We start from the raw sequence: 57009 nt of genomic DNA on the forward strand, positions 1-57009 counted from the left end.
GCTGGTACTCCGGCGGGGCGGTGAAGGCGGGCTCCGGGGGCCGGATGCGGGGCATCGCGGCAACGGCCTTGGCCAGCTCCTCGGGGGTGGTGCAGGCGGGTTCCTGCCGGGAGGCGGTGGCGCCGTCGTTGGCGAGGGCCCGCATGGCGAGCTCGCCCAGGCCGCGGTGGACACCGGCGCGGACCTGGTCCGGGGGGAGCAGCCCGACACCCTTGGGCAGGCCGCTGAGGCCGTACGCGTCGCTCTCGTAGGGCCAGCGCTGGGTGAGGGAGGCGTACAGCAGGGCGCCGATCGCCTCGGTGTCGGCACGCTGCGGGGTGTCGCTGGTGATGCCGCGCAGAGCGGCGTTCACCGCGAGGCCGCGGATGCGGTACTGGCCGGTGGAGGTGCGCAGTATCGCGCTGGGGGTGAGCCGCAGATGGGCCAGGCCCTCGCGGTGGGCGGCGGCCATGGCCTGGGAGATCTGGCTGACGAGCTGGTACGCCTCGTGGGGTTCCAGGGGGCCGGCGGTGAGGATCGTGGTCAGCTCGGTGGCATCGGGCAGCCACTCGTGGACGACGTAGACGAGGTCGTTCTCCTCCACGGCGTCGAGGACCTGGACGAACCGGGGGTCGCCGAGGAGAGCGGAGGAGCGGGCCGCGGCCAGCACGCTGCGGGCCCGGGGGTGGTCGGCGGGCAGCAGGTGGACGCCGACGGCACGCCGCAGCTTCTCGTCCATCGCACGCCAGCTGCTGAATCCGTCCAGACGGGTGACGCACTCCTCGAGCCGGTAGCGTCTGGCGAGCTTGTGGCCGCTGTGGAGTTCGGGCGCGGCGGTCGGTACTGCCGCCTTCCGTTCACCGTCCGATTCGGGCATGGGTCCGTCCGCGGCTCGTCCGTTCTGGGCTTCCACCCCGTCGGCCGTGGCCTTGGCCGCCTGTGCGGCCAGCGGCTCGTCGCCGCTGTTGTCGGCCACGTCGACGGCAGCCGTGCTACGTTCCGCCACCGTCGTTCCTGCCTCCCCATCCGTTGCGCGCTGTCGGCCAGTCTGCGAAGCCATGCCAATTGTGCCCACAGTCAGCCGCTATGCACGACACACGAAGGGGCGTGATGGTTGTGCGCATCAGCGCCCCAGACGCCCGCGCACCATCCCGACCATCGCGTTGAGCTCCTCGATGCGCATGCGCTTGGCGGCGGCGAGGAAGACGGCCGCCAGCAGCACGATTCCGGCTGCCAGGGAGGCCGCGGATGCGAGAGCTCCGCTTCCCAGCGCGCGGGTGATGGCGTACGCGGCGGCACCGGCGACGAGGGCGGCGGGGAGGCAGGCCCCGGCCAGGCGGGCGTAGGTGCGGATCACGCGTGCGCCGTCGAGGTCTCCGCCCAAGCGCTTGCGCAGCCGGCGCCAGGCGACGGTGACACCGACCGCGAAGCCGAGACCGTAGGCGGCGGCCATGCCGACCACGGCCCAGCGGGCCGGCAGCACGAAGAAGGCCAGCGCGGAGACCGCCGCGTTGACGCCCGCGACGATCACCGTGTTGTAGAAGGGGGTGCGGGTGTCCTCGTAGGCGTAGAAGCCGCGCAGGACGACGTACTGCACCGAGTACGGGATCAGTCCGAGGCCGAAGGCCATCAGGACGTAGCCGATGTTCTGGGCGCCCGAACCGGAGCCCGCGTAGAGCAGGGTGGCCATCGGCACGCCGAGGGCCAGGAACGCGAAGGCGCAGGGCACGATCGCGACGGCCGAGGTGCGCAGGCCGTAGGAGATGTCGTCGCGGACGGCGGCGGCGTCCCCGTCGTGCGCGGAGCGCGAGATGCGCGGCAGGACGGCCGTCATGACGGAGACCGTGATGATGGCCTGCGGCATCTGCCACAGCAGCAGCGCGTAGTTGTAGGCGGTGATGCCGGTGCCGGGGTGGCCCTGCTTCTCGGCGACGGAGCCGGCCCAGGTGGCGAGCTGGGTGACGACGACCAGGCCGATCTGGTTGGCGAGGACGAAGAAGAACGTCCACTTGGCCAGGCGCGCGGCCTTGCCCAGACCGTGGCCCCGCCAGTCGAAGCGCAGGCGCGGCTTGAAGCCGGCGTCGCGCAGGTAGGGCAGCATCGCCAGGGCCTGGACGACCAGACCGAGCAGGGTGCCCAGACCCAGCAGACGCACGCCCTCGGGGGTGACGGTGGCGCTGCTGACGCCGGAGGTGGTGAAGCCGCCGAAGGCCCAGATGAAGGCGCCGAAGGTGGCGATGACGACGATGTTGTTCAGGACCGGGGTCCACATCATCGCGCCGAAGCGGCCCCGGGCGTTGAGGATCTGACCGAGGACCACGTGGATGCCCATGAAGAACATCGTCGGCAGGCAGTAGCGGGCGAACGCCGTCGCCACTTCCATCTGCTTCGGGTCGGAAGCGATCTTCGGCGACATCATCGTGATGAACACCGGCGCCGCGAGGACACAGATGGTGGTGACCGCCGCGAGCAGCACGACGACCAGGGTCAGCAGCCGGTTGGCGTAGGCCTCTCCCCCGTCGTCGTCGTTCTTCATCGCCCGCACGAGCTGCGGGATGAAGACGGCGTTGAGGGCGCCGCCGCCGACCAGGACGTAGATCATCGTCGGCAGGGTGTTGGCGACCTGGTAGGTGTCGTTGAACGTGCCGACGCCGATCGCGGCGGCGATGGCGAGCGTCTTCAGGAAGCCGGTCAGGCGGGAGACGATCGTGCCGGCGGCCATCAGGGCGCTGGACTTGAGCAGCCCGGCGGCGCGTCCGGCGGGCTTGCTGGGCGCGGGCGCCGCGACCGGGGCCTCCTCGACGGGGGCACCGGGGGCGGCCTGCTGGTCCTTGTACAGGTGCGCGAAGGCGTCCGGCTCGGACTCCTCCTCCGCCGAGTGCGTCACCAGGGAGTCCACCCCGACGAACTGCGTGGTGGTCGTCCGGTCGCCGTACGGCAGGTGGCGGGAGGGGCCGTCCGGCTCGGGCGGCGGCGTCTGGGCCCATACCTGCGGGTCCGGGGCGTAGGAAGGGGCCGGCGGGGCCGCGTAGAGCGGGTTCGGCTCCTGGTAGGTGCCCGGGGGCGGCGGGGGGTGCGCGGCCCGGTCGTAGAGGGCCTCGCCGACGGGGTCCTGTGCCGACAGGTCCTGCGCCCGGTACGGATCGAAGGCGTAGGCGTCCTGGACGTAGGGGTCACGGTCCGGCGCGTGGGCCGGCGGCGGCACCTGCCCCGGCACGGGGGTGCCGGGAGCCGTGCCCTGGGAGGGCGCGGGCACGCCTGCGCCCTGCGCGCGGTCGTCGTACGGCGCGTTCATCGAAACCCCACCTCATCGTCCCCAGGCCGACCGGCCACGGCATCGCTCAACGGTCCACTGTCTCACCCGGGCCGGACGTGCCGGTGCTTTGCGCTCCGGTGTCCGGTGACTCGTCACTCTGCTGCGTGTTCTCCTCGGCGGCAGCACGCGCGGCGACACGTTTGCGGCTGGCGTACATCTTGATGCCCGCGAGTACGAGGAGAAGCATGCCGCCTGCGATGACGAACATCACGGTCGGGGTGATCTCCGTGGCCTCGACGATGAACTTGCGTTCCTTGCCGTAGGGCACGCCGTCCTTGGTGTAGAGCTGCGCGGTGACCTCGACGGGACCGCTGGCGGTGGCGTTGGCGGTGAACTTCAGGGTCTGGCTGTGCTCGGCCTGGACCGTGACGTCCTGCTGGCCGCCGTCGCCGAACATCAGGCGGGTGGGGTTGGCGGACTTCACCCGCAGCACGAGCCCCTGCACGTCCTGCACGAGCTGGTTCTGGACGGTGACGGGGATGGTGGCGCTGTGCCCGGAAAGAGTCGCGTCGGTCTTGGGGATCAGCTGCACCTTCTCGGTGAGCCCGATCAGATACTGCTGGACGCCCTCGCGGTAGATCCGGGCCTCCTGCGGCCGGCCGCGCCAGGAGGTGGACATCTCCCGGTTCGTGGTGTTGCCGAAGGGGATCTCGACGCGGTCGGGAGCGGAGAGGATCACCTTGAAGTGGTCCAGGGTGTTCTGGGTGGTGCGGATCTGCTCGAAGGCGCTCTGCGGGAGCTCCTGCTTGCTCAGGGCCTCCGGGTACTGGCCGGCGCCGGGCACCTGGGTGGTGGCACCCGGATCGGGCTTGGCGGCCGCCGCGGCCTCCAGGTCCTGGGGCTGGGTCCAGCGGCCGGCCTGGAGCGCGCGCAGGGCGGCCGCCATCGACTGGACCTGGCTGGAGGAGGGCATGCGCTGCGGGGCGACGACGAAGCTGCGCTGCTGGTCGGTGTTCTGCAGGTTCAGGGCCAGGGACTGGGCCAGGAACTGCTGCACGGCCAGGACGGAGTTCTCGACGGCCAGCATGTCGCCCTCGAAGGCGGTGGACAGGCGGGCGTCGGCGACGACGGCGGTGACGCCCGCCCCGATCGGCCGCGGCGCGGACGGGGTGTAGCCGAGGCCCCCGCTCTCCTGGAGGCTGTCGCTGCGGGTGAGCACGTTGTGGGCGCCGGCGGAGGTGGCGACGTTGACGATCGCCGGGTCGATGGCGCCGTTCACCGGCCAGGAGAAGTCCGTGGACGGGGTCACGTGCAGGACGGTCTCGACGGCCTTCCTGGCCTTGTCGGTGGCCGGCCGGAGCTGGCCCAGGGTGCCGGAGACGTCCTTGCCGTGGTGGGCGAGGGAGGCGAGATCGGGGTCGGCGAAGGGCAGCGCGACGACCTTCTTGCCCTGGACCGCCGCCTCCAGGGAGCTCAGCCACCGCTCGGCGACCGCTTTGTTGCGCCCCGGGACGCTCTTGCCGTCCGGTGTGCGCACCCGGTAGCCCTCGGCCATCGCGTCGACCGTGTTGAGCAGGTCGGGATCGATGACCCAGGTGACGGGCAGCTCCTTGCCGAGACTGACCATCTGGTCCAGACGGCCACCGGGTTCCAGCTCGGCAGCGAGGTCGTCGTTGAGGAAGACGGGCGTCTGGGTCCGGTCGGAGCCGGTCTCCGCTGTCAGGTGGGTTGTGGAGATCAGTGGCCACACGTACGAGATCTGGGAGCGCTTGGCCGCCGCTTCGGGCTGCCAGGGCAGGAAGGTCCGCTCGATACCGAGGACCTGCTCGGAAGTCCGTCCGCCGGCTTCCCCGGACACGGAGACGCCCAGTTGGTAGACGCCGTCCTTGGGCAGGTCCAGCTTGTTGACCGGGACCTTGAGCGTGAACTCCTGGTCGGCCTTCGCCGGCAGCGCGGGGAGCTTCACCGAGTAGCCCTGGTCGATCTCGGCGGGGTCGCTGCCGGGGCGGTAGTCGGTCCGGTCGGCGGCCTCGTCGATCGCGTCCCGGTCGGCCAGGACCGGGCCGACCCGCAGGCCCACGTGCCCGCCCGTGATCGTCTCGTGGCTGTTGTTCACGATCTTGCCGGAGATGGTGAGCGTGTCGCCCTTGACGGGGGCGGCCGGAGTCACGGCGTCCAGCTGGACGTCGACACTGTCGCCACCGGTCGTCTCGGCGGCCTGGGCGCCGGGCGCGGGGGCGTAGACCAGAGCGGCGAGCACGGGCGTCCCGGCCAGCAGGACGACCGCCCGCCGCAGCCAGCGGCGGCGGGCAGGAGCGGGGGAGGCCCCCTGGATGTCAGCCGCCTCGGCCACGCGCTCGCCCGTCCTCGAAGTGTCAGTGGTCGTCGTTTGTGCGTCTACGCATGGTAACGAGGCCCGCTGTGCGCGAGTGCCGCGCCTTGCCCCACATGATCGGGCCTGGCAGGGCGGTGCGCGGTGCCGGGGTCGCCGTAAAACGGTGACGCCCCGGCCGGGCGGGGCACGTACCCTTTTCTGTTGTGCCGAACGCCAACGAAGACAATCCCAGTGCCCTGACCCAGGTGCAGCACCGTGCGGTGAGCGAACTGCTGCGGGTCGCCCCTGTCGCCGACGAGCTCGGCCGCCGGTTCCAGGAGGCGGGCTTCCACCTCGCCCTGGTCGGCGGTTCGGTCCGCGACGCACTGCTCGGGCGTCTTGGTAACGATCTGGATTTCACGACCGACGCCCGCCCCGAGGACGTTCTGAAGATCGTCCGGCCGTGGGCGGACTCGGTGTGGGACGTCGGTATCGCCTTCGGCACGATCGGCGCCCAGAAGGACAGCTTCCAGATCGAGGTCACGACCTACCGGTCGGAGGCGTACGACAGGACCTCGCGCAAGCCCGAGGTGTCCTACGGCGACTCCATCGAGGAGGACCTGGTCCGCCGCGACTTCACGGTCAACGCCATGGCCCTGGCACTGCCCGAGCAGCGCTTCATCGACCCGCACGGTGGTCTGGAGGACCTCCAGGCGCGGATCCTGCGCACTCCGGGCACCCCCGAGGACTCCTTCTCCGACGACCCGCTGCGCATGATGCGCGCGGCCCGCTTCGCGGCCCAGCTCGATTTCGAGGTGGCTCCCGAGGTGGTCGCCGCGATGAAGGCGATGTCCGACCGGATCGAGATCGTCTCGGCCGAGCGGGTCCAGGCGGAGCTGAACAAGCTGCTGCTGGCCGCGTACCCGCGCAAGGGCCTGGGGCTGCTGGTCGACTCCGGTCTGGCCGACCACGTCCTGCCCGAGCTGCCGGCCCTGCGGCTGGAGAGTGACGAACACCACCGGCACAAGGACGTCTACGACCACTCGCTGATCGTGCTGGAGCAGGCGATCGATCTGGAGGAGGACGGCCCCGACCTCGTGCTGCGGCTGGCCGCCCTGCTCCATGACATCGGCAAGCCGCGTACGCGCCGGTTCGAGAGCGACGGCCGGGTCTCGTTCCATCACCACGAGATGGTGGGCGCGAAGATGACCAAGAAGCGCATGACCGCGCTGAAGTACTCCAACGACATGGTCAAGGACGTCTCCCGACTCGTGGAGCTGCACCTGCGCTTCCACGGCTACGGCGACGGCGAGTGGACCGACTCCGCCGTCCGCCGGTACGTCCGCGACGCCGGCCCGCTGCTGGAGCGGCTGCACAAGCTGACCCGCTCGGACTGCACCACCCGCAACAAGCGCAAGGCTTCCGCGCTCTCCCGCGCCTACGACGGCCTGGAGGAGCGGATCGCCCAGCTCAAGGAGCAGGAGGAGCTGGACGCGATCCGGCCCGACCTGGACGGCAACGAGATCATGCAGACTCTCGGCGTGGGTCCCGGCCCGGTGATCGGCAAGGCCTATGCGTTCCTGCTGGAGCTGCGGCTGGAGAACGGTCCGATGGGCCGCGACGCGGCGGTGGCGGCCCTCAAGGACTGGTGGGCCGGACAGGCCTGAGCGACGCCCCGCGCGATGTTTCACGTGAAACATCGCGCGGGTCCAGCTGTCCCGGGATGCTCCGAGGCCGCGGTTTCACGCGGCCTCGCGATGTTTCACGTGAAACGTCGCCCCTGACGTCCCAGGACGATCGCCGTCACGCCGTAGAGCATGGCGACGCCCAGGATCAGGGTGGCCGACTTGCCATCGGGGGGAAGCATGAGCGCGGCGACCGCGGCCGCCCCGACGAAGGCGACATTGAAGAGCACGTCGTAGACGGAGAAGACCCGGCCCCGGAAGGTGTCGTCGATCCGGGACTGCACGACGGTGTCGGTGGAGATCTTCGCGCCCTGGGTGGCGAGCCCGAGGATGAAGGCGGCGGCCAGTATCGGCCCCGGGGTGAAGAAGAGGCCGAGAGCCGGCACCAGGACGGCCGCTCCGGCGCAGCAGGCGACGATCCAGCCCCGGGTGCCCAGGCGGCCCACCAGCCACGGGGTCACGACGGCGGCCGCGAAGAACCCCGCCCCGGAGACCCCGACGGCCAGCCCCAGCAGCGCGAGCCCTTCCGATTCGGTGGCCGACCAGGCGTAGCGGCAGAGCATCAGGAGCATCACCGTGAGCGCGCCGTAGCAGAAGCGCATCACGGTCATGGCGGTGAGGGCCTGGGCGGCCTCACGGCGCTCGGCGAGGTGCCGCAGGCCCTGCGCCATGCCCCGCACGGTCAGGACGACGCCCTCGGTCACCGAGGGGCGGTCCGGGCCCAGGTCGCGGTCGGGTCCCAGGAGGCCGATGGCCAGCCGGAGCGAGACCAGGGCGGCGGCCAGGTAGAGCACGGCGCCCAGCAGGACGACCAGGGCGTTGGAGCCGCCGACGAGCAGTCGCAGGAGGAAGGCCAGGGCCCCGCCGGCGGTCGCGGCGAGAGTGCCGGCGGTGGGCGACAGGGCGTTGGCGGTGACCAGCTGGCCGGGTTCGACGACATGCGGCAGCGAGGCGGCCAGGCCGGCCAGGACGAAGCGGTTGACGGCGGTCACGGACAGTGCGGACGCGTAGAAGAGCCAGTCCGGTACGTGGACGGCGATCAGCAGGCCGGTGACACAGGCGAGGGCGGCCCGCAGCAGGTTGCCGTAGAGGAAGACCTGGCGGCGCCGCCAGCGGTCCAGCAGCACTCCGGCGAAGGGGCCGATCACGGAGTACGGCAGGAGCAGCACCGCCATCGCCGAGGCGATCGCCGTGGGGGAGGTCTGCTTCTCCGGGGAGAAGACCACGTAGGTGGCGAGCGCGACCTGGTAGACGCCGTCGGCTGCCTGGGAGAGCAGTCGTACGGCGAGCAGATTGCGGAAATCCCTCAGGCGCACGAGTACGCGCAGATCACGTACGACAGGCATGAGGGCAAGGGTCACATACGCGGAGGGTCCCCGGGCGCATTGCCCGGGGACCCTCCGCGGAAGAACAGCCGAAGTCCAGATGTCGTAAGGACATGGCTTCGTCCTTGCTTAGCGCTCGACCTCGCCCTTGATGAACTTCTCGACGTTGGCCAGGGCCTCGTCGTCGAAGTACTGGACCGGCGGGGACTTCATGAAGTAGCTCGACGCCGACAGGATCGGGCCGCCGATGCCGCGGTCCTTGGCGATCTTCGCGGCGCGCAGGGCGTCGATGATGACACCGGCGGAGTTCGGGGAGTCCCACACCTCGAGCTTGTACTCGAGGTTCAGCGGGACGTCGCCGAAGGCACGGCCCTCGAGACGGACGTAGGCCCACTTGCGGTCGTCGAGCCACGCGACGTAGTCGGACGGGCCGATGTGGACGTTCTTCTCGCCGAGCTCACGGTCGGGGATCTGCGAGGTGACGGCCTGCGTCTTGGAGATCTTCTTGGACTCGAGGCGGTCGCGCTCGAGCATGTTCTTGAAGTCCATGTTGCCGCCGACGTTGAGCTGCATGGTGCGCTCAAGACGGACACCGCGGTCCTCGAACAGCTTCGCCATGACGCGGTGCGTGATGGTGGCGCCGACCTGCGACTTGATGTCGTCGCCGACGATCGGGACGCCCGCCTCGGTGAACTTGTCCGCCCACTCCTTGGTGCCGGCGATGAAGACCGGGAGGGCGTTGACGAAGGCGACCTTGGCGTCGATGGCGCACTGGGCGTAGAACTTCGCCGCGTCCTCGGAGCCGACGGGCAGGTAGCAGACGAGAACGTCGACCTGGCGGTCCTTGAGGATCTGGACGACGTCGACCGGGGCCTCGGCGGACTCCTCGATGGTCATCCGGTAGTACTTGCCCAGGCCGTCCAGGGTGTGGCCGCGCTGCACGGTCACGCCCGTGTTCGGGACGTCGCAGATCTTGATGGTGTTGTTCTCGCTGGCGCCGATGGCGTCCGAGAGGTCGAGGCCGACCTTCTTCGCGTCCACGTCGAAGGCGGCGACGAACTCGACATCGCCGACGTGGTAGTCGCCGAACTGGACGTGCATCAGGCCGGGGACCTTGGTCGCCGGGTCGGCGTCCTTGTAGTACTCGACGCCCTGCACCAGCGAGGCGGCGCAGTTGCCCACGCCGACGATGGCTACGCGAACCGAACCCATTCCGGTTGCTCCCTGTTTGTTCTCGGACGAGGCCTGCGTGGCGCAGGGCCTCATTTTGCGGTTTCGTCAGGCGGCCCGGGACGTCTCTGGTCCCGTCCCGCCCGCTCGCTCTCGATGAGCTCGTTCAGCCAGCGCACTTCGCGCTCCACGGATTCCATTCCGTGTCGCTGCAGCTCGAGCGTGTAGTCGTCGAGGCGCTCACGTGTACGGGCGAGCGAGGCGCGCATCTTCTCCAGGCGCTCCTCGAGCCTGCTGCGGCGGCCCTCCAGTACCCGCATCCGCACGTCTCGTTCGGTCTGGCCGAAGAAGGCGAAGCGGGCGGCGAAGGACTCGTCCTCCCAGGTGTCGGGCCCGGTGTGGGACAGGAGCTCCTCGAAATGCTCCTTGCCCGCTGCCGTCAACCGGTAGACGATCTTGGCGCGGCGCCCTGCGAGTGAAGCGGCGAGAGCGTCCTCGGGGGCGTTGCCCGGCTCCTCGATCAACCAGCCGTTGGCGACGAGCGTCTTCAGGCAGGGATAGAGCGTTCCGTAACTGAACGCCCGGAACACCCCCAGCGAGGTGTTGAGCCGCTTGCGCAGCTCGTACCCGTGCATGGGGGATTCGCGGAGCAGGCCGAGGACAGCGAACTCGAGGATGCCGGAGCGTCTGCTCATCCGCCCTTTCCACCTCCGCCCCAGAGCTGTTTATGTCGAGCTGATGTATCGGCTCGATACATCCAGACGATAGAACGGGCCGACCGAACCGACAAGGCCAGACGTGGTGACCGGCGTCACATCACCAATTCGCAGCAGGCAAGTTGCCTGATTTGGGGTGAACTTCGGCGGTGGGTGGGTTTTGAGCGTGCGTACTCTGTTCGCCATGACACCGGGGGGAACCGGAAGCCACCTGCCGCCGCCAGGTCACGCGCCTGCCTGAGGAGTAGTCGTTCGATGAGCGAGCACCGCCGCAAACCGCCGCAGTCGCCCGACGGCGGCCGCGCAGCGGCCCGCCGGGCCGCCCAGCTGCGCCCCGGCCGGGGCGCAGCGCCCGGACACGATGTCCCCACCGCTTCACCCAGCAGCTCCTACGGACCGCCCGGCGGGAGCCGCGCCGGAGCCCGCCGGGCCGTGCAGCGCGATGGCGCCGCAGGCCGCGGCCGGGGCCGTGGCGGCACCGGAACCGGAACCGGAACCGGAACCGGAGCCGGCCGCCCGCGCAAGGGCCTGATCAACTACCCGCGTGCCGACCGGGACGGCTGGCGCCGCTTCGTGCCGTCGTGGAAGCTCGTCTGTGGCACGATGCTGGGCTTCTTCGCGATCATCACGGCCGGATCGGGCATCGGCATCGCGATGGTGGGCAAGCCCGACCCGCACAAGGCCGCCCAGGCCCAGAACAACGTCTTCTACTGGGCCAATGGCGAGCAGATGGCCGCCACCGGTGGCACCACCAACCGGCAGATCGTCCCGATCAGCGACATCCCGCAGTCGATGCAGAACGCCGTGATCGCGGCGGAGAACGAGTCCTTCGAGACCGACAAGGGCGTGGACCCGATGGGTATCGCCCGGGCCGTGGTCAACATGGCCAGCGGCGGCTCCACCCAGGGCGGCTCGACGATCACCCAGCAGTACGTCAAGAACACCTACCTCGGCTCCGAGCAGACGCTCAAGAGGAAGGTCACCGAGCTCTTCATCTCGATCAAGCTGGGTGTGAGCGAGGAGAAGTCGACGGTCCTGGCGGGCTACCTCAACACCGCCTACTACGGCCGTGACGCCTACGGAATCCAGGCCGCCTCCCGCGCGTACTTCGGCAAGGACTGCAAGGACCTCACGCCGTCCGAGGGGGCGTTCCTCGCGGCCGTCCTCAAGGGTCCCAACCTGTACAACCCGGACGGCGGCATCGGTGCCGCGGCCACCCCCAAGGACAACACCGAGCGGGCCATGAAGCGCTGGGCCTGGGTGCTGGACCGCGAGGTCGAGGTCGGCAGGATGGACCGGGCCGAGCGGGCCAAGTACACCGAGTTCCCCAAGCTCGTCGACTCCGAGCAGGCCCGCTCCCTGGGCGGGCAGACCGGCTACCTGGTCGAGACGGCCAAGCAGTACGTCATGAAGACCAAGAACATCAGCGCCGAGGAGATGGCGCGCGGCGGCTACCGGATCACCACCACCTTCCAGAAGCCCAGGGTGGACGCGCTGGTCAAGGCGGTGGAGGACACCCGTAACGACTTCCTGGACGAGAAGGCCCGCCCCCAGTACGACACCTTCGTGCAGTTCGGCGCGGCCTCCGTCGACGTGAAGACCGGTGCGATCGTCGCCCTGTACGGCGGGCCCGGCTGGGACAAGAAGTACTTCAGCAACAACGCCAACACCCAGGGCGTCCCGGTCGGCTCGACCTGGAAGCCGTACGTGCTGGCCGCCGCGATGCAGTACGGCACCCAGAACTCCAAGGGCGAGGGCCTGTCGGTCGACAGCAAGTACAACGGCAACGACCTCACGGTCATCACCAACCGTGACGGCAAGCCACTGCGCGACGCGGCCGGCAAGCCGTTCCAGCAGAAGAACGAGAGCGAGACCGCGTACGGCTACGTGACCCTCAACGAGGCGATGGAGAAGTCCATCAACACGCCGTTCGCGCAGCTCGTCTTCGACGTGGGCCACGACAAGGTCCGCCAGGTCGCCGAGTCCACCGGCATCCTCAAGGAGTCGATGAACCCCAACCCCGACGCCTCGTTCGCGCTCGGCACCTCCACCCCCAGCGCCATCCGGATGGCCGACTCCTACGCGACCTTCGCCGCCTCCGGCACCCACCACGAGCCGTTCTCCGTCACCAAGGTGCTCAAGAACGGCCAGGAGGTGCCCGGCTTCGAGCCGCCCAAGGCGCAGAAGGCCATGGACAACTCCATCGCCGACAACATGACCAAGGTCCTGGAGAACGTCGTCCAGAACGGCACGGGCACCAAGGCGAAGAAGCTGGGCCGGCCGGCCGCCGGCAAGACCGGCACCACCGACGAGAACAAGTCGGCCTGGTTCGTCGGCTACACCCCGGAGCTCTCCACCGCCGTCACGCTCTTCCGCAGCGACCCCAATTCAGAGGACAAGAAGCTCATGTCCATGAACAACGTCGGCGGCATCCCCTCCATCCACGGTGGCGACATCCCCGCCGAGATCTGGACGGAGTACATGAAGGAGGCCCTCAAGGGCACTCCGGTCAAGCGCTTCCCCGAGGCGGACCCCATCGGAGTGGTGGCCGACGCCCTGGGCGCCCCGAAGCCCACGCCGACGCCGACGATGACCCTGCCCCCGTCGACCTCGCCCTCCCCGTCGGCCACCCCGTCGACGAGCCCGTCCCCGTCCAAGGGCGGCAAGCCGTCCTGCAAGCCGTGGGACATCTACTGCGACCCGGGAACCGTGTCCGGGGGCGCCCAGGGCGGCATGAACAACGGCGGGACGAGCGACGGAGGCGTGAGCAACGGAGGTGTCAACAGCGGACCCTCCGGCGCTCCGTCGCCCTCGGGCACGAAGACGGGCCGACCGGGCAGGCCCGGAGGCAGCATCTGGGGGAGCAGCGGCTGAGCCGGCCGTTCCCGTCCGTGGGCCGTCGCACTTCGGTGCGGCGGCCCTCGCCGTATCCACAGGCGGGTACGGCAGGATGAGCGCATGACGAAGGTGCACGAGGACCGTCCCGTACTGCCGACGCAGACGGACGAGGTCGCAGCGGCCGGCAGCCAGTTCCTGGGCGGTCCGCTGGGCCGCCATGCCCGGCTCGGCGGCCACTGGCTGAGTCCGGTCAGGGTCGTCGTCCTCGTCGCGATCGGCATGTTCGCCCTCGGCATGGTGCAGAAGCTGCCCTGCTACGACTGGGCGTGGTTCCGCGGCGCCGGCTCGCAGTACACCCACGCCTGCTACTCCGACATCCCGCACCTGTTCGTCGCCCGCGGGTTCTCCGAGAACCTCACGCCGTACTTCGACCGCATCCCCGGCGACATGCAGTACCTGGAGTACCCGGTCCTCACCGGGCTCTTCATGGAGATCGCCTCCTGGGTCACCCCCACCGGCGGCAGCATGCAGCACCGCGAGCAGATCTACTGGATGGTCAACGCGGGCATGCTGATGGCCTGCGCCGCGGTGATCGCCGTGTGCGTGGCCCGCACCCACCGCCGGCGCCCCTGGGACGGTCTGCTCTTCGCCCTGGCGCCCGCCTTCGCGCTCACGGCGACCATCAACTGGGACCTCCTGGCGATCGCGCTGACGGCCGCCGCGATGCTGATGTGGTCCCGCGGCCGTGCCCTGGCCTTCGGAGTCCTCATCGGACTCGCCACCGCCGCCAAGCTCTATCCCGTCCTGCTGCTCGGACCGCTGTTCGTGCTCTGCTGGCGGGCCGGGAAGTGGCGCCCGTTCTGCCTCGCGGCGATCGGCGCCGCCGGCTCCTGGCTCGTGGTGAACCTGCCCGTGATGGTGGGGGCCTGGGAGGGGTGGAAGAAGTTCTACACCTTCAGCCAGGAGCGGCCCATCGACTTCGGCTCCGTGTGGCTGCTGATCTCGCAGCGCGCCGGGATCCCCCTGGACAACGCCAACACCTATGCCACGCTGCTGACCCTGGTGCTGTGCGCGGGCATCGGCCTGCTCGCCCTGACCGCCCCGCGCCGGCCCCGCTTCGCGCAGCTGGCCTTCCTGGTCGTCGCCGTCTTCATCCTGGCCAACAAGGTCTACTCGCCGCAGTACGTGCTGTGGCTGATCCCGCTGGTGGCGCTGGCGCGCCCGCGCTGGCGCGACGTCCTGATCTGGCAGGCGTGCGAGGTCGTGTACTTCCTCGGGATCTGGATGTACCTCGCCTACACGACCAGCGGGGACAAGCACCAGGGGCTGCCCGTGGAGGGCTACCAGCTGGCGATCGCCGCGCATCTGCTGGGCACGCTCTACCTGTGCGTGGTGGTCGTGCGCGACATCCTGATGCCCGAGCGGGACGTCGTACGCCGCGACGGCGTCGACGACCCCTCCGGAGGCGTCCTGGACGGGGCCGAGGACGTCTTCAGCCTCACACACGCCACGAGGGCGCCGCGGTACGCGGCGCCCTCGCAGGGACAGCGGGTCGACTGGGGCTCGGACCCCAGGCTCTGAGCGGCGCCGCTCAGGCGTCGAGCAGCCGGTCGAACTGGGTGGTGGTGTGCCGCAGGTGCGCCACCAGCTCGTCGCCCACCTTGGGCTCCTCGGCGTCCGAGGGCACGAACAGGATCGACACCTGCATGTGCGGCGGCTCGGCGAACCAGCGCTGCTTGCCCGCCCACACGAATGGCGAAAGGTTCCGGTTGACGGTCGCCAGGCCGGCGCGCGCGACGCCCTTGGCGCGCGGCATGACGCCGTGCAGGGCCTTCGGGGCCTCCAGGCCCACCCCGTGCGAGGTACCGCCCGCGACCACGACCAGCCAGCCGTCGGAGGCGGCCTTCTGCTGGCGGTAGCCGAACCGGTCGCCCTTGGCCACCCGCGTGACGTCGAGCACCGAACCCCGGTACTCGGTCGCGTCGTGGTCGCCCAGCCACAGCCGGGTGCCGATCCGGGCCCGGAAGCGGGTCTGCGGGAACTGCTGCTGCAGCCGCATCAGGTCCTGGGACTTGAGGTGGCTGACGAACATGGTGTGCAGCGGCAGCCGGGCCGCGCGCAGCTGGTCCATCCAGCCGATGACCTCCTCGACGGCGTCCGAGCCGTCGGGGCGGTCCAGGGGCAGGTGCAGGGCGAAGCCCTCCAGCCGGACGTCCTCGATCGCCGCGTGCAGCAGCCCGAGATCCTGCTCGGAGACGCCGTGGCGCTTCATCGAGCTCATGCACTCGATCACGACACGGGCGCCGACCAGACCGCGGACCCCGTCCACCGAGGACACGGAACGGATGACCCGGTCGGGCAGCGGCACCGGCTCCTCGCCCCGCCGGAACGGGGTGAGGACCAGCAGGTCACCGCTGAACATGTCCTTGATGCGGGCGGCCTCGTACGTCGTGCCCACCGCCAGGACGTCGGCACCCAGCCGGGTCGCCTCCTCGGCGAGCCGCTCGTGGCCGAAGCCGTAGCCGTTGCCCTTGCAGACCGGGATCATGCCGGGGAACTGGTCGAGCACCTGCTTCTGGTGCGCACGCCAGCGCGCGGTGTCGACGTAGAGCGTGAGCGCCATGGCCCGTCCAGCACCTTTCTCGAAAACAGCGGGGTCAGTGATCAGTGATCAGCGGCGCGACATGTAGATGTCGAGCGCCTTGTGCAGCAGCTTGTTGAGCGGGAAGTCCCACTCGCCGACGTACTCGACGGCCTCGCCACCCGTGCCGACCTTGAACTGGATCAGGCCGAACAGGTGATCGTTCTCGTCCAGGGTGTCACTGATTCCGCGCAGGTCGTACACGCTCGCGCCGAGCGCGTACGCGTCGCGCAGCATCCGCCACTGCATCGCGTTGGACGGCCGCACCTCGCGCTTGTGGTTGGCCGAGGCGCCGTAGGAGTACCAGACGTGCTGCCCGACGGTGATCATCGTGGCCGCGGCCAGCGGCTCGCCCTCGTGCTTGGCGATGTACAGCCGCATCCGGTTGGGGTCCTCGGAGTTGAGGGCCGTCCACTGGCGCTGGAAGTAGCTGAGCGGGCGCGGGCGGAACTTGTCGCGCACGGCCGTGACCTCGTAGAGGTCCTGCCACACCGGCAAGTCCTCGTAGCCGCCCTGGACGACCTCGACGCCGGCCTTCTCGGCCTTCTTGATGTTGCGGCGCCACAGCTGGTTGAAGCCCTTGAGGACGTCGTCCAGCGAGCGGTTGGCCAGCGGCACCTGGAAGACGTAGCGGGGCTGGACGTCGCCGAACCCGGCGCCGCCGTCCTCGCCCTGCTGCCAGCCCATCCGGCGCAGCTTGTCCGACACCTCGAACGCGCGCGGCTCGATGTGCGAGGCCTCCACGTCGCGCAGGCGCCTGACCTCCGGGTCCTGGATGCCGGACTTGATGGCCGCCGCGTTCCAGCGGCGGATGACGACGGGCGGGCCCATCTTCACGGTGAAGGCGCCCTGGTGCTTCAGGTGCGCCAGCATCGGCTGGAGCCACTCCTCCAGATTGGGCGCGTACCAGTTGATGACCGGGCCCTCGGGCAGGTACGCGAGGTACCGCTTGACCTTGGGCAGCTGCCGGTACAACACGAGGGCGACGCCCACGAGTTCTCCGGATCCGTCGAACCAACCGAGGTTCTCGGAACGCCACTCGTTCTTCACGTCGGCCCACGCCGGGACCTGGCAGTGGCTCGCCGACGGCAGGCTCTGGAGGTATGCCAGATGCTGCTCTCGGCTAATGGTCCTCAGGGACAGGCTCATGCGGGGCGTCTCCTCCGGCGGCTTCGCTGGGTATGGCGCGAAGCCTACTGTGACAAGGGCGCCACCCATCTGGGGGACGGGTGGCGTCCGGTCGCGGAGATACCCCGGTCAGCCCATCAGGCCGCCGAAGAGACCGCCGTGGGCCATGCCGAGGTAGAACCCGAGGGATGCGGCGCCGAGCCCAATGATCAAGGCGAATCGCTCGCGTGTCGTCACCGAGATGAACTGTCCGTAGAGCCCGGTGATGATCCCGATGAGGCCGGTCCAGGAGCTCAGCAGGTGCAGGTTGTGGAAGAAACCGGTGACGAACGCCACGGCGCCGAGCACCAAGGTCACCGCCAGCAGGGTGTCCTGGAGCGGATGGGGCTTGCCGTCGGACGCCAGTAGAGAGATTTCGGGCTGGGGACGCATTGCCTGTGCCATGAGGGGCACCTCCCGGCGGAGAGAGACGTGTCGCGCAAGGCCACGCCTGGTTTCTCCCGGCATAGCACCACGCACACCCGATGTGTACAGATTGTGGCCCTTCACCGCCGGATTTCAACCGGAAGGACGGGAGCAGGTACTCTGTACGGTCTGCACTGGTGTCTGCTCTGACGCCGTGCACACGCATCACGACCCTCCTGCCACGGAACGACCGTGGCCGCTGAGTCCAAAGGAGGTGGGTTCCACATGCGTCACTACGAGGTGATGGTCATCCTCGACCCCGATCTCGAGGAGCGCGCTGTCTCCCCGCTGATCGAGAACTTCCTCTCCGTCGTCCGTGAGGGCAACGGAAAGGTGGAGAAGGTCGACACCTGGGGCCGTCGTCGTCTCGCTTACGAGATCAAGAAGAAGCCCGAGGGCATCTACTCGGTCATCGACCTGCAGGCCGAGCCTGCGGTCGTCAAGGAGCTCGACCGCCAGATGAACCTGAACGAGTCGGTCCTCCGGACCAAGGTCCTCCGTCCCGAGACCCACTGAACTCCGGTTCAGCGGTAATCGGGTCCGAGTAGCAACAAGCAGCCCAGAAGCAATCCCCGCCGAGAGGTTCATCCATGGCAGGCGAGACCGTCATCACGGTCGTCGGCAATCTCGTCGACGACCCCGAGCTGCGCTTCACCCCCTCGGGTGCGGCGGTCGCGAAGTTCCGTGTCGCGTCCACCCCCCGCACCTTCGACCGCCAGACCAATGAGTGGAAGGACGGCGAGAGCCTGTTCCTGACCTGCTCGGTGTGGCGTCAGGCGGCCGAGAACGTCGCCGAGTCCCTTCAGCGGGGCATGCGCGTCGTCGTGCAGGGCCGGCTGCGGCAGCGGTCCTACGAGGACCGTGAGGGTGTCAAGCGCACGGTCTTCGAGCTGGACGTCGAGGAAGTCGGCCCCAGCCTGCGCAACGCCACGGCCAAGGTCACCAAGACCACCGGTCGCGGCGGCCAGGGTGGCTACGGCGGCGGTGGCGGTCAGCAGGGCGGTGGCGGCAACTGGGGCGGAGCCCCCAGCGGCGGCGGCCAGCAGGGCGGCGGAGCTCCCTCCGACGACCCCTGGGCGTCCAGCGCGCCGGCCGGCGGCCAGCAGCAGGGCGGAGGCGGCTGGGGTGGAAACTCCGGCGGCTCCGGCGGCGGCTACTCGGACGAGCCGCCCTTCTAGGGCAGCCCGTACCCAAACTTCTTGATCACACAGGAGAAACACCATGGCGAAGCCGCCTGTGCGCAAGCCTAAGAAGAAGGTCTGCGCGTTCTGCAAGGACAAGACCGCGTACGTGGACTACAAGGACACGAACATGCTGCGGAAGTTCATTTCCGACCGTGGCAAGATCCGTGCCCGCCGCGTCACCGGCAACTGCACGCAGCACCAGCGTGACGTCGCCACGGCCGTGAAGAACAGCCGTGAGATGGCGCTGCTGCCCTACACGTCCACCGCGCGCTAAGGAAAGGGTGACCGACTGATGAAGATCATCCTGACCCACGAGGTGTCCGGCCTCGGTACCGCCGGTGACGTCGTCGACGTCAAGGACGGTTACGCTCGCAACTACCTGGTCCCGCGCGGTTTCGCGATCCGCTGGACCAAGGGTGGCGAGAAGGACGTGGCGCAGATCCGCCGCGCCCGCAAGATCCACGAGATCGCGACCATCGAGCAGGCCAACGAGGTCAAGGCCAAGCTCGAGGGCACGAAGGTCCGTCTGGCCACCCGCTCGGGTGACGCCGGCCGTCTCTTCGGCTCCGTGACCCCGGCCGACATCGCCACGGCGATCGAGGCTTCCGGTGGTCCGAAGGTCGACAAGCGCCGCGTCGAGCTGGCGTCCCCGATCAAGACCCTCGGTTCGCACCAGGTCTCCGTGCGTCTGCACGCCGAGGTCGTCGCGAACGTGGGCGTCGAGGTCGTCGCCGCCTGAGCGGTTGCTCGCTGAGCGTATGAAGGGCCGCACCCTCCGGGGTGCGGCCCTTCATCGTGTTTCACGTGAAACCGGCGTTTCACGTGAAACATCGACCTCCGGGTACGACCGGTCCCCTACCGGGTGGCTCCGGTGACCAGCCAGCGGCCCGACCGGGCCCGCAGCTGGAGGGTGACCATGCGGACGACCATCATCAGCGTCATCGCCCACCACAGAGCCGTCAGGCCGCCTCCCAGAGCCGGGACGAGCAGCGCGACCGGGGCGAACACCGCGAGCGTCACCAGCATCGCCCCGGCCAGGTAACGGCCGTCGCCGGCGCCCATGAGGACGCCGTCCAGGACGAAGACGATCCCGGAGACCGGCTGGGAGAGCGCGACCACCAGCAGGGCCGGCAGAAGTGCCGCCTCGACCGCCGGATCGCTGGTGAACAACGGGATGAACAGCGGACGGGAGACCGCCACCAGCAGGCCCAGTACGACGCCCGCCACGACACCCCACTGCACCATGCGGCGGCAGACGGCCTTGGCGCCCTCGCGGTCCCCCGCACCGAGGTAGCGGCCGATGATGGCCTGCCCGGCGATCGCGATGGCATCCAGGGCGAAGGCGAGCAGGCTCCACAGGGCCAGCAGGATCTGGTGCGCGGCGATGTCGGCGTCGCCCAGCCGGGCGGCGACGGCCGTCGCGATCATCAGGACGGCGCGCAGCGACAGCGTGCGCACCAGCAGCGGTGCGCCGGCCTGGGCGCAGGCCCGGATCCCGGCGGCGTCGGGCCGCAGCGAGGCGTGGTGCTCGCGGGCGCCGCGGACGACCACGAGGAGATAGGCGGCGGCCATGGCGCACTGGGCGAGAACGGTGCCCCAGGCGGAGCCGGCGATGCCGAGGCCGGCGCCGTAGACCAGGCCGACGTTCAGGGCCGCGTTGAGGGCGAAGCCGCCGATGGCGACGTACAGCGGGGTGCGGGTGTCCTGGAGGCCGCGCAGGACGCCGGTGGCGGCCAGCACGACGAGCATGGCGGGGATTCCGAGGGCGGAGATCCGCAGATAGGTCACCGCGTACGGGGTGACGGTGTCGGAGGCCCCGAGAAGGGAGACCAGCGCGGGGGCGGTGGGCAGGACGGCGGCGACGACGGCCGCGCCCAGCAGCAGGGCGAGCCATATGCCGTCCATGCCCTGGCGTATCGCCGCTCGCAGATCGCCGGCGCCGACCCGCCGGGCGACGGCCGCGGTCGTGGCGTAGGCGAGGAAGACGAAGACGCTGACGGCGGTGGTCAGGAGGGCTGCCGCGACCCCGAGACCGGCCAGCTGAGGGGTCCCGAGGTGGCCCACGATGGCGCTGTCGGCCATCAGGAAGAGGGGCTCGGCGACGAGGGCGCCGAAGGCGGGGACCGCGAGGGAGAGGATCTCGCGGTCGTGCCGTCCCGGGGCAGCCTTCGGGGTCTTCGTGGCCTGTGTCATGCGCCCAATCTAATCTTCCACAGGTAATAGACGCAACTGCCTTTGGATCCTTACGTGCGCGCTGACTTGGGCATTCCTTCCACCCGTGTGCGGACGATCTCGTGACAGCGGCCAAGATTTTTCCGGCACACGGGTCGTGGAAGGAGAAAGGCCAGGTCAGGTGGGGTAACGGGGAGGGTCAGGTGATTTTGTCCACAGCGTCGTCCCCCGGTCCGTACACAGGCCGCGAGGACTTACCCACAGCATTGGGCGAGTCATCCACATCTCATCCACACAGCCTGTGGATAACAAGATTGGCTGACGTCGTCCGCGGCCCTACCGTTGTGCGTTGCCCGACGCGCCGAGTGCCGGTCCGGGCGTCCCACATGTCAGAGCCGTGTCGTAGAAAGACTGACACGGCGAGGTCCGCGTTGCGGACGGGAGGAGGCGGCCCGGTGAGCATTCCCGAGCCCTTGGACGACCCCTGGGCCGACAGCGGTCCCAGTGACCGTCTGCCCGTCTCCCGCCCCCGCCGAGGCGAGGGCCGCGGCCGCGGCGAGGAGCAGCACGAGCGGGGCCGCGAGGGCGGTTCCTGGGACGGCGGGGGCGGCGGCTTCGAGCGGGTCCCCCCGCAGGACCTGGACGCCGAGCAGTCCGTGCTCGGCGGCATGCTGCTGTCCAAGGACGCGATCGCCGACGTCGTCGAGGTCATCAAGGGGCACGACTTCTACCGCCCCTCCCACGAGACGATCTACCAGGCGATCCTGGACCTCTACGCCAAGGGCGAGCCGGCCGACCCGATCACGGTCGCCGCCGAGCTCACGAAGCGCGGTGAGATCACCAAGGTCGGCGGCGCCTCGTACCTGCACACGCTCGTGCAGTCGGTCCCGACGGCGGCCAACGCCGAGTACTACGCGGAGATCGTCCACGAGCGGGCCGTGCTGCGCCGTCTGGTGGCGGCCGGTACCAAGATCACGCAGATGGGATACGCGGGCGACGGCGACGTCGACGAGATCGTCAACAGCGCCCAGGCCGAGATCTACGCCGTCACCGAGCAGCGGACCTCCGAGGACTACCTGCCGCTGGGCGACATCATGGAGGGCGCGCTCGACGAGATCGAGGCCATCGGCTCCCGCAGCGGTCAGATGTCCGGCGTGCCGACCGGTTTCACGGACCTCGACTCGCTGACCAACGGTCTGCACCCCGGCCAGATGATCGTCATCGCGGCCCGTCCCGCCATGGGCAAGTCCACCCTCGCGCTGGACTTCGCCCGCGCCTGCTCCATCAAGAGCAACCTGCCGAGCGTCATCTTCTCCCTCGAAATGGGCCGCAACGAGATCGCGATGCGCCTGCTGTCGGCGGAGGCACGGGTGGCCCTGCACCACATGCGCTCCGGCACGATGACGGACGACGACTGGACGCGGCTGGCCCGCCGGATGCCGGACGTCTCCGCCGCCCCGCTGTACATCGACGACTCGCCCAACCTGTCGATGATGGAGATCCGCGCCAAGTGCCGCCGGCTCAAACAGCGCAACGACCTCTCGCTCGTGGTCATCGACTACCTCCAGCTGATGCAGTCCGGTGGCGCGCGGCGCCCCGAGAGCCGTCAGCAGGAGGTCTCGGACATGTCCCGAAACCTCAAGCTGCTGGCGAAGGAGCTGGAGGTCCCGGTCATCGCGCTGTCGCAGCTGAACCGTGGTCCGGAACAGCGCACCGACAAGAAGCCGATGGTCTCCGACCTGCGTGAGTCGGGTTCCATCGAGCAGGACGCCGACATGGTCATCCTGTTGCACCGCGAGGACGCCTACGAGAAGGAGTCTCCGCGCGCGGGCGAGGCGGACCTGATCGTGGCCAAGCACCGTAACGGTCCCACCGCGACGATCACCGTGGCGTTCCAGGGCCACTATTCGCGCTTCGTGGACATGGCCAACACCTAGCTGTACGGGGCGTTGGCACTCCAGACACCCGAACTCGCGAATGCCTTCCAGCAGGAAGCCCTCAGCTTCCTTGCTACGGAACTAGTTCTTGACTTATGGGTCAAGAACGATGTTAGTGTTCTGATCATGGGAAGGCCCAAGCAGTTCGATCCGGATGTCGCCGTCGAGCGCGCCATGAACGTGTTCTGGCGGAAGGGCTATGCCGCGACCACGCCGCAGGACCTCGTTGACGCGATCGGCATCGGCAAGGGCAGCCTCTACAACACCTTCGGCAGCAAACATGCCCTGTTCGAGATGGCGCTTCGCCGCTACCGCGACAGCCAGGCCGTCGCGCTCATCGAGATGTTCGAGGAGCCCGGCCCGATCAAGGTGCGCCTGCGCACGACGTTGCAGTTCCTTGCCGAGATGGACCTTGCCGACCCGGACCGTCGGGGCTGCATGGCCGTGAATACCGCGGCAGAACTCGCGGGCACGGACCAGGTGGCAACCGAACTCGTCCAGCGCATGTTCGCCCGCACCGAGGATGCCCTCCGCGCACTGATCGAAGAAGGGCAACGTTCCGGAGAGATCGCACCGGACCGTGATCCCGCAGCCTGGGGGAGCCTGCTGCTGAACACGGTCGTGGGCCTGCGGCTCATGGCGCGTGTTGCCGAATCCTCTGATCGGCTCGTCCGAGTGATCGACGCGACGGTCGACTCCCTCTAAGTCGAACCAGCAGCACTTGTCCGCCTGGGTGGCTGCTGCCCACATTTTGTACTTACGGTTCAAAAATTGGAGTGTCGTGCACCTCAACCTCACCGCCAAGACGGCCGTCGTCACCGGTGCCAGTCGCGGCATCGGACTCGCCACCGTCCGGACTCTCACGGCCGAGGGCGTCCGCGTCGTCGGCGCTGCCCGCACCATCACGCCCGAGCTGAAGGAAACCGGCGCATACACGGTGTCTGCCGACCTGAGCACCGCCGAGGGCGTCGCCACGCTCATGGACAGCGCCCTCACTGAACTGGGCGGCATCGACCTGCTGGTGAACAACGTCGGAGCCGGGGACGACGTGGAGCCCGTCGGCTTCCTCGACACCGACGACTCCCGGTGGGTCCGCGTTATCGACCTCAACCTGCTCAGTGCCGTCCGCGCCGCCCGAGCGGCGCTGCCGAGCCTGATCGAGCGCCGTGGGTCGATCGTCAACGTCGCGTCCATCAACTCCCGTCTGCCCGCCGCCGGCCCGGTCGCCTACAGCGCGGCCAAGGCGGCCCTCGCCGCACTCGGCAAGTCCTTGGCCGAGGAGTTCGGGCCCCAGGGCGTGCGCGTGAACACCGTCTCGCCCGGAGTGGTCCGCACTGCCATATGGGAAGACCCCGAAGGGTTCGGTGGCAAAGTGGCGGCCGGAGCCGGGGCGGAGCACGCCGCCTTCCTCCAGCACATCCCGGAAGCCTTCAACATCACCACCGGCCGCATCACCGAACCCGAAGAAGTGGCGGCCCTGATCACGTTCCTTCTCTCCGACGTCGCAGGCAACATCACTGGCGCCGACTACGTCATCGACGGTGGCACCGTCAAGACGCTCTGAACCGGGGAGTCCCGCGGGGCGGGGCTGATTCGTATGGCTGCGGGGCGCGAGATCCTACAGCGGTCTCGGCCGGCGTGTGCTTCTTGGGTGCGGCGAAGAGAGGCGTGTCCTGTCGGCACGTTGCTCCGACCGGCGGGAGGGTGCCGTCGACGAGGTAGCGGCTCTCGTAGGCCTGCACGCAACTGCTCGGGTTGAGCAGTGCCGTGTGACCGACTGCGTCGTAGGTCAGCAGGCGGGCGTTGGCCAGCTCCTCGGCCATGGCTTGCGCGGCCGAGAGCGGAGTGGAGGGATCGTAGGTGTTCCCGACTACGAGGACGGGGTTCGCCGTCGGCTTGTTCCACGGGCCGCGGTAGCGGTCCTCTGCGTACGGCCAGAAGGCGCACCCCGCGGTGGCCCACACCCAGTAGCGTCCGGTATCACCCGAACGGGCGGCGCTGGCCTCTGCGAGGGTGTGATACGCGTCGGGATCACGGGGGTTGGGGCTGTCGCCGCAGAAGACCGCACCGCTCTGCTCCTCGCCCAGGTACGGATTCGGATTGCGGACCGGTGGTCCGGGCGGGAGAGGGGGCGGCGCGGGGGCGCGGCCCTGCCACAGGTCCTGCAGCCTGCCGGCGAGCTCGCGAGCCCTGGGGACGTACAGGCTGCTCACCACGTCGGAGACCGTGACGGCGTAGGTCCAGGAGCCCACGGGATTCTTCCGCAGTCGCTGCAGCAGCTGGTCGAACTTGTCCCGGGTCGCCGTCGGGCTGCCGGCGGAGAACGCGCAACGGGCGGTGGTGGTGTTCCCGCACCGGGTGAGGAATTGCTCCACGGTTGCTTCCGCGCTGCTGCCCGAGCCCAAGCGCTGGAACGACGTGCTCCGGGCGTCGTCGGAGCCGTGGTTCGTCCAGGCTCGCGGGTCCCAATCGCCGTCGAGGACCATGGCGCGGACCGTGCCGGGGAAAAGATTGGCGTAGGTGGCGCCCAGCATCGCGCCGTAGGAGATCCCGTAGTAGGTGAGCTTCTTGTCGCCCACCGCCCGCCGGAGCTGCTCGAGGTCTCGAGCGGTGTCGCCGGTCGTCGTATGACGAAGGAGCTCGGGGGCTTTCCGCTCACAGCGCCGGATCAGCTCCTTGTAGGCGGCGAAGTAGGCCTTTCGCTCCTTCTCGCCCACCGGGAAGCCCGCCGCTTTGCTCGCGTTCCACTCGGCGGCCTCCTTAGGACTGTCGAAGCAGTTCACCGCGGTGCTGTTGCCGATGCCGCGGGGGTCCCAGCTGACGATGTCGAACCGCTCCCGCACCTCGCGGGGGAAGTTCCTGTAGTTCTGTGGCATCTGGACCGTGCCGGGCCCGCCGGGTCCGCCGGGGTTGAAGAGCAGGGTGCCGATGCGCCGATCGGGGTCGGTCGCCTTCCGTCGGACGACTGCCAGCTCGATGGTGCGGCCATCCGGTTCGTCGTAGTCCAGCGGTACCTTCGCGGTCGCGCAGTCGTATGGGCTGGCCTTTGCGCAGGGTTCCCAGTCCAGGTTCGGGGCCGGCACCGAGGGTGTGGGACCTCCGGCCGCGGCGCGGTCGGGCCCGGTCGGAGCGGTCGAGCAGGTCATCAGCGCGGCGATGACGGCGACACCAACCCGACGGCCCGCTCTCGGTCCGGCTATGTGCATCGCTTTCCCTTTCGCAGCCGAGCGCGCGCCGTCCCTCGCTGGAAGTCAGCGCGGATTCACGTCAATAGCACCGTGGCCGGGCAATGCTGTGCGAGCTGACCGAGGCCACGTGGGTGAACTGTCGCCGCGTCGTCGACGGCGGGGCCCGGCCGCCGCCGTGCCGGGTGACGCGGGTCGCGGGAACCTGCATGGGCGGCAGACGGCCGGGTCGCGTGACGAGCGCTCAGCGCCTCGTCTCGTACCGGGTCAGGATCACGCCGCAGGGAAGGGTCCGCGTCTCGACCAGGTTCAGGTTCACCCAGTTGTCCAGGGCGGTGAAGAACGGCGTGCCGCCGCCCACCAGGACCGGCGCGGTGGCCAGCACGTACTCGTCGATCAGCCCGGCCCGCATGGCCGCCCCGGCGAGCGTGGCGCCGCCGATGTCCATCGGGCCGCCGTCCTCGGCCTTGAGCCGGGTGATCTCGGCGACCGCGTCGCCGGTGACCAGGCGGGTGTTCCAGTCGACCGTGTCGATCGTCGAGGAGAACACCACCTTCGCCATGTCCCGCCAGCGGCGCGCGAACTCGGTCTCCGCCGGGGTGGCGTCGGGCCGCTGGTCGCCGGTCGGCCAGTAGGAGCTCATCGTCTGCCACAGCTTGCGCCCGTACAGTGACAGGTCGGTCGCCTCCAACTGGTCGGACCAGAACTGGAACAGCTCGTCGCTCGGCACGCTCCAGCCGATGTCGTCGCCGGGCGCGGCGATGTAGCCGTCCAGGCTCAGGTTCATGCCGTAGATCAGTTTCCGCATGGCGCCAGCATTCCGCGAGTCGGTCTCACACGTACAGACCGGCGCGGCGCGGCACACTCATCCCACTCGTATACTCGTGCGTTCTCATGGAGGGGAGATGGCGACAGTGAAGCTTGCTGAGGCACTGGCAGAACGTGCGGAAGCGACGCGCCGTGTGGAGCAGCTGCGAGCGCGCGTCGTCAGCAGCGCGCGATACCAGGAGGGGGAGACTCCCGCTGAGGATGCAGCTCAGCTGTTGGCCGAGGTCGGTGAGGTGCTGAGCGCTCTGGAATCGTTGATCCGACGGATCAACCGGACCAATGCCACCGTGGAGATGGGCCCGGACGGCACGCTCACCGATGCCCTCGCACACCGGGACGTCCTGCGGTTGCGTCACTCCGTGGTCACCGCCGCGGCGGACGCGGCGGCGGGTCAGGGCGAGCGGGGATACGGCCGGCAGCTTCGGTCCGAGCTGATGATGCTTTCCGCGCTTCCGGTCGCGGAACTGCGCAGTCAGGCGGATGCCCTCGCCCGGGAGATCCGCGAGATCGACGTGCGGATCCAGCGTACGAACTGGGAAGTCGATCTGCTGGACTGAGCAGTCCAGCAGATCGGGACGATGTGGAGCAGGTAGCAGCTTCGGAGGCGTGCACACACCGAGGGTTGGCGGTTTCCAGCCCACTCCTGGCGCGTGAAGAGCAACGCGGGGTTCGACTCCCCATCAACAGTGCAGCTCAGCACCGCGTACAGGTAAAGGTGTACAACGCACAGCACATCACCACGTGCAGATCCGAGGCCGCGAGGGCGGGTTCGGGGCTTTCCACATCGCGTCAGCCGGCGGATCAGGGCTGGGGCCGCAGGGCGTGAGAGTCTGCGGGCATGACTGACTTGCCTGAAGAGCTCGTTCTGTTTTCCTCCACCCGGCGGGCGCTGCTGCACCGCATCGCCGTTGCGCAGTCCGAAGGGCGGGCGCCGTCCGTCGTCGCCGCCGTGGCGCGCGGCGGGGAGATCGTCTGGGAAGGCTCGCGTACCTCCGTGGCGGGCCACGGGCCGGACGGGAACGTGCAGTACCGGATCGGGTCGATCAGCAAGACGTTCACGGCGGTGCTGGTCCTGCGGCTGCGGGACGAGGGGCTGCTGGATCTCGGTGATCCGCTGGAGAAGCACCTGCCGGGCACGGCGGCCGGTGAGGTGACCATCGCTCAGCTGCTCGCGCACACCGGCGGGCTGGCGGCCGAGACGCCCGGTGAGTGGTGGGAGCGCACCCCCGGTGAGCTGCGGCCCGAGCTCGGCGAGGTGCTGGGGAGCGAGCCGTTCCGGCATGCCCCGGGCCGTCGGCACCACTACTCCAACCCCGGCTACACCCTGCTGGGTTCGCTGGTGGAGGCGGTCCGGGGCAAGCCGTGGGAGGAGGTGCTGAGGGCCGAGGTGCTCGAGCCGCTGGGACTGGAGCGCACCACGGCGCAGCCGAGTCAGCCGCACGCGGGCGGCTGGGCGGTGCATCCGTGGGCGGACGTGATGATGCCGGAGCCGCTGGAGGACCTGGGGCTGATGGCTCCCGCCGGACAGCTGTGGTCCACCACACGTGACTTGGCGCGGTTCGCGACGTTCCTGGCCCGTGGGGACGAGCGGGTGCTGAGCGCGGAGTCGGTGCGGGAGATGCGTACGGCGGCCTCCCCGCCGGAGCCCGGGATCGCCGAATGGGGGTATGGGCTGGGCATGCAGCTGCTGGACGCGGGCGGCCGGCGGCTGGCCGGGCACAGCGGCTCCCTGCCGGGGTTCGTGGCGGGTCTGTGGCTGAGCGAGGCGGACGACGTGGCGGCCGTGGTGCTGGCCAACTGCACGTCGGGGCTGGCGGCATCGGGGCTGGCGGTGGATCTGGTGGGGATCGTGGCCGAGGCGGAGCCGCGGATCCCGGAGCCGTGGCGGCCGTTCCGCGAGGCGGATCCGGTGGAACTGGACGTGGTGGGCCCCTGGTACTGGGGGACCTCGCCGTTCGCGCTGCGGCTGACGGCGGACGGGGTGCTGGAGCTGAGCCCGGTGGGTGCGACGGGCCGGGCAGCCCGGTTCCGCGCGGCTTCCGACGGCACCTGGACGGGGTTGTCGGGCTACTACGCCGGCGAGACGCTGCGGGCGGTGCGGCGGGCCGACGGTGCGGTCAGTCACCTGGATCTGGGTTCGTTCGTCTTCACGCGGCTGCCCTACGACGCCGACGCCCCCGTGCCCGGCGGCGTGGACCCGCAGGGCTGGCGCGGCATCGGCTGACGGAGGGCCCGGTGTGATCCGGACGCGACCGCTCAGGCCGTGAGTTCGCGTTCCAGGGGGGTGCGGAAGCGTGGGGTGACGCGGGCGTCGCCGATCCACCGGGACAGGCGGGCGGCCTCGGCGGTGACGGCCCGCTCGGCTTCGGCGCCGGCATCGTCCAGCAGGCGCCAGACGATCTCGCCGTCGGGGCGCTGGGCCCAGCCTCCGATGATCCGGCCGTTCCACCACACGGTGGGGCCGATGTTGCCCGCGTAGTCGAAGAGCGCCGCCCGGTGGGCGGGGTCGAGGTGGAAGCCGCGGTCGGCCCAGCCCATACCGCTGGGGTCCAGCGCGGGCAGGAGCGCGGCCCAGGGCTCGGGGGCGGGCACGGGAGCGGTGTCGCCGGGAGCGACCAGGGCGAGGCTGCCGTCGTCGAGCCGGACCTCCTCTGAGCCGATGGCGGCCAGCGCCTTGCGGGTCTCGGTGAGGGTCCAGCCGGTCCACCACTTCAGGTCGGCCTCGATGGCCGGTCCGTACGCCCGGAGCCAGTGCAGGGCGAGTGCCGCGCGGGCCTCGGGGGCGGGCAGCGCCGGCCAGGGCTGGCTGTGGGTCCAGCGGAACTGGCTGGAGATCCAGGAACCCCGGGGACGGTCGCGGCGGATGAGGCCGTCGGCGGCGAGCAGCCGGATCACCCGCGTGGCCACGCCCTGGGTGGTCTCGTACTTCTTGCCGGGAGAGACGGTGATCTTCTGACGCAGGGCCGGGACGGCGGCGGAGATCTGGGCGCCGGTGGAGGGACCGCGGGCGTCGAGAGCGGCGAGCGTGGCCGCTTCCGCTTCGGCGAGCCACGCCGCGTCGAGTCCCTGTCCGTCCTCGCGCAGGTGGGCGAGGAGGGTGCGGCGCTCCTTGGCGGCGATGGCGCGGGCGGTGGAGGAGGCCACGCAGGGCGCCAGCGCGGTGGAGACGGCGAACAGGGTGTTGCGCATGCTCAGCATCCGGACGACGGCCACGTCCTCGTAGAAGGCCTTCTCGACGGCCTCGACCCCCGTGCCATCGCCCGTGCCGGTGCCATCGCCGGTGCCGGTGCCGGCCAGCCGGGCCCGGACCGAGAGGAAGACGGTGGCGGCGTCGGTGGCGTGCAGGGCGACCACGGCGTCGGCCGCCTCGGCCACGGTGGTGGCGCGGGCCGAGGGGGCGAGCCGGTGACGCACGCCGAGCCGGTCGCGGCGCTCGGCGGTGGTGATCCGGGGACGGCTGCTGCTCATCCCCGGATCGTAGGACGTCGCGGTGCCAGGGGCTCAGAGCGCGAGTTTGAACCCGACATGGGAGGCGACGAAGCCGAGCCGCTCGTAGAAGCGGTGAGCGTCGGTGCGGGTGACGTCGGAGGTCAGCTGGACCAGTTGGCAGCCCTCCGCCCGGGAGGTGGCGATCGCCCACTCCATGAACACGGTGCCCAGCCCGCTGCCGCGCTCGTCGGCGTGGACCCGGACGCCCTCGACGATGGAACGGGTGGCGCCCTTGCGGGACAGGCCGGGGACGAGGGTGAGCTGGAGGGTGCCCACGACACGGCCGGCGCGGACGGCGACGACCAGGCGCTGGTGGGGATCCTCGGTGATCCGCTTCAAGGCGGCGCGGTACGGGGTGAGGTCCTCCGGCGACTCCCGGGTGGCACCCAGGGGGTCGTCGGCGAGCATCGCCACGATGGCGGGGAGGTCGGCCTCGGTGGCGGGCCGGATCTCCAGGCCGTCGGCCACGGTGGTGTCGTTCACGGGGATGGTGTCCTCTCCTCAGCCCGCGGCCACGGTCAGCGGGGCCCAGCGGCGGCTCCAGTCGCCGGGCAGGTCCGGCAGGGAGCGGATCATCACGTCGTTGAAGGCGACCGACGCCAGACCGCGGGCCTTGAGCCAGGCGATGAGCTCCTCGTGGCGCACGTCGATGTCGGTGCGCAACGGGCGGTCGGTGCCCGCGGCGAGAGCGGTGACCAGGGCCTGGGCGGTCGCGGTGTCCCGGGCGACCAGGGGGCCGACGACATGGGTCGTCAGGTTGGGCCAGGCGGCCGCGTATCCGATGAGCTCGTCCTCGTGGTGCTCGCCGCTCCCGGTGCTCCCCGTACTCCCGGCGTCTGAGGTGCTCTCGGCGACGAGGATGCGGTCGGCGAAGGCGGGCAGCCGCGTGATCATGTGGGTGCGGTCGGCGCCGAACACCTCGGCGTCCAGCCGCAGGATCCGCGAGAGGTCCTCCGCGCCGGCCCGCCGGACCCGGACGGCGGAGCCCGGCTCCCCGGCCGGGTCGGGCCGGAACGCACCCGAGAGCATCTCGGCGCGTCCGACGGTCTCGAAGCCGAGCTCCTCGTAGAGCGGGCGGCCGAAGGGCGTGGCGTGCAGGGTGAGCGGGACGCCCTGGAGGACTCCGTCGCAGACATGGGTCATCAGGCGGCGGCCCAAGCCCTGGCGGGCGTAGCGGTCGGCGACCAGGACCATGCCGATGGCTGCGAGATCAGGCTTCTCCGCGCTCATGCCGTAGCGGGTGACGACACAGGCGGCAGCAAGGCCCGTCCCGTCGGGGGCGTCGATGCCGTACCCGGTACCGGCCGCGAGCAGCAGTCCCCACTTGTGTTCCTCGCGGGGCCAGCCGCGGTCCGCGGAGAGGTCGGCGCAGCGCGTGAGGTCGCCCACGGTCAATGGGCGGATCAGCAGGTCGGTGAGCTGTGGTGGTGTCACGCGCCCAGAGTGGATCATCGGCACGGGCGCGTCCAGAGGAATAGGAGACAAAGGCGCACTTCACGGCGCCAGACGAAGATGTTTCACGTGAAACCAGCCACTGTTTCACGTGAAACCGGCCGTCCTTTCCTGTGGAACACGCTGTTTCACGTGAAACAGACCGGCTAGCCTCGACTCTCATGACCCGCCTCCACCTCTTCGATCTCGACGGCACGCTGATGTACGGCTCTGCGGCGCCGGTGGAGATTTCCCGGCAGCTCGGTCTGAGCGCCGAGATCGCCGAACTGGAGCGGGCGTTCAGCGCACGGGAGATCGGGCCGCCGGAGTTCGCGGTGGGTCTGCACGCGATGTGGACGGGCCTGACCCGGGCCCATGTCCGGGCGGCCTTCGACGGTGCCCCGTGGGTGGCGGGGATCCGCGAGGTGTGGCGGGAGATCCGCGAGCGCGGGGAGTACTGCGCCGTGATCTCGCTGTCGCCGTCGTTCTTCGTGGAGCTGCTGCTGGAGTGGGGCGCGCACGCCGCGCACGGTTCGGTCTTCCCCGAGGTGCCCTTCACCCGGCCCGTGGACGTGACGGGCATCCTGACCCCGGAAGGCAAGGTCACGGTGGCCGACCGACTGTGCGAGCGGTTCGGGGTGAGCCGGTCCGACTGTGTCGCCTATGGGGACTCGATGACCGACGCGGTGCTGTTCGACGTGGTCCCGGTGTCGGTGGCGGTCAATGCCCGCCCGCATCTGGCGACCCGCGCCACGCACGTCTATGAGGGGCGCGATCTGCGGGAGGCATACCAGCTCGTCGGGGCGTCACGCCCGGGAGTTGAGACATCTTAAGGGGAAAGTGGGTTCGAAACGCGGAATTTCCGCATTCCCCGGCATGCCTCTCCCCGAGGCTGGCATGCTGCGAAGCTCCGGAACCACGGATTCAAGGCCGTGGCGTGTGAGACCCCGACCGAGATGCTCGAAGCGAGGCACCGCATGGACGCTCCGCCCACCAGTTCGGCGAGACGGAAGGTGGCCCGGATATCCCCCGCGGGCAAGTCGGCCGCACCACCTTCCCCGGATGCCGTGCTCATCCGCCGGACCCTTGCCGAAATCGGCCCCATTGCAGACAAAGTCACCTCCTATTTCTATGCCCTGGTCTTCACCCGGCACCCGGAGGTGCGTTCGCTCTTCCCGGCCGCGATGGACATGCAGCGCGACCGGCTGCTCAAGGCGTTGCTGATGGCCGCCGAGCACATCGACAACCCCGCGGTCCTCGGCCCCTACCTGCGCCGGCTGGGCACCGGCCACCGCAAGTACGGCACCGTCCCCCAGCACTACCCGGTGGTCGGCGAGGCGCTGATCGGGGCGCTGGCCCGGTACGCGGAGCACACCTGGGGCCCGGAGACGGAAGCCGCGTGGGTGCGGGCGTACACCTCGATCTCCCAGATCATGATCGACGCCGCGGCCGAGGACGAGCTGAGCTCCCCGGCGTGGTGGCAGGCGGAGGTGGTCTCCCACGAGCTGCGGACCGCGGACATAGCCGTGCTCACCGTCCGCCCCGACCAGCCGTACGCCTTCCTGGCGGGCCAGTACGCGAGCCTGGAGACCCCGTGGTGGCCGCGGGTGTGGCGGCACTACTCCTTCGCCTCGGCGCCGCGCCCCGACGGGCTGCTGTCCTTCCACGTGAAGGCCGTCCCGGCGGGCTGGGTCTCCAACGCGCTGGTGCGCCACGCCCGCCCCGGGGACGTCCTGCGGCTGGGCCCGCCCGCCGGGTCGATGGTGGTGGACCACAGCACCGACAACGGCATGCTGTGCCTGGCCGGGGGCACCGGTATCGCTCCCATCAAGGCGCTGATCGAGGACGTCGCCGAGCACGGGGAGCGGCGCCCGGTGGAGGTGTTCTTCGGGGCGCGCAGCGACAGCGGCCTCTACGACAAGGACACGCTCCTGGGGTTGCAGCGCTCGCACCCTTGGCTGTCGGTGCGCCCGGTGGTCGGTGACGGTCTGGCCGGCCAGCTGCCGCAGGCCATCGGTGAGCACGGACCCTGGAACACGTACGACGCGTACATCTCGGGACCGCCCGGGATGATCCGCAGCGGTGTGGACGCCCTGAAGCGGATCGGGATCCCCGAGGGGCGGATCCGGCACGACGCGCTGGAGGAGCTGGCGGGCGTCGCCGGCTGAGACCGGTCGCGCCCGCCGGAGTCCCGGCGCCCGCGGACTCAGCCCAGGTCGGGCGCGTGCATCGCGCGGACACCTTCGATGTTGCCGTCGAGATAGTGCCGCAGCGACAGTGGGACCAGGTGGACGGCGGCGATGCCGACACGGCTGAAGGGCACCCGGACGATCTCGTACTCGCCCTCGGGGTGCTCGACCTCGGGGCCGTGCCGGAGGCCGGTGTCCATCGATTCGAGCCGGCAGACGAAGAAGTGCTGCACCTTCACGCCCGTCACTCCGCCACCGGCGATGTGCTCGACGGTGTCGACGAAGCAGGGCACCACATCGACGATCTTCGCGCCGAGTTCCTCATGGACCTCGCGGTGGAGGGCGTCGACGACGGTGGCGTCCGAGGACTCCACTCCCCCGCCGGGGGTGACCCAGTACGGGTCGACGCCGGGCTTGGTGCGTTTGATCAGGATCAGGTCGTCACCGTCGAGCAGGATCGCGCGGGCGGTGCGTTTGACCACGGGACGTTCGGTCATGGGGAAAGAGTGGCCCAGTCCCGGGCTTCTGAAACGCACCGACGACTACCAGAGCGCGGCCGCCCGCAGCAGCCGGTCGTGGGCGCGGCCGAGGTGCGCGAGGGCGAGGCTTCCGGTGCGTACGGCCAGGAACCAGGTCCGCAGCGGCGGCACCTGCGGCTCCAGCAGGGCGACCACCCGCCCGTCGGCCAGGGCGTCCCGGCACAGGTACCGGGGCAGGACGGCGAACCCGGCACCCGCCCCGACGCACTCCAGCACGGCCCGCAGGTCGGGCACGACGACGGTGGCCGCGGCCGTGGGCCGGGTGTCGAAGACGGCGTTCCAGTAACGGCTGACCAGCGGCAGGGACTCGTGGACCTCGACCACCGGGATGCCGTCGAGGGCGGCCGGCCCCTTGCCCCGCAGCACTCCCGGATCGATGAGCGCCGCCCAGTAGGGCGCGGCGACGAGGACGTGCTCCTCGTCGCACAGGGCGGTGGCCGTGAAGAGCCCGCCGCGCGGGCGGGCGGTGGTGACGACCAGGTCGTGGTGGCCGGCGGCGAGCCCCTCCAGGCAGTCCTCGGCATCGGCGACCAGCGAGGTGCGCAGGGTCTGGCCCTGACCGACCAGGGGAGCCAGCGCGGGCAGCACCCGCAGGCACAGGAACTCGGGAGGTCCCGCCACGTGCAGGGTGCGCGAGTGCCCGGCCGCCTCCCGCTCGGTCTCGGCGATCTGCAGCAGGGCGTCGAGGTGCGGGGCGGCCTTGTGCGCCAGCTCGTCGCCGACGGCGGTCGGGGTCACCCCCCGCGCCCGGCGGTGGAACAGCGGGCGCCCGATCTGGCGTTCGAGGGAGCGGATCTGGGAGGTCACGGCGGGCTGGGACAGCCCGAGCAGCGCGGCGGCCCTCGTGAAAGAGCCGGCCCGGTGCACCGCGACGAAGGTGCGCAGCAGGGCCAGGTCCATGGCCTCCCCTCCCCGGTGAGGCGCTCAACTATAAATATGTCGATAGGTCCCTGTCGTTACCGTGATTGGACTCTGACAGAGAGTCAATTAGCCTTGTGCGCGTGGTTCTTCACCCATGGAACCCGGGGCGGTCCGAGCCACTAGGGGGGAGGCTCGGACCGTCTGTTCAGGAGCCCGCCGAGGCTCCGGCCAGGGCGATGTCCAGGGCGGCGAGCACATCCGCGACCAGGTCCTCGGTGTCCTCGACCCCGGCGGAGAACCGGATGAAGCCCTCCGGCACCGCGTCCCCGCCCCATCGGCCGCGCCGCTCCGCCGTGGAGCGCACTCCACCGAAACTCGTGGCGTCCTCGACCAGCCGCAGAGCACGCATGAACCGTTCCGCGTGCGCCTTGTCGGGCAGCGTGAAGGAGACCACCGACCCGTAGCCCCACATCTGCCGGGCGGCGTTCTTGTGGGAGGGGTCGTCCGGCAGCCCCGGGTGGCGCAGACCGCTCACCTCCGCCCGCGCGGTCAGCGCCTCGGCGACCGCCGAGGCGTTGGCCCACTGCCGGTTCGTACGCAGGCTCAGGGTGGCCAGCGAGCGGTGCGCGAGCCAGGCCTCCATGGGCCCCGGAATGGCGCCGACGATCTTGCGCCACGCACGGACGCCCGCGGCGAGCTCCGGGTCGCGGCACACGACGTATCCGAGCAGTACGTCGCCGTGGCCGGTCAGGCCTTTGGTCCCGCTGGCGACGGAGAAGTCCGCGCCGAGCTCCAGCGGTCGCTGCCCGAGCGGGGTGGCCAGGGTGTTGTCGACGGCGACCAGGGCGCCGGTGGCGTGCGCCGCGTCGGCCAGCCGCCGTACGTCGCACACGTCGAGCCCGGGGTTGGACGGGGTCTCGATCCACAGCAGCCGTGCCCCGTCGAGCACGTCGAGCTGGGCGTCACCGGCGGTCGCCGCCGTGCGGACCTCCACCCCGTACGCCTGGAGCTGCTCGCGCACCAGGGGCAGCGCCTGGTAGCCGTCGTCGGGCAGGACGACGGTGTCCCCGGCCCGCACCCGGGAGAGCAGGACGGCGGAGACCGCCGCCATGCCGGAGGCGAAGACGACCGCCTCGGCGGACGCGTCGCCGGGCGCCTCCAGTTCGGCGATGGCCCGCTCCAGCAGGGTCCAGGTGGGGTTCGTGTCGCGGCCGTAGGTGTACGGGCCCTCGACGTCACCGGGCAGATGGAAGTGCGCGGCGAAGACCGGTCCCGGCAGGGGCGGTTCGTTCTTGACGGGCTCGGGCAGCCCGGCGCGCACCACCCGGGTGCCGTCGCCGAGGGATCGCGCCGCCGGGTCCGGGTGTGCCGGGTCCGCACGCATCGCGTCCGCGCGCTCGGGATCGGTGCTCATGCCGCACGCTCCGCGACCGCCGCGCGCACGGCCGCCAGCAGCCCGGGACCGGCGGCCTCGACCAGTTCCAGACACTCCTCGAAGCCGTCCAGGGAGCCGTAATACGGATCCGGTACGTCCATCTCCCCTTCGGCCGCGCCCGGGTCGTACGAGCGCAGCAGGCGCACCTTGGCCGCGTCCTCGGAGGTCGGGGCGAGCCGGCGCAGATCGCGCAGGTGCCCGGCGTCGAGCGCGATGACGAGGTCCAGGCGGGCGAACCAGTCGGCCCTGAACTGCCGGGCCCGGTGGTCCTGCGCGTACCCGGCGTCCGCCAGGACGGAGACCGTGCGCGGGTCGGCGCCGTCCCCCTCGTGCCAGCCGCCGGTGCCCGCACTGTCCACCTCGACGAGGTGGTCCAGGCCGGCTTCGGCCACCTGGGACCGGAAGACGGATTCGGCCATCGGCGAGCGGCAGATGTTGCCGGTACAGACGAAGCACACGCGGTACATGGGACTCCTGTTCGGTCCTTCTTCGGCTCTGTCGGGCCCTGTTCAGCCCGGGGACGCTTCCGCGTCGACCCCGCTTCAGTCCCTGTCGAGGACCAGGTTCGCCGCCCAGGAGACGATGGAGATGATCAGGGCGCCGACGACGGCGGTCCAGAAGCCCTCCACGTGGAAGTCGAGGCCGACCTTTCCGGACACCCACGAGGTCAGCAGCAGCATCAAGGCGTTCACGACCAGCGTGAACAGCCCGAGGGTGAGGATGAACAATGGCAGCGACAGCAGCTTCACGATCGGCTTGACGATGCTGTTGACCAGCCCGAAGACCACCGCCACCAGCAACAGCGTGAGCGTCTTCCCGCCGTTGGTGGGGCTGGTGAGCTGGATGTCGTCGATCAGGAACCAGGCCACGGCCAGGGCCACCGCGTTGGCGATCGTCTTAATTACGAAGGTCATGGGACCGATCGTTGCAGAGAAGAAGGGGCACGAGGAGTATGAAGGCCTTCCGGCTTGACGAACTGGAAGCGGAACGCGCCGCGAACGACGGGGCGTACCTGCAGTTTCTGCGCGAGCGGAACATGTCGGTCGGGCTGTACGCGCTCGACGCCGGCCAGAGCGACCCGCAGTCCCCGCACCGTCAGGACGAGGTGTACTTCGTCGTCAGCGGCCGGGCCTCGATCACCGTCGGGGACGAGACGACGATGGTGGCGCGCGGCAGTGTCGTCTACGTGCCGGCCGGGGTGCCGCACAAGTTCCACCACATCACCGAGGACCTGAGGGTGATGGTGGTCTTCTCGCCGCCGGAGGGCTGATCCCCCTAGGGGGCGGATCAGGGGACTCCAAGGGCTTCGGCGGGCCCATTCCTCTCCCCGTCCTCCTAGCATCGAAGGCAGGAAGTCACAGACGAGGAAGAGGTTGAGGCCATGAACGGCATCCGGGAGATATTCGCAGGCATGCCCTGGTGGGTGAAGTGGGTGGCCGTTCCGCTGCTGGCCCTCTTCGTCTTCGGCGGCGTCATCACCGCGTTGATCGGTTTCGTCTTCAAGGCGCTGCTGTTCGTCGCCCTCGTCGCCGTCCTGATCTTCGTCGTGAAGCGCTTCACCGGCGCGGGCTCCGCCAAGTCCTCGGGGAGTGACTGGTAGTCCGTACAGCGGTTAACCCACCTGGGGGAACGTGGCCCGGGAAACCTCTCGGGCCCAGGCATGCGGTGGATAGAGTGACGACCCGTGCCGCCCCTGGGCGCAGCCCCCGATAAACCGCGCTGACCAGCGGTGATGCGGACAGCTGCCGAGTTACGACGCCCAGGAGACGCGGACGCGCGGGGGCGGCCCCCGCAGGACGGGCCCGCGAGGCCCGCAGCCACGCCTGGGGGTGAGCTTTGGCAGCGGTTCACAATGCCGGTGTGCCGACTCTGATCGGTTCGGTGCAGAGGGCGCTGAGACTGCTGGAAGCGGTGGGATCCCATAGCGAGGGAGCCCCGGCCAAGCAGCTCGCGCGCGAGGCCGGGCTCCCGCTACCCACCGCGTACCACCTGCTGCGCACGCTGACCCACGAGGGCTATCTGCGGCGCGAGAGCGGAGTCTTCGTTCTCGGCGACGCCGCCGAGCGGCTGGCCGGCGGCGGATTGCAGCAGAAACGTCGCAGCATGATCCTCGATTCGCTCGCTCACTTCCGCGACACCGTCGGGGCGCCCGTCTACTTCGCGGTCTACCGCGAAGGCGAGATCGAGGTCGTGGGGGTCTCGGACACTCCCGACAACCCCGCCTGCCAGGAGTGGGCCGACTTCCGCAGCACGGGCCACGCGCACGCCATCGGGCAGTGCCTGCTCGGCCAGCTCGACGAGGACGCCCGCCGGGACCACTACGACCGGCACCCGGTCGACGCGCTCACCCCGTACACGGTGCGGGACATGCGCGCGCTGGAGCAGCGCATCGGCTCGATGCGGCTCATGCAGCCGGTGATCGAGCGTCAGGAGTACGCCCTCGGAACGGTGTGCGCCGCCATCCCGATTACAGCGGGTGACATCGCCGCGACCATGGCCATTTCGCTCCCCTTGCACCAACAAGACCGATTGCTCTATGTGGTTGGGCGGCTGCGGAGTGAAGTAGGCGCGCTGTTGAGCACCCTCTCCTTCTCTATCAGTATCTGAAAACTCACTCCTTGTGATCTGCTAGCGCTTCCACCACCCTTGTCAAGAGGGCCTTGGGGGACCATTCCTGGCCACTTCCAACACTGCGGGGTAGGAAATGCGCGAGTCGGTACAGGCAGAGGTCATGATGAGCTTCCTCGTTTCCGAGGAGCTCGCGTTCCGGATCCCGGTGGAGCTCCGGTACGACGCCGGTGATCCCTACGCGGTCCGCCTGACCTTCCACCTTCCCGGAGACGCCCCGGTGACCTGGGCGTTCGGCCGGGAGCTCCTCCTCGACGGGATCAACAAGCCCTGTGGCGACGGGGACGTGCACATCGCCCCCACCGACCCCGATGAGCTCTCCGACGTCCACATCCGGCTCCAGGTCGGTGGCGACCGGGCGCTGTTCCGGGCCGGCGCGGCGCCGCTGGTGGCCTTCCTGGACCGGACCGACCGGCTGGTTCCGCTCGGTCAGGAGCGCACGCTGGGTGACTTCGAGGAGAACCTCGACGAGGCGCTCGGCAAGATCCTGGCCGAGGCGCGGCAGAACGAGCAGAACGCGGGCTGAGCCGCCGCGTGTGCGCGGCCGGCGTCACCGCCTGTGCCGAGGTCGGTGCTCGCGCCGGCGTCAGCGCTTGCGCCGGCGGCCCCGCCCGCCCCGGCCCGGTGCGGCGGGCGCCCGGCCGCCGGCACCGGTGGCTGCGGCTGCCGGCCGGTCGGCCGACACCACCAGCGCGGCCAGTGCCGTCGTCACCGGCACCGAGGCCACGAGCCCGATCGAGCCGACCAGGGTCCGTACGATCTCCTCCGCGATCAGCTCGCTGTTGGCCACCGCCCCGACGCTGCTGTTCGCGATCGAGAACAGCAGCAGCAGCGGCAGCGCGGCGCCCGCGTAGGCCAGCACCAGGGTGTTGACCACCGACGCGATGTGGTCCCGGCCGATCCGGATGGCCGCCCGGTACACGGCGCGCGGCCCCATCCCCGGGTCGGCCTGGTGGAGCTCCCACACCGCCGAGGTCTGGGTGACCGTCACGTCGTCGAGCACACCCAGCGATCCGATGATGACGCCGGCGAGCAGCAGACCGCTCATGTCGATGTCCGGGTACAGCCCGTGGATCAGCCCGGTGTTGTCGTCGGTGTTGCCCGACAGGAACGCCCAGTCGATGAGGACCGAGCCCATGACCCCGATCAGCAGGAGCGAGACGAGCGTGCCCAGGACCGCCACCGAGGTCCGGGCGGTCAGCCCGTGGCACATGTAGAGCGCGATCAGCATGATCGCGCTGGCCCCGATCACCGCCACCAGCAGCGGATTCGAGCCCTGCAGGATGGCGGGGAGGATGAACATCGTCAGGATCGCGAAGCTGACGGCGAGCGCGACGAGCGCGAAGAACCCGCGCATCCGGCCGACCACCACCACGACCAGGGCGAAGACACCGGCCAGCAGCGCGATCGGGAACTTCCGGTTCACGTCGATGACGGAGTACTGCAGGTCCCGCGGCGCGTCCGGCGCATAGGCGACGACGACCTCCTGCCCGTTCTCCAACTGCCGCGGTGCGCCCGGCTGCACGATCTCGACGAAGGTCCGCCCCTTGTCGGGACCGGTACCGACCTCGATGGTCGCCTTCTTGCACTCGCCGGTCTGGGCCGCCTGCGCCTCGCGCCCTTCGGGGGTGGTGGGGTTGGGGGTCGACGGCACCTGCGCGGCGTTCACCGATTTGCAGTCGACATTCTCCAGCGTGACGACCTTGGCCTGCTGGGTCTGCCGGTCGAAGCCCACCCCGGTGCGCTCGTGTCCCGGGGCACCACCGGGCCAGAGCATCGCCATGCCCACGAAGACGGCGACGGCGAACGGGATCAGTACCGCCGCGATGACCTTGCGCAGGTGCTTCGAGACCGGGGCGGCCGGCCCGTGCCCGTGGCTGTGCCCATGGCTGTGCCCGTTGCCGTGCCCGTGGCTGCCGGGGTCGGTGGGTCGGCCGGGCTCGGTGGGGGGCTGCGGGGAGGATGTCACAGGCAGATCATCGCAAGAGATGAGGGGGCCCACTGTTCAGCACGCCACAGATGACGCTAGCGTGGGGGCACCTTTGCACAACGCGGGAGCTCGGAGCACCGGGCTGAGAGGGCGCTGATCACCGTACGCGCATCACACGGATGCGTACGGGAGGAGGCTGCGCCGACCGCCGAACCTGTTACCGGGTAATGCCGGCGTAGGGAGATAGGTCTCATGACCATTCAGGACGCAACGACGCCTGCCGTCAGCCAGGACGGCACCGGCGAGGAACAGCGCCAGCCGGGCTGGCACAAGGGGTACGTCGCGGGCTCCCGCCCCGACATCCGGGTGCCGGTACGCCAGGTCCACCTCACCAACGGCAGGGACGTGACGCTCTACGACACGTCCGGTCCGTACACCGACCCGCAGATCGAGACGGACGTCCGCCGCGGCCTCGCGCCCCTGCGCGAGAACTGGATCATCGGCCGCGGCGACACCGAGGAGTACGCGGGACGCCCCGTGCGCCCCGAGGACGACGGCATCAAGCACACCTCGCCCCGCGGCGGCCTCAAGAACCTCGACGCTGTCTTCCCGGGCCGCCCGCGCCAGCCCCGCCGGGGCCGGGGCGGCGCCGCCGTCACGCAGCTCGCGTACGCCCGCCGCGGCGAGATCACGCCGGAGATGGAGTACGTCGCGATCCGCGAGAACGTCTCCCCCGAGGTCGTCCGCGAGGAGATCGCCGCGGGCCGCGCCGTGCTTCCGGCGAACGTGAACCACCCGGAGATCGAGCCGATGATCATCGGCAAGCGCTTCCTGGTGAAGGTCAACGCCAACATCGGCAACTCCGCCGTCACCTCCTCCATCGAGGAGGAGGTGGAGAAGATGACCTGGGCCACCCGCTGGGGCGCCGACACCGTCATGGACCTCTCCACCGGCCGCAACATCCACACCACGCGCGAGTGGGTGCTGCGCAACTCCCCCGTCCCGATCGGCACGGTGCCGCTCTACCAGGCGCTGGAGAAGGTCGACGGCCGCGCCGAGGACCTGACCTGGGAGATCTACAAGGACACGGTCATCGAGCAGGCCGAGCAGGGCGTCGACTACATGACGGTCCACGCCGGCGTACTGCTGCCGTACGTCCCGCTGACCGCCCGCCGCAAGACCGGCATCGTCTCGCGCGGCGGCTCGATCATGGCCGCGTGGTGCCTGGCGCACCACAAGGAGAACTTCCTCTACACGAACTTCGAGGAGCTCTGCGAGATCCTCGCGACGTACGACGTCACGTACTCCCTCGGCGACGGCCTGCGCCCCGGCTCCATCGCGGACGCCAACGACGCGGCGCAGTTCGCGGAGCTCAAGACGCTGGGTGAGCTGAACACGATCGCCAAGCGGCACAACGTGCAGACCATGATCGAGGGCCCGGGCCACGTCCCGATGCACAAGATCAAGGAGAACATCGACCTCCAGCAGGAGATCTGCGAGGAGGCCCCGTTCTACACGCTGGGCCCGCTCACCACGGACGTCGCCCCGGCGTACGACCACATCACCTCGGGCATCGGCGCCGCGATGATCGCCTGGTGGGGCACCGCGATGCTCTGCTACGTCACGCCCAAGGAGCACCTGGGCCTGCCCAACCGCGACGACGTGAAGACCGGTGTCATCACATACAAGATCGCGGCGCACGCGGCCGACCTGGCCAAGGGCCACCCGGGGGCCCAGGAGTGGGACGACGCGCTGTCGGACGCCCGCTTCGAGTTCCGCTGGGAGGACCAGTTCAACCTGGCCCTGGACCCGGACACGGCGCGCGAGTTCCACGACGAGACGCTTCCGGCCGAGCCGGCCAAGACCGCGCACTTCTGCTCGATGTGCGGTCCGAAGTTCTGCTCGATGAAGATCTCGCAGGACATCCGGCGTGAGCACGGCGGCGACCTGAAGGCGGACGAGATCCAGGCGGGCATGGCGGAGAAGTCCGCCGAGTTCGCCGCTGCCGGGAACCGCGTCTACCTGCCACTGGCGGACTGACGCGGACCGACTGGGGGGAGTGCTGCTCCCGGGGAGAACACCGTTCCCCGGGAGCAGCACCGTTTTCGCGCCGGCTCCGGGTCCTGCCCCGGAGTGCGCTCCACCCGGCCGCGCCGTCCGTCACACCCGCGGGCCCTGGGCCGGTACGGCCAGCCGCTCCGCCGCGAAGACCCGGTTGGCCATGGTCTGCCGGCGGTAGGTCTCGGGCAGGTCGGGCAGGTCCAGCAGCCGGTCGCAGGCCGCGAGCGAGGCGGCCGCGTCGCCCACCCAGTACGCGGTGATCGAGTGCTCGAAGAGCAGCCCCCAGCGGTAGATCCAGGGCTGGGTGAACAGCAGGTCGTCGGGGGCCGGCCGGTCCAGGCCGGCGCTGTTGAGGGCATGGGCCGCGTGGTAGCGGCCCCGCTGCCGGAGTCTGGAGGCCAGTTCGTAACAGGCCTCCAGGCGTTCGGGGCGGGCTTCCCAGGCCCGGGTCAGCGCGTCCATCGCCGCCGGCCAGTCGCCGGCGTCCGCGTGCAGCACCCCGGCCTGGAGCAGGGCGAAGTAGACCTCCTCGGCCCAGCCGCCCATCGTCGCGCGCCGCTCGTACAGGCGGATCGCCCCGGCGGTGTCGCCCAGGTCGCGCAGCGTCTGGGCGAGGTAGAAGACGGTGCGGGTGTTGGACGGGTCGCGGCGCAGCTCGGCGCCGAGCAGCCGCGCGTCGCGCTCGAACTTGTCGTGGCGCGAGCCGCCGTCGGCGTGGTCCTCGATGACGAGGGCATCCAGGTTCCGTTCGGTGTCCTCGCCCTCGCAGGTGAGGTACTCGTGGGTGACGCCCTCGTAGCGCCAGGCCAGGGAGCCGCGGACCAGCCGCTTGATGCGGTACTCGGTGGGGCCCGCGTGGCGCAGCATGTACGCGTCGGCGGTGAGCGGGGGCAGCGGGCCGGCCCGCCGTACGACCAGGTCGGCGTCGAGCAGCAGCAGGTAGTCGGCCTTGCCGCGGGCGTGGGCGATGTTGAGGCTGCGGTTGTGGCCGAAGTCGACCCAGGGTTCCTCGTGCAGCTCACCGGGGACGCCGCGCAGGGTGGTGCGGATGAGTTCCTGGGTGCCGTCGGTGGAACCGGTGTCGGAGATGACCCAGGTGTCGATGAGGTCGCGTACGGAGCTCAGGCAGCGCTCGATGACGGCGGATTCGTTCTTCACGATCATGCACAGGCAGATGGTCGGCTTCACGGCCGGTGACCCTAGGGACGCCTGTGCCCACCGGGCGGGCGGCTCGCCGGGGCCGGGCCGGTGGCCGCCGCGGACGCACCCGAGTGGCGGCGAGCCGCTGGTCCGTTCCGCTGACGGATGAGCGAGGCGTCGTGTCCATGGCCTCCGTGATCCACAGGATGTGCTCCGGCAAGTCATTCGATCCGGTTTTCCCAAGGAGTGGCGTATGCGTCCCGTGAGTCCTGAGGACAGGACCCGTTCCTCGCTCGGCCCGTTGCCCCGGCGCGGCCGCTGGCTCGCCGGTGGCACCCTCGCGTCGGCGGCCCTGGTGCTGGCGGGCATCACCTTCCCCGCCGTCGCCGCCCCGTCTCTCGCCTCGCCCCAGGACGAGCGGTGCAAGTCGTCGCACCACAAGCCGGACCACCGGCCGGACCGCTACGACGATGACGACAAGGCGAAGAAGCCGGGGGCCAGGAAGCCCGCCAAGAAGGCCACGAAGAGGGCGGCCGAGGCGCCGGCGCGGCAGCAGATGGCGTACGACAAGTGCAAGGTCGGCCCGACCGGTCCCCGCGGCCCGCGCGGCCCCCGCGGTCCGCAGGGCGAGCCGGGTGACCAGGGCGACCAGGGCGAGCAGGGCAGGAGGGGCCCCACCGGTCCGACCGGCCCGCAGGGCGACCCGGGCGACCAGGGCCAGCGGGGCCCGACCGGTCCGACGGGTCCGCAGGGCGAGCAGGGCCTGCGGGGTCCGACGGGTCCGACGGGTCCGCAGGGCATCCCCGGGGAGGCCGGCCCGTGCTCGGACGTCGACGCCTACCGGCCGGCCGCATCCCGCGAGGTCAAGTCGGTGCTCACCGACGGCCGGACGTTCGTCGGCATCCGCGACCTCACGCCGGCGGTGACCAACTGGATCTGGTACGACCTGACCGACACGGAGGACGAGAACGGGCGGCTGACGTACCCGACGAACGCCTGCGCCACCTCCATCTCCTCGCAGGCCAACATCGTCAACGTCGAGGTCCTCACCACCGCCGGGGAGGTGTGGGAGACCTTCTGCGACATCAATCCCGGCAGCCCGGACACTCTCACCTGCAACGAGATCTGGAGCCGGCCGACCAGCCAGCCCGACCCGGGGGACCCGCCGCCGCCGCTCGCGCGCTTCGGTGACCAGCCCTCCCGCCCGGCCGACCCCAACCACGCCCCCAAGGCGATGAAGTAGCCGACCGGGCCGCAGGGCCTACCGCGGCTCGGTTTCCGGGCCGCCGAAGTCCGGACTGGTGAAGTCCGGAGGCGTGTAGCCGGGCCGGGTTCCCTGTGACGGGGAGCCCGGACTGGTGAAATCGGGCCGGGTGTACCCCAGGTTGGGGATGCGCCCGGCCCCCGGTGTGCGGGGCACCGGGAACCCGGTGCCCGCGCTCGGGTCGGCCAGCGCGTCCCGCAGGAACGGCACGATGCCGCGCTCCAGCAGCGCGTGCCGCCAGGCCTCCTTGGCTCGTGAGACCTCGTCGGGCACCGCCTCGGCCACGTCCGCCACGACCTCCGTGGCGCTGTTGCGCACGGCCGTCACGAGCAGTCCGACCGCCGCGAAGAGGATCGCCGCCGCGGTCAGCGCGCCGAAGAGCCAGCCGGCCGTCAGCATGGTGTCGGCGAAGGCCGGCTCGGGCTCGATCAGCTTCAGGATGTAGCCCACCAGCAGGAAGATCAGCATGGCGGTGCCCGCCAGGACCGGCGCGAGGACCGCGACCACGGCGCTGACTCCCGCCCCGCCGCCGTCCCCGTCGTCCTCCTCGGCCGGTGACGGCACGAGCGGTTCGTCGCGCAGCTCCTCGCGGACCTTCACGTAGTGGTCGTACTCGGCGGCGGCCGCGGCCGTCAGCAGGGCCTGGGCCCCGATCGCCATCGTGCGCAGCTGTTCGGCGTTCAGCCGTTCGCCCAGGGTGGCGAGCTCGGGCCGCTCGTGCGCGGTGCGCAGCGCCTCGTCGAGGAGCCGGTCGAACTCCGGACGGTCCTCGGTCAGCAGATGCGGAGCGCTGGTCATGTGCATCCCCCGATGCTCCGCGTGGGCCGGTTTGCCCGCGTAGACCGGGCACCGGCACAAACGGAGGAGAGCCTGCTACGGATACGAGCGATGGTAGAGCGACTGCACCGTACGGTGACAGGGGCTTCGGAGAATTACCCCGGTCCGTGAACGCTCAGTCGCGCAGCGGTAGTTGCACGACCAGCAGTTTTCCGGCCATCGTGACGCCGCCGTCCATCGCGATGGCGAGCCCGTCCGCGTACACGTGCGGGCCGTCGACGGCCTCCGGGCCGCGGCTCTCGTCACCGTCCTCGGTGCCGACCTCGCCCAGCAGGTAGGGGATCGGGCTGTGCCCGTGGACGACGCGGCCGCCGCCGTACGTGCTCAGCAGCTCGCGTACGGCGTCCGGGCCGCTCTCCTCGTCACGGAAGGCGAAGCGCTTGGTGAACTTCCGGAACAGGTCCCACGTGATCTCGGCGTCGTTGCGGTTCAGCAGCTCGTGGACGGTGTCGTTGACGTCCTCGATGGAGTCGCCGTAGTCGAGGTAGGCGGTGGTGTCGGAGTGCAGCAGCAGGTGCCCCTCCTCCAGGGCGGCCGCGTCCAGGCGCGACATCCACTGCAGGTGGACGTCCTCCAGCCGGTCCATGTCGGCGCGCTGGCCGCCGTTGAGCAGCCAGGCCGCCTGGAAGGTGGCGGTGCCGGCGCCGGACTGGATGGGCGTGTCGCCGAACCGCTTGGCGCCGATGAGCAGGAGCTCGTGGTTGCCCATGAGCGCCTTGCAGTAGCCGCCGGCGGCGGCGGCCTCGGCGGAGAGCCGCATGACGAGGTCGATGACGCCGATGCCGTCGGGGCCGCGGTCGGTGAAGTCGCCGAGGAACCAGAGCCGGGCGTTGCCGGCCGACCAGTGGCAGTCGGCGTCGATGAGGGACTGCGCCTGGAGTTCGGCGATCAGCTCGTCGAGGTAGCCGTGGACGTCGCCGACGACGTACAGGGGGCCGGGACCGCCGGAGCGCTCGTCCTGGGCGGCGTAGTGGACCTGGACGGTGTCGCCGGGTCCGCCCGCGGCGCGGGTGATCACGGGGAGGTCCCGCTGGGTGGGCGTGTAGCCGTCGGGGTCCGCCGGGTCCTCGGCGGGCGGGGCGGCCGGGGCCGCGGGCGCGGCCGGCTCGGTGCCGTGGGGGGCGTAGGGGGGCGTGTAGTCGGGGGCGTACCCGGGGCGCGGCGGGACGGGTGCGCTCTCGTCGTAGTACGCCGGGTACTCGCCGTAGACGGGACTCTCGTCGGGGTGCCCGCCGGATTCGGCGTACGCAGCGGTCCGGGGCGCGGGGACCGTGAAGTCCCGCAGCGTCTCCGTCCGCATCGCGGGTCCCTGACCGGCCCCCTGAGTCATCGACCCCTCCACCACCGTCGCGCTGCCGTACACCTGCGGACCCTCCTGGCCTCCGGGCCGGAGGGTCCGTGATGTCGTGCGCCCATCATAGGAATGCGGCTCGCGCTGTGTGACGCACCAGGGTGGTGAATCCTGACCGGAGCCGCACGTTCCTGCCGTTTTCTCCTGTTTTGGCTACTTGTCAGTTCTGTGCGGGGGAGCGGGGCGGGCTCACCGTGGTGCGCGGCTGCCTGCGCTGCGAGGACGTGCGGACGATCAGTTCGGTCGGAACGACCTGTTCGACGGGGCGTCCGGTGTCGACTCCCTCGATGGCGTCGATGAGGAGCTGGACGACGGCCGTGCCGATGCGGCGGGGCTTGAGCGAGAGGGTGGTGATGGGCGGCTCGGTGTTGGCGTACACGGTGGACTCGCTGCAGCACACCAGCAGCAGGTCGTCGGGGACCCGCAGGCCGTAGCGGCGGGCGGCCGCGAGCAGATCGGTGCCGTTGGGGTCGAAGAGCCCGTAGACGGCGTCGGGCCGGTCGGGGCGGGCGAGCAGCCGGTCGGCGGCGACGGCGCCCGCGCACGGGTCGTGCGCGGGGTAGGACTCGTAGACGGGGTCCTGGCCGACGCGTTCGCACCAGTTGAGGTACGCGGTGGTGGAGAGCCGGGTGTAGGTGTCGGTGGTGGTGCCGGTCAGCAGCCCGATCCGGCGGGCGCCGGCGGCGGCGAGGTGGTCGAGCAGGTTGAGTACGGCGGCCTCGTGGTCGTTGTCGACCCAGGCGGTGACGGGGAGCGAGCCGGCCGGGCGGCCGTCGGAGACCACCGGCAGGCCCTGGCGGACCAGCTCGCTGACCACGGGGTCGTGGTCGGAGGGGTCGATGACGACGGTGCCGTCGAGGGCGACGTTCGACCAGACGTCATGGCGGGAGGTGGCGGGGAGGATGACCAGGGCGTAGCCGCGGGCGAGCGCGGCGGAGGTGGCGGCCCGGGCCATCTCGGCGAAGTACGCGAATTCGGTGAAGGTGAAAGGTTCATCCCCGTACGTCGTCACGGTCAGGCCGATGAGGCCCGACTTGCCGGTACGGAGGGTGCGGGCGGCGGCGGAGGGGCGGTAGCCCAGCCGGTCGGCCACCTCGCGGACGTGGCGGCGGGTGGCGTCCGGCAGCCTGCCCTTGCCATTGAGCGCGTCTGAGACGGTCGTGATCGAGACGCCCGCCGCGGCGGCCACGTCCCTGATGCCGGCCCGGCCCTGCCGGCCGGCGGCCCGCCGGGTGGTCTCGGTCCGGCTCACCTGATGCTTCCCTGCTGCTGTCATGGCAGGCCGATAGTAGGGCTCGGTGGGGTGGGTGGTCCGGGTGCATATGCACCCGCTAACAGGAACGATTCTGCATGGTTCGCCACCCCCAATGACCTTGGAAACAATGGAACTTGACCGCGAAGACCATGTGGGTAGCTTGTCGTCGGGTACGAGCATGCCAAAGCGCTTTGGTCTCGGACTGGTCTCAACTCACCTGCACGAGGGACGCGCGCCACGGCGCAGGCCACCGGCGCGCGCATATATGCGTGCGCTCCCCCAGATTCCTGGCGCCCTCCATTTCCGGGCGGGCGGAATCCTCATAAGGTGAGCAGTATTGAACTGCACGGGAAGGTCGAGGAGGACCTGCGGTGAGCGAGAAGAGCCCGAAGCTGCGCGCCGAGCTGGACGGCGTCCCCACCTACAAGCCGGGCAAGCCCGCCGCCTCCGGGGGCCCCGTGGCGTACAAGCTGTCCTCCAACGAGAACCCCTATCCGCCGCTGCCGGGCGTGCTGGAGAGCGCGGTCGCGGCCGCCGGGAACTTCAACCGCTACCCCGACATGGCCTGCACGGGTCTGGTCGCCGAGCTCGCGGAGCGGTTCGGGGTGCCGGTGGAGCACATCGCCACGGGCACCGGCTCGGTGGGCGTGGCCCAGTCGCTGATCCAGTCGACGGCCGGCCCGGGCGACGAGGTCATCTACGCCTGGCGGTCCTTCGAGGCGTACCCGATCATCACGCAGATCTCGGGCGCCACCGCGGTGCCGGTGCCGCTGACCGACGGTGACGTGCACGACCTGGACGCCATGGCCGACGCGATCACCGAGCGGACCCGGCTGATTTTCGTCTGCAACCCCAACAACCCCACCGGCACCGTGGTGCGCCGCGCGGAGCTGGAGCGGTTCCTGGACCGGGTGCCCGGGGACGTGCTGGTGGTGCTGGACGAGGCGTACAAGGAGTTCATCCGCGATCCGGAGGTCCCGGACGGCATCGAGATCTACCGCAACCGTCCGAACGTGGCGGTGCTGCGCACGTTCTCCAAGGCGTACGGCCTGGCCGGGCTGCGCGTCGGGTTCGCCGTGGCGCACGAGCCGGTGGCCGCCGCGCTGCGCAAGACGGCGGTCCCCTTCGGCGTCAGCCAGCTCGCCCAGGACGCGGCCGTCGCCTCGCTGCGCGCGGAGGACGAGCTGCTGGGGCGGGTCGGTTCGCTGGTCTGCGAGCGCAACCGGGTCCACGAGACGCTGACGGCTCAGGGCTGGACGGTGCCGGTCAGCGAGGCGAACTTCGTCTGGATGCGGCTGGGGGAGCGGACCGCCGACTTCGCGGCGGCCTGCGAGAAGGCCGGTGTGGTGGTCCGGCCGTTCCCGGGTGAGGGCCTGCGGATCACGATCGGTGAGACCGAGGCGAACGACCTCTTCCTGCACACGGCCGAGGCGTTCTTCAAGGAGATGGAGCGGGACGGGTCCTGATCAGGCCAGTTCCACGCGGACGGGGTCGCCGTCGCGGACGGTGGCCAGCAGGCGGGGGTCGCCGTCGAGTGAGCCGAGGACGTTGCACGGGCTCGCCAGGCGGCTCTCGCCCCCGCGGGAGATGGGGGTGGGGCCGTAGGGCAGCGCGAGCGCGTCGCCCTCGGTCCAGAAGGCGACCGTGCCGGGGTCGACGACCTGCTGGGCGTCGGCCTCCAGTGCCACGGAGACGCGGGTGTCGAAGTAGACCTCCTCGCCCCAGGTGTGCGCGGAGGCGGAGATCGGGAGCGCCGCGGCGAGGGCCTTGGCGGTCGGGGTGTCGTCGAGGGTCGCGGTGAGCTGGCCGGCGGGCCAGGAGATCCGTATCTGCATGGGATTCATTCAACAATTTGTTGAAGATATCCGCCAGGGGTGCGGCCCGGGTGTCCGGTGTCCCGGCTGCTCCCCGGGCGACCCCCTCCGGCGCGGCGTCAGGGACCCCCCGGGTGAATGGCCCGGAATCGTGTGCGACATAATGCTTGTGAATGTGAACGCGTTCACAAGCGTGTCCTGCTTTCTCCCGGATTGAGTGGGACATCCCCGGCACACTGCGCGCAGTGGCCCCGGCTACGCGAAGGAGAGAAGCGACGTGGATCTGGCACTGGCGCCGGAAACCCTGGCGCGATGGCAGTTCGGCATCACGACCGTCTACCACTTCCTCTTCGTTCCCCTGACGATCTCGCTGGCCGCGCTGGTCGCGGGCCTGCAGACGGCCTGGGTGCGGACCGAGAAGGAGAAGTACCTCAAGGCCACGAAGTTCTGGGGCAAGCTGTTCCTGATCAATATCGCGATGGGTGTCGTCACCGGCATCGTCCAGGAGTTCCAGTTCGGCATGAACTGGTCCGACTACTCGCGGTTCGTCGGTGACATCTTCGGAGCCCCGCTCGCCTTCGAGGCCCTGATCGCCTTCTTCTTCGAGTCCACGTTCATCGGCCTGTGGATCTTCGGCTGGGACAGGCTGCCGAAGAAGATCCACCTGGCCTGCATCTGGATGGTGTCGATCGGCACCGTGCTCTCCGCGTACTTCATCCTCGCGGCCAATTCCTGGATGCAGCACCCGGTCGGCTACCGGATCAACGAGGAGCGCGGCCGCGCCGAGCTCACCGACTTCTGGCTGGTGCTCACCCAGAACACCGCCCTCACCCAGTTCTTCCACACCATCACGGCCGCGTTCCTGGTCGGCGGCGCCTTCATGGTCGGAATCGCCGCCTTCCACCTGGCGCGCAAGAAGCACGTCCCGGTGATGCGCACCTCGCTGCGGCTCGGCCTGATCACCCTGATCATCGCCGGCATGGGCACGGCCATCAGCGGCGACCTGCTCGGCAAGGTGATGTTCAAGCAGCAGCCGATGAAGATGGCCGCCGCCGAGGCGCTCTGGGACGGCGAGGCGCCCGCCCCCTTCTCGATCTTCGCCTACGGCGATGTCGAGAAGGGCCACAACAAGGTCGCCATAGAGATCCCGGGACTGCTGTCCTTCCTGGCCAACGACGACTTCACCTCGTTCGTCCCGGGCATCAACGACGTCAACAAGGCCGAGCAGGAGAAGTACGGGCCCGGCGACTACCGGCCCAACATCCCCGTCGCGTACTGGGGCTTCCGCTGGATGATCGGCTTCGGGATGGCCTCGCTCAGCATCGGTGTGCTGGGGCTGTGGCTGACCCGCAAGAAGTTCCTGCTGCCGCCCGCGCTGCGCACCGGTGAGGACGAGGTCCCGCACCTGGTGCTCCTCAAGAAGCCCCTGAGCCCGCGGTTCACCCACTGGTACTGGATCGTCGCGCTCTGGACCATGGGCTTCCCGCTGATCGCCAACTCCTGGGGCTGGATCTTCACCGAGATGGGCCGCCAGCCCTGGGTGGTCTACGGAGTCCTGCGCACCCGGGACGCGGTCTCGCCCGGGGTCAGCCAGGCCGAGGTGCTCACCTCGATGATCGGCTTCACGCTCCTGTACGCCGTGCTCGCGGTGATCGAGGTCCGGCTGCTGGTGAAGTACGTCAAGGCCGGGCCGCCCGAGCTCACCGAGTCCGACCTCAACCCGCCCACCAAGATCGGTGGCGACGACAAGAACGCCGACCGCCCGATGGCCTTCTCGTACTGAGTCCGACTCGTCCTGAGGCCGAGGAGGCCCCGCCATGCAACTCCACGACGTCTGGTTCGTGCTCATCGCCGTCCTGTGGACCGGCTACTTCTTCCTGGAGGGCTTCGACTTCGGAGTCGGTGTCCTGACCAAGCTGCTCGCCCGCGACCGCACCGAGAAGCGGGTCCTGATCAACACGATCGGGCCCGTGTGGGACGGCAACGAGGTCTGGCTGCTGACGGCCGGCGGCGCCACCTTCGCCGCCTTCCCCGAGTGGTACGCCACCCTCTTCTCCGGCTTCTACCTGCCGCTGCTGCTCATCCTGATCTGCCTGATCATCCGCGGGGTCGCCTTCGAGTACCGGGCCAAGCGGCCCGAGGAGCGCTGGCAGACCAACTGGGAGCAGGCGATCTTCTGGACCTCGCTGATCCCCGCGTTCCTGTGGGGCGTGGCCTTCGCCAACATCGTGCGCGGCGTGAAGATCGACCAGGACATGGAGTACGTCGGCACGTTCCTGGACCTGCTGAACGGCTACTCGCTCCTCGGCGGCCTGGTCACCCTGACCCTCTTCACCTTCCACGGCGCGGTCTTCACCTCGCTGAAGACGGTCGGCGAGATCCGGGACCGCTCGCGCGCCCTGGCGCTGCGCCTGGGTGTGGTCACCGCCGTGCTGGCACTGGTCTTCCTGATCTGGACCCAGGTCTCGCGCGGTGACACCGCCAGCCTGGTCGCCATGGCCGTCGCCGTGCTGGCACTGGTCGCGGCCCTCGGCTTCACCCGGGCCGGGCGCGAGGGCTGGGCGTTCGCCCTGTCCGGGATCACCATCGCCGCCGCCGTCGCGATGCTGTTCCTGACGCTGTTCCCGAACGTCATGCCCTCCTCGCTGGACGCCGCGTGGAGCCTCACGGTCACCAACGCCTCCTCCAGCCCGTACACCCTGAAGATCATGACCTGGCTGGCCGTGATCGCGACCCCGCTCGTGCTGCTCTACCAGGGCTGGACGTACTGGGTGTTCCGCAAGCGGATCGGCACGCAGCACATCGCCGACGCCGCGCACTGATGGCAGTTCCTTCCCGTCGAGGGGGATGTTTCACGTGAAACCGATCGACCCGCGCCTGCTGCGGTACGCCCGATCCACCCGGCTCTTCCTGGCCGCGGTGGTGGCCCTCGGGCTGGCCGGGGCAGGGCTGGTCGTCGGCCAGGCGATGCTCATCGCCGAGATCGTGGTCGGTGCCTTCGAGGACGGCCTGGACGGGGCCGCGCTGCGGACGCCGCTGCTGCTGCTCGCGGCGGTGGCGCTGGGGCGCGGCCTCGTGGCGTGGCTGACGGAACTCGCCGCCCACCGGGCGAGCGCCGCGGTCAAGTCGGAGCTGCGGGGCCGGCTGCTGGACCGGGCGGCCGATCTGGGGCCCGCCCGGCTGGGCGGCCGGCGCGTCGGGTCGCTGGTGGCGCTGGCCACGCGGGGCGTGGACGCGCTCGACGACTACTTCTCCCGCTATCTGCCGCAGCTGGGGCTCGCGGTGGTCGTGCCCGCGGCGGTGCTGGCCCGGATCGTGACCGAGGACTGGGTCTCGGCGGCCATCATCGTCGTCACCCTGCCGCTGATCCCGCTGTTCATGGTGCTGATCGGATGGGCCACCCAGGCCCGGATGGACCGTCAGTGGCGGCTGCTGTCCCGGCTGTCGGGGCACTTCCTGGACGTGGTGGCGGGGCTGCCGACGCTGAAGGTCTTCGGGCGGGCCAAGGCGCAGGCCGAGTCGATCCGCCGGATCACCGACGACTACCGGCGGGCCACCCTGCGGACGCTGCGGATCGCGTTCCTGTCGTCCTTCGCGCTGGAGCTGCTGGCCACGTTGTCGGTGGCGCTGGTGGCGGTGACCATCGGCATGCGGCTGGTGCACGGGGAACTGGACCTGTACACGGGGCTGGTCATCCTGGTCCTGGCCCCCGAGGCCTATCTGCCGCTGCGGCAGGTCGGGGCGCAGTACCACGCGGCCGCGGAGGGACTGGCGGCCGCGGAGGAGATCTTCGAGGTGCTGGAGACCCCGGCCGGCCCCGGTGGCGGCACGGCCGAGGTGCCGTCCACGCTGTCGCTTGCCTTCGAGGGGGTGACGGTGCGCTACCCGGGGCGGGCCGAGGCCTCCCCCGGCCCGGTGTCGCTCACGGTCGCGCCGGGGGAGTGCGTGGCGCTGACGGGACCGAGCGGGGTGGGCAAGTCCACGCTGCTGTCGGTCCTGCTGGGGTTCGTGGAGCCGACGGCGGGGCGGGTCCGCGTCGGTGGCGTCGACCTCGCGGAACTGTCGTGGGAACAGTGGCGGGAGCAGGTGGCGTGGGTGCCGCAGCGTCCGCACCTGTTCGCGGGGACCATCGCCGAGAACGTACGGCTGGCCCGCCCGCGGGCCACCGACGACGAGGTGGCCCGCGCGCTGCGGGACGCCGGGGCCTGGGAGTTCGTCTCCACGCTGCCGCGCGGTGCCGGGACCCCGCTGGGCGAGGGCGGGCTGGGGCTGTCCGCCGGCCAGCGCCAGCGGCTCGCCCTGGCGCGGGCGTTCCTGGCGGACCGGCCGGTGCTGCTGCTGGACGAGCCCACGGCCGCGCTCGACGGGGAGACCGAGGCGGGCGTGGTCGACGCCGTCCGCCGGCTCGCGGTGGGCCGTACCGTCCTGCTGGTCGTCCACCGGCCCGCCCTGCTCGCGGTCGCGGACCGGGTGGTGCGGCTGGCCCCCGCGGCCGCCGGGGCGGGTGGCGTCGCCGGCTCCGGTGCGCCCGGCGGTGCCGTGGCGAGCGCCGGCGAGGGCGGGGCGTACGGGGTGTCCGACCCCGGGGAGTGGATCCTCGGGGGCGCGCCGGCGGAGGCCGGGACGGCGGCTGCGGTGGCGGACGGGACGCCGGCCGGGGCGGCTGACGCGGCGGCGGACGGGCCCGGTACGGCCGGCTCCGGACCGGGTGCCGCCAGCCGCGGCGGGGCCGACGCGCTGGGGCGGGTGCGCGACGCCGCCAAGGCCTGGCGCGGGCGGTTCCGGCTCGGGCTGCTGCTCGGCGCGGCGGCCGTCGGGTGCAGCGTCGGGCTGATGGCCGTCTCCGGCTGGCTGATCTCACGGGCGTCCGAACAGCCGCCGGTGCTGTACCTGATGATGGCGGTCACCGCGACCCGGGCCTTCGGTATCGGGCGGGCCGTCTTCCGGTACGCCGAGCGGCTGGTGTCGCACGACGCCGTGCTGCGGATGCTCGCCGACCTGCGGGTGTCGGTGTACGCCCGGCTGGAGCGGATCGCCCCCGGCGGGCTGCGGCACAGCCGGCGCGGGGACCTGCTGACCCGGCTGGTCGCCGACGCGGACGCGCTGCAGGACTACTGGCTGCGGTGGCTGCTGCCCGTCGGCACCGCCGTGCTCGTCGGAACCGGATCGGTCGCGTTCACCGTCTGGCTGCTGCCCGAAGCCGGCGCCGCGCTCGCCGTCGGACTGCTGGCAGCCGGCGTGGGGGTGCCGCTGGTCAGCGGGGCCTGCGCGCGGCGCGCCGAGCGGCGGCTCGCGCCGGCCCGGGGCGAGCTCGCCACCCGGGTGGCCGATCTGCTCACCGGCACCGCCGAGCTGACCGTCGCCGGGGCGCTGGGGCGGCGCAAGGACCAGGTGCGCGCCGGCGACGCGACGCTGACGCGGATCGCCCGGCGCGGGGCGGCCGCCACCGGACTGGGCGGCGGGCTGTCGGCCCTCGTCTGCGGGCTGACCGTCGTCCTGGCCGCGGCGGCCGGGGCCGACGCCGTGGCCGAGGGGCGGCTGTCCGGCGTGGCGATGGCGGTCGTCGTCCTCACCCCGCTGGCCGCGTTCGAGGCGGTCAGCGGTCTGCCGCTCGCCGTCCAGTACCGCCAGCGGGTGCGGCGCAGCGCCGAGCGCGTGCACGAGGTGCTCGACGCCCCGGTGCCGGTCGCCGAACCCGAGCGGGCGCGGGCGTTGCCCGGCTCGCCGTTCCCGCTGCGGCTGACCGGGCTCGCCGCCCGGCACCCCGGGCAGGAGCGGGACGCCGTACGCGGGATCGACCTGACGCTGGAGGCCGGGCGGCGTGTGGCGGTCGTCGGGCCGTCCGGCTCCGGCAAGACCACGCTCGCCCAGGTCCTGCTGCGTTTCCTGGACGTCCGCGAGGGCGCGTACACGGTGGGCGGTGTCGACGCCCGCGCGCTGGACGGGGACGACGTACGGCGGG

Annotated in this window: 50 protein-coding genes (2 of these 50 only partly in view); 24 read left to right on the top strand and 26 right to left on the bottom strand. The window is 70.5% G+C overall.

What is annotated here, in order from left to right; all coding sequences use genetic code 11:
• The 3 genes from ACZ6KO_RS32260 to ACZ6KO_RS32270 all read right to left on the bottom strand — a co-directional run.
• A protein-coding gene (locus ACZ6KO_RS32260; RefSeq protein WP_469307522.1) for a protein kinase family protein crosses the window boundary here: on the bottom strand, window positions 1–985 show its 5' portion. 740 nt of this gene lie to the left of the window's left edge; only the first 985 of its 1725 coding nucleotides appear in the window; its start codon is at window positions 983–985; its stop codon lies beyond the left edge, outside the window.
• 117 nt (window positions 986–1102) lie between these two features.
• Complete coding sequence (gene murJ, locus ACZ6KO_RS32265) at window positions 1103–3274, bottom strand: murein biosynthesis integral membrane protein MurJ (RefSeq protein WP_469307523.1); 2172 nt, start codon at window positions 3272–3274, stop codon at window positions 1103–1105.
• Window positions 3275–3320: 46 nt separating this feature from the next.
• A complete protein-coding gene (locus tag ACZ6KO_RS32270) occupies window positions 3321–5588 on the bottom strand; it encodes a DUF6049 family protein (RefSeq protein WP_469307524.1) in 2268 nt (755 codons plus the stop codon).
• Between the two features lie 185 nt (window positions 5589–5773).
• On the opposite strand from ACZ6KO_RS32270, the gene ACZ6KO_RS32275 reads away from it, so the two are divergent.
• A complete protein-coding gene (locus ACZ6KO_RS32275; RefSeq protein WP_469307525.1) occupies window positions 5774–7216 on the top strand; it encodes a CCA tRNA nucleotidyltransferase in 1443 nt (480 codons plus the stop codon).
• A 95-nt stretch (window positions 7217–7311) separates the two neighbouring features.
• On the opposite strand, the gene ACZ6KO_RS32280 is transcribed toward ACZ6KO_RS32275, so the two are convergent.
• The 3 genes from ACZ6KO_RS32280 to ACZ6KO_RS32290 all read right to left on the bottom strand — a co-directional run bounded on the left by ACZ6KO_RS32280 (window position 7312) and on the right by ACZ6KO_RS32290 (window position 10424).
• Window positions 7312–8580 carry an MFS transporter gene (locus tag ACZ6KO_RS32280; RefSeq protein WP_469307526.1) on the bottom strand — a complete coding sequence of 423 codons (1269 nt, stop codon included), beginning with the start codon at window positions 8578–8580 and terminating at the stop codon, window positions 7312–7314.
• Window positions 8581–8688: 108 nt separating this feature from the next.
• Complete coding sequence (locus tag ACZ6KO_RS32285) at window positions 8689–9771, bottom strand: inositol-3-phosphate synthase (RefSeq protein WP_401444761.1); 1083 nt, start codon at window positions 9769–9771, stop codon at window positions 8689–8691.
• Window positions 9772–9821: 50 nt separating this feature from the next.
• Entirely contained in the window at window positions 9822–10424 is a 603-nt protein-coding gene (locus ACZ6KO_RS32290) for a PadR family transcriptional regulator (RefSeq protein ID WP_045945391.1), read from the bottom strand.
• 276 nt (window positions 10425–10700) lie between these two features.
• On the opposite strand from ACZ6KO_RS32290, the gene ACZ6KO_RS32295 reads away from it, so the two are divergent.
• Window positions 10701–13319: a transglycosylase domain-containing protein gene (locus ACZ6KO_RS32295; protein ID WP_469307527.1), complete on the top strand. Its 2619-nt coding sequence runs from the start codon at window positions 10701–10703 to the stop codon at window positions 13317–13319.
• An 84-nt stretch (window positions 13320–13403) separates the two neighbouring features.
• Window positions 13404–14864: a glycosyltransferase family 87 protein gene (locus ACZ6KO_RS32300; protein WP_469307528.1), complete on the top strand. Its 1461-nt coding sequence runs from the start codon at window positions 13404–13406 to the stop codon at window positions 14862–14864.
• Window positions 14865–14874: 10 nt separating this feature from the next.
• On the opposite strand, the gene ACZ6KO_RS32305 is transcribed toward ACZ6KO_RS32300, so the two are convergent.
• The 3 genes from ACZ6KO_RS32305 to ACZ6KO_RS32315 all read right to left on the bottom strand — a co-directional run bounded on the left by ACZ6KO_RS32305 (window position 14875) and on the right by ACZ6KO_RS32315 (window position 17496).
• Window positions 14875–15906: an alanine racemase gene (locus ACZ6KO_RS32305; protein WP_469307529.1), complete on the bottom strand. Its 1032-nt coding sequence runs from the start codon at window positions 15904–15906 to the stop codon at window positions 14875–14877.
• Between the two features lie 48 nt (window positions 15907–15954).
• Entirely contained in the window at window positions 15955–17073 is a 1119-nt protein-coding gene (locus ACZ6KO_RS32310) for a lipid II:glycine glycyltransferase FemX (protein ID WP_401444751.1), read from the bottom strand.
• A 108-nt stretch (window positions 17074–17181) separates the two neighbouring features.
• A complete protein-coding gene (locus ACZ6KO_RS32315; RefSeq protein WP_469307530.1) occupies window positions 17182–17496 on the bottom strand; it encodes a hypothetical protein in 315 nt (104 codons plus the stop codon).
• A gap of 246 nt (window positions 17497–17742) precedes the next feature.
• On the opposite strand from ACZ6KO_RS32315, the gene rpsF reads away from it, so the two are divergent.
• From rpsF to rplI, 4 genes are all read left to right on the top strand, one after another.
• Complete coding sequence (gene rpsF, locus ACZ6KO_RS32320; RefSeq protein ID WP_004950685.1) at window positions 17743–18033, top strand: 30S ribosomal protein S6; 291 nt, start codon at window positions 17743–17745, stop codon at window positions 18031–18033.
• 74 nt (window positions 18034–18107) lie between these two features.
• Window positions 18108–18695, top strand: a complete 588-nt coding sequence (locus ACZ6KO_RS32325; RefSeq protein ID WP_401444746.1) for a single-stranded DNA-binding protein — start codon at window positions 18108–18110, stop codon at window positions 18693–18695.
• 43 nt (window positions 18696–18738) lie between these two features.
• Window positions 18739–18975, top strand: a complete 237-nt coding sequence (rpsR, locus tag ACZ6KO_RS32330; protein ID WP_005315025.1) for a 30S ribosomal protein S18 — start codon at window positions 18739–18741, stop codon at window positions 18973–18975.
• A gap of 18 nt (window positions 18976–18993) precedes the next feature.
• Window positions 18994–19440 (top strand): 50S ribosomal protein L9, encoded by a 447-nt coding sequence (rplI, locus tag ACZ6KO_RS32335; protein WP_401444744.1) that lies wholly within the window; start codon window positions 18994–18996, stop codon window positions 19438–19440.
• 116 nt (window positions 19441–19556) lie between these two features.
• Here rplI and ACZ6KO_RS32340 read toward each other — a convergent pair whose 3' ends face one another.
• On the bottom strand, window positions 19557–20894 hold the full coding sequence (locus tag ACZ6KO_RS32340; RefSeq protein ID WP_469307531.1) for an MATE family efflux transporter: 1338 nt from the start codon (window positions 20892–20894) through the stop codon (window positions 19557–19559).
• 434 nt (window positions 20895–21328) lie between these two features.
• On the opposite strand from ACZ6KO_RS32340, the gene dnaB reads away from it, so the two are divergent.
• From dnaB to ACZ6KO_RS32355, 3 genes are all read left to right on the top strand, one after another.
• Complete coding sequence (gene dnaB / locus ACZ6KO_RS32345; protein WP_469307532.1) at window positions 21329–22810, top strand: replicative DNA helicase; 1482 nt, start codon at window positions 21329–21331, stop codon at window positions 22808–22810.
• Between the two features lie 126 nt (window positions 22811–22936).
• Window positions 22937–23515 (top strand): TetR/AcrR family transcriptional regulator, encoded by a 579-nt coding sequence (locus ACZ6KO_RS32350; protein ID WP_469307533.1) that lies wholly within the window; start codon window positions 22937–22939, stop codon window positions 23513–23515.
• 76 nt (window positions 23516–23591) lie between these two features.
• Window positions 23592–24374, top strand: a complete 783-nt coding sequence (locus ACZ6KO_RS32355; protein WP_469307534.1) for an oxidoreductase — start codon at window positions 23592–23594, stop codon at window positions 24372–24374.
• On the opposite strand, the gene ACZ6KO_RS32360 is transcribed toward ACZ6KO_RS32355, so the two are convergent.
• Entirely contained in the window at window positions 24361–25893 is a 1533-nt protein-coding gene (locus tag ACZ6KO_RS32360) for an alpha/beta hydrolase (RefSeq protein ID WP_469307535.1), read from the bottom strand. The two genes, ACZ6KO_RS32355 and ACZ6KO_RS32360, sit on opposite strands and share 14 nt — an antisense overlap.
• Before the next feature lie 346 nt (window positions 25894–26239).
• The gene (locus tag ACZ6KO_RS32365) at window positions 26240–26803 is read right to left on the bottom strand and encodes a dihydrofolate reductase family protein (protein ID WP_469307536.1); all 564 of its coding nucleotides are present in this window, start codon (window positions 26801–26803) and stop codon (window positions 26240–26242) included.
• Window positions 26804–26909: 106 nt separating this feature from the next.
• On the opposite strand from ACZ6KO_RS32365, the gene ACZ6KO_RS32370 reads away from it, so the two are divergent.
• Complete coding sequence (locus ACZ6KO_RS32370; RefSeq protein WP_469307564.1) at window positions 26910–27380, top strand: DIP1984 family protein; 471 nt, start codon at window positions 26910–26912, stop codon at window positions 27378–27380.
• A 281-nt stretch (window positions 27381–27661) separates the two neighbouring features.
• A complete protein-coding gene (locus ACZ6KO_RS32375; protein WP_469307537.1) occupies window positions 27662–29047 on the top strand; it encodes a serine hydrolase domain-containing protein in 1386 nt (461 codons plus the stop codon).
• Between the two features lie 32 nt (window positions 29048–29079).
• Here ACZ6KO_RS32375 and ACZ6KO_RS32380 read toward each other — a convergent pair whose 3' ends face one another.
• From ACZ6KO_RS32380 to ACZ6KO_RS32390, 3 genes are read right to left on the bottom strand one after another with little or no spacing between them, the layout of a single operon-like run.
• Window positions 29080–30291 (bottom strand): winged helix DNA-binding domain-containing protein, encoded by a 1212-nt coding sequence (locus tag ACZ6KO_RS32380; RefSeq protein ID WP_469307538.1) that lies wholly within the window; start codon window positions 30289–30291, stop codon window positions 29080–29082.
• Between the two features lie 33 nt (window positions 30292–30324).
• A complete protein-coding gene (locus ACZ6KO_RS32385; RefSeq protein ID WP_469307539.1) occupies window positions 30325–30795 on the bottom strand; it encodes a GNAT family N-acetyltransferase in 471 nt (156 codons plus the stop codon).
• A gap of 18 nt (window positions 30796–30813) precedes the next feature.
• Entirely contained in the window at window positions 30814–31746 is a 933-nt protein-coding gene (locus ACZ6KO_RS32390; protein ID WP_469307540.1) for a GNAT family N-acetyltransferase, read from the bottom strand.
• Between the two features lie 179 nt (window positions 31747–31925).
• On the opposite strand from ACZ6KO_RS32390, the gene ACZ6KO_RS32395 reads away from it, so the two are divergent.
• Together ACZ6KO_RS32395 and ACZ6KO_RS32400 are read left to right on the top strand one after the other, a co-directional pair.
• Complete coding sequence (locus ACZ6KO_RS32395) at window positions 31926–32576, top strand: HAD family hydrolase (protein WP_469307541.1); 651 nt, start codon at window positions 31926–31928, stop codon at window positions 32574–32576.
• 33 nt (window positions 32577–32609) lie between these two features.
• Window positions 32610–33911 carry a globin domain-containing protein gene (locus tag ACZ6KO_RS32400; protein WP_469307565.1) on the top strand — a complete coding sequence of 434 codons (1302 nt, stop codon included), beginning with the start codon at window positions 32610–32612 and terminating at the stop codon, window positions 33909–33911.
• Between the two features lie 38 nt (window positions 33912–33949).
• On the opposite strand, the gene ACZ6KO_RS32405 is transcribed toward ACZ6KO_RS32400, so the two are convergent.
• From ACZ6KO_RS32405 to ACZ6KO_RS32425, 5 genes are all read right to left on the bottom strand, one after another.
• Window positions 33950–34429 carry an NUDIX domain-containing protein gene (locus ACZ6KO_RS32405; protein ID WP_469307542.1) on the bottom strand — a complete coding sequence of 160 codons (480 nt, stop codon included), beginning with the start codon at window positions 34427–34429 and terminating at the stop codon, window positions 33950–33952.
• A 45-nt stretch (window positions 34430–34474) separates the two neighbouring features.
• Entirely contained in the window at window positions 34475–35371 is an 897-nt protein-coding gene (locus ACZ6KO_RS32410; protein WP_469307543.1) for a LysR family transcriptional regulator, read from the bottom strand.
• Window positions 35372–35537: 166 nt separating this feature from the next.
• Window positions 35538–36716: a cystathionine gamma-lyase gene (locus ACZ6KO_RS32415; RefSeq protein WP_469307566.1), complete on the bottom strand. Its 1179-nt coding sequence runs from the start codon at window positions 36714–36716 to the stop codon at window positions 35538–35540.
• A 26-nt stretch (window positions 36717–36742) separates the two neighbouring features.
• On the bottom strand, window positions 36743–37234 hold the full coding sequence (locus tag ACZ6KO_RS32420) for a low molecular weight protein-tyrosine-phosphatase (RefSeq protein ID WP_469307544.1): 492 nt from the start codon (window positions 37232–37234) through the stop codon (window positions 36743–36745).
• A gap of 75 nt (window positions 37235–37309) precedes the next feature.
• The gene (locus tag ACZ6KO_RS32425; protein ID WP_401444717.1) at window positions 37310–37681 is read right to left on the bottom strand and encodes a phage holin family protein; all 372 of its coding nucleotides are present in this window, start codon (window positions 37679–37681) and stop codon (window positions 37310–37312) included.
• A 38-nt stretch (window positions 37682–37719) separates the two neighbouring features.
• Here ACZ6KO_RS32425 and ACZ6KO_RS32430 point away from each other — a divergent pair, with 38 nt between their 5' ends.
• The 4 genes from ACZ6KO_RS32430 to ACZ6KO_RS32445 all read left to right on the top strand — a co-directional run bounded on the left by ACZ6KO_RS32430 (window position 37720) and on the right by ACZ6KO_RS32445 (window position 39921).
• The gene (locus tag ACZ6KO_RS32430) at window positions 37720–38037 is read left to right on the top strand and encodes a cupin domain-containing protein (RefSeq protein ID WP_469307545.1); all 318 of its coding nucleotides are present in this window, start codon (window positions 37720–37722) and stop codon (window positions 38035–38037) included.
• Window positions 38038–38157: 120 nt separating this feature from the next.
• Window positions 38158–38367 (top strand): DUF5326 family protein, encoded by a 210-nt coding sequence (locus tag ACZ6KO_RS32435; RefSeq protein WP_469307567.1) that lies wholly within the window; start codon window positions 38158–38160, stop codon window positions 38365–38367.
• Window positions 38368–38636: 269 nt separating this feature from the next.
• Entirely contained in the window at window positions 38637–39374 is a 738-nt protein-coding gene (locus ACZ6KO_RS32440) for an IclR family transcriptional regulator (RefSeq protein ID WP_469307568.1), read from the top strand.
• Window positions 39375–39471: 97 nt separating this feature from the next.
• Window positions 39472–39921 carry an SsgA family sporulation/cell division regulator gene (locus tag ACZ6KO_RS32445; protein WP_401444713.1) on the top strand — a complete coding sequence of 150 codons (450 nt, stop codon included), beginning with the start codon at window positions 39472–39474 and terminating at the stop codon, window positions 39919–39921.
• Window positions 39922–39981: 60 nt separating this feature from the next.
• Here the strand turns inward: ACZ6KO_RS32445 and ACZ6KO_RS32450 are convergent, their stop codons facing one another.
• Window positions 39982–41397 (bottom strand): YibE/F family protein, encoded by a 1416-nt coding sequence (locus tag ACZ6KO_RS32450; protein WP_469307546.1) that lies wholly within the window; start codon window positions 41395–41397, stop codon window positions 39982–39984.
• A 180-nt stretch (window positions 41398–41577) separates the two neighbouring features.
• On the opposite strand from ACZ6KO_RS32450, the gene thiC reads away from it, so the two are divergent.
• Window positions 41578–43365 (top strand): phosphomethylpyrimidine synthase ThiC, encoded by a 1788-nt coding sequence (thiC, locus tag ACZ6KO_RS32455; protein ID WP_469307547.1) that lies wholly within the window; start codon window positions 41578–41580, stop codon window positions 43363–43365.
• A 120-nt stretch (window positions 43366–43485) separates the two neighbouring features.
• Here the strand turns inward: thiC and ACZ6KO_RS32460 are convergent, their stop codons facing one another.
• Window positions 43486–44574, bottom strand: coding sequence for a glycosyltransferase (locus ACZ6KO_RS32460; RefSeq protein ID WP_469307548.1), 1089 nt, complete (start codon window positions 44572–44574; stop codon window positions 43486–43488).
• 205 nt (window positions 44575–44779) lie between these two features.
• Here ACZ6KO_RS32460 and ACZ6KO_RS32465 point away from each other — a divergent pair, with 205 nt between their 5' ends.
• A complete protein-coding gene (locus ACZ6KO_RS32465) occupies window positions 44780–45769 on the top strand; it encodes a hypothetical protein (protein ID WP_469307549.1) in 990 nt (329 codons plus the stop codon).
• A gap of 18 nt (window positions 45770–45787) precedes the next feature.
• Here the strand turns inward: ACZ6KO_RS32465 and ACZ6KO_RS32470 are convergent, their stop codons facing one another.
• The 3 genes from ACZ6KO_RS32470 to ACZ6KO_RS32480 form a co-directional block, all read right to left on the bottom strand.
• Window positions 45788–46594 (bottom strand): hypothetical protein, encoded by an 807-nt coding sequence (locus ACZ6KO_RS32470; RefSeq protein ID WP_469307550.1) that lies wholly within the window; start codon window positions 46592–46594, stop codon window positions 45788–45790.
• A gap of 148 nt (window positions 46595–46742) precedes the next feature.
• Complete coding sequence (locus ACZ6KO_RS32475) at window positions 46743–47957, bottom strand: metallophosphoesterase (protein WP_469307551.1); 1215 nt, start codon at window positions 47955–47957, stop codon at window positions 46743–46745.
• Window positions 47958–48138: 181 nt separating this feature from the next.
• A complete protein-coding gene (locus tag ACZ6KO_RS32480) occupies window positions 48139–49254 on the bottom strand; it encodes a LacI family DNA-binding transcriptional regulator (protein WP_469307552.1) in 1116 nt (371 codons plus the stop codon).
• Window positions 49255–49604: 350 nt separating this feature from the next.
• Between ACZ6KO_RS32480 and hisC the strand changes: the two genes are divergently transcribed.
• Window positions 49605–50699 (top strand): histidinol-phosphate transaminase, encoded by a 1095-nt coding sequence (hisC, locus tag ACZ6KO_RS32485; protein WP_469307553.1) that lies wholly within the window; start codon window positions 49605–49607, stop codon window positions 50697–50699.
• On the opposite strand, the gene ACZ6KO_RS32490 is transcribed toward hisC, so the two are convergent.
• Window positions 50700–51068, bottom strand: a complete 369-nt coding sequence (locus ACZ6KO_RS32490; protein ID WP_469307554.1) for a cyclophilin-like fold protein — start codon at window positions 51066–51068, stop codon at window positions 50700–50702.
• Between the two features lie 256 nt (window positions 51069–51324).
• On the opposite strand from ACZ6KO_RS32490, the gene ACZ6KO_RS32495 reads away from it, so the two are divergent.
• The 3 genes in view from ACZ6KO_RS32495 to cydD are tightly spaced (at most 34 nt apart) and all read left to right on the top strand, a layout consistent with a single transcriptional unit that may run on beyond the window.
• Entirely contained in the window at window positions 51325–52830 is a 1506-nt protein-coding gene (locus ACZ6KO_RS32495; RefSeq protein WP_469307555.1) for a cytochrome ubiquinol oxidase subunit I, read from the top strand.
• Between the two features lie 34 nt (window positions 52831–52864).
• Window positions 52865–53869: a cytochrome d ubiquinol oxidase subunit II gene (cydB, locus tag ACZ6KO_RS32500; protein WP_469307556.1), complete on the top strand. Its 1005-nt coding sequence runs from the start codon at window positions 52865–52867 to the stop codon at window positions 53867–53869.
• 34 nt (window positions 53870–53903) lie between these two features.
• Window positions 53904–57009, top strand: the 5' portion of a protein-coding gene (gene cydD, locus ACZ6KO_RS32505) for a thiol reductant ABC exporter subunit CydD (RefSeq protein WP_469307557.1). The gene runs 536 nt beyond the window's last position; the window shows 3106 of its 3642 coding nt (coding positions 1–3106); its start codon is at window positions 53904–53906; the stop codon falls past the right edge of the window.

It is taken from the genome of Streptomyces sp. NPDC042102, from assembly GCF_055582305.1.

What these genes read in the sequence shown, in the direction of transcription:
- murJ (WP_469307523.1), bottom strand. Translation starts at nt 3,274, where the DNA reads ATGAACGCGCCGTACGACGACCGCGCGCAGGGCGCAGGCGTGCCCGCG.
- ACZ6KO_RS32280 (WP_469307526.1), bottom strand. Translation starts at nt 8,580, where the DNA reads ATGCCTGTCGTACGTGATCTGCGCGTACTCGTGCGCCTGAGGGATTTC.
- ACZ6KO_RS32285 (WP_401444761.1), bottom strand. Translation starts at nt 9,771, where the DNA reads ATGGGTTCGGTTCGCGTAGCCATCGTCGGCGTGGGCAACTGCGCCGCC.
- ACZ6KO_RS32290 (WP_045945391.1), bottom strand. Translation starts at nt 10,424, where the DNA reads ATGAGCAGACGCTCCGGCATCCTCGAGTTCGCTGTCCTCGGCCTGCTC.
- ACZ6KO_RS32295 (WP_469307527.1), top strand. Translation starts at nt 10,701, where the DNA reads ATGAGCGAGCACCGCCGCAAACCGCCGCAGTCGCCCGACGGCGGCCGC.
- ACZ6KO_RS32300 (WP_469307528.1), top strand. Translation starts at nt 13,404, where the DNA reads ATGACGAAGGTGCACGAGGACCGTCCCGTACTGCCGACGCAGACGGAC.
- ACZ6KO_RS32305 (WP_469307529.1), bottom strand. Translation starts at nt 15,906, where the DNA reads ATGGCGCTCACGCTCTACGTCGACACCGCGCGCTGGCGTGCGCACCAG.
- ACZ6KO_RS32310 (WP_401444751.1), bottom strand. Translation starts at nt 17,073, where the DNA reads ATGAGCCTGTCCCTGAGGACCATTAGCCGAGAGCAGCATCTGGCATAC.
- ACZ6KO_RS32315 (WP_469307530.1), bottom strand. Translation starts at nt 17,496, where the DNA reads ATGGCACAGGCAATGCGTCCCCAGCCCGAAATCTCTCTACTGGCGTCC.
- rpsF (WP_004950685.1), top strand. Translation starts at nt 17,743, where the DNA reads ATGCGTCACTACGAGGTGATGGTCATCCTCGACCCCGATCTCGAGGAG.
- ACZ6KO_RS32325 (WP_401444746.1), top strand. Translation starts at nt 18,108, where the DNA reads ATGGCAGGCGAGACCGTCATCACGGTCGTCGGCAATCTCGTCGACGAC.
- rpsR (WP_005315025.1), top strand. Translation starts at nt 18,739, where the DNA reads ATGGCGAAGCCGCCTGTGCGCAAGCCTAAGAAGAAGGTCTGCGCGTTC.
- rplI (WP_401444744.1), top strand. Translation starts at nt 18,994, where the DNA reads ATGAAGATCATCCTGACCCACGAGGTGTCCGGCCTCGGTACCGCCGGT.
- ACZ6KO_RS32340 (WP_469307531.1), bottom strand. Translation starts at nt 20,894, where the DNA reads ATGACACAGGCCACGAAGACCCCGAAGGCTGCCCCGGGACGGCACGAC.
- ACZ6KO_RS32350 (WP_469307533.1), top strand. Translation starts at nt 22,937, where the DNA reads ATGGGAAGGCCCAAGCAGTTCGATCCGGATGTCGCCGTCGAGCGCGCC.
- ACZ6KO_RS32365 (WP_469307536.1), bottom strand. Translation starts at nt 26,803, where the DNA reads ATGCGGAAACTGATCTACGGCATGAACCTGAGCCTGGACGGCTACATC.
- ACZ6KO_RS32375 (WP_469307537.1), top strand. Translation starts at nt 27,662, where the DNA reads ATGACTGACTTGCCTGAAGAGCTCGTTCTGTTTTCCTCCACCCGGCGG.
- ACZ6KO_RS32380 (WP_469307538.1), bottom strand. Translation starts at nt 30,291, where the DNA reads ATGAGCAGCAGCCGTCCCCGGATCACCACCGCCGAGCGCCGCGACCGG.
- ACZ6KO_RS32395 (WP_469307541.1), top strand. Translation starts at nt 31,926, where the DNA reads ATGACCCGCCTCCACCTCTTCGATCTCGACGGCACGCTGATGTACGGC.
- ACZ6KO_RS32405 (WP_469307542.1), bottom strand. Translation starts at nt 34,429, where the DNA reads ATGACCGAACGTCCCGTGGTCAAACGCACCGCCCGCGCGATCCTGCTC.
- ACZ6KO_RS32410 (WP_469307543.1), bottom strand. Translation starts at nt 35,371, where the DNA reads ATGGACCTGGCCCTGCTGCGCACCTTCGTCGCGGTGCACCGGGCCGGC.
- ACZ6KO_RS32415 (WP_469307566.1), bottom strand. Translation starts at nt 36,716, where the DNA reads ATGCGTGCGGACCCGGCACACCCGGACCCGGCGGCGCGATCCCTCGGC.
- ACZ6KO_RS32420 (WP_469307544.1), bottom strand. Translation starts at nt 37,234, where the DNA reads ATGTACCGCGTGTGCTTCGTCTGTACCGGCAACATCTGCCGCTCGCCG.
- ACZ6KO_RS32425 (WP_401444717.1), bottom strand. Translation starts at nt 37,681, where the DNA reads ATGACCTTCGTAATTAAGACGATCGCCAACGCGGTGGCCCTGGCCGTG.
- ACZ6KO_RS32430 (WP_469307545.1), top strand. Translation starts at nt 37,720, where the DNA reads ATGAAGGCCTTCCGGCTTGACGAACTGGAAGCGGAACGCGCCGCGAAC.
- ACZ6KO_RS32445 (WP_401444713.1), top strand. Translation starts at nt 39,472, where the DNA reads ATGCGCGAGTCGGTACAGGCAGAGGTCATGATGAGCTTCCTCGTTTCC.
- thiC (WP_469307547.1), top strand. Translation starts at nt 41,578, where the DNA reads ATGACCATTCAGGACGCAACGACGCCTGCCGTCAGCCAGGACGGCACC.
- ACZ6KO_RS32465 (WP_469307549.1), top strand. Translation starts at nt 44,780, where the DNA reads ATGCGTCCCGTGAGTCCTGAGGACAGGACCCGTTCCTCGCTCGGCCCG.
- ACZ6KO_RS32470 (WP_469307550.1), bottom strand. Translation starts at nt 46,594, where the DNA reads ATGCACATGACCAGCGCTCCGCATCTGCTGACCGAGGACCGTCCGGAG.
- ACZ6KO_RS32475 (WP_469307551.1), bottom strand. Translation starts at nt 47,957, where the DNA reads ATGACTCAGGGGGCCGGTCAGGGACCCGCGATGCGGACGGAGACGCTG.
- ACZ6KO_RS32480 (WP_469307552.1), bottom strand. Translation starts at nt 49,254, where the DNA reads ATGACAGCAGCAGGGAAGCATCAGGTGAGCCGGACCGAGACCACCCGG.
- ACZ6KO_RS32490 (WP_469307554.1), bottom strand. Translation starts at nt 51,068, where the DNA reads ATGCAGATACGGATCTCCTGGCCCGCCGGCCAGCTCACCGCGACCCTC.
- cydB (WP_469307556.1), top strand. Translation starts at nt 52,865, where the DNA reads ATGCAACTCCACGACGTCTGGTTCGTGCTCATCGCCGTCCTGTGGACC.